General features: G+C 71.5%; 44 protein-coding genes, 1 tRNA gene, 1 rRNA gene and 2 pseudogenes (1 of these 48 running past the window's edge). 34 read left to right on the forward strand and 14 right to left on the reverse strand.

The genetic code is table 11. The features are described 5' to 3' along the window. Positions 1–91: ribosomal RNA gene (rrf, locus tag ACGFH8_RS17240) — 5S ribosomal RNA — on the forward strand; the annotation flags it as partial. Between the two features lie 90 nt (positions 92–181). Here the strand turns inward: rrf and ACGFH8_RS17245 are convergent. Continuing rightward, positions 182–1951 carry a hypothetical protein gene (locus tag ACGFH8_RS17245; protein ID WP_393368004.1) on the reverse strand — a complete coding sequence of 590 codons (1770 nt, stop codon included), beginning with the start codon at positions 1949–1951 and terminating at the stop codon, positions 182–184. Here ACGFH8_RS17245 and ACGFH8_RS17250 point away from each other — a divergent pair. Both ACGFH8_RS17250 and ACGFH8_RS17255 read left to right on the forward strand, forming a co-directional pair. Beyond that, complete coding sequence (locus tag ACGFH8_RS17250) at positions 1940–2965, forward strand: tetratricopeptide repeat protein (RefSeq protein WP_393368006.1); 1026 nt, start codon at positions 1940–1942, stop codon at positions 2963–2965. The two genes, ACGFH8_RS17245 and ACGFH8_RS17250, sit on opposite strands and share 12 nt — an antisense overlap. Beyond that, complete coding sequence (locus ACGFH8_RS17255; protein ID WP_393368008.1) at positions 2962–3993, forward strand: HAD-IIA family hydrolase; 1032 nt, start codon at positions 2962–2964, stop codon at positions 3991–3993. The genes ACGFH8_RS17250 and ACGFH8_RS17255 overlap by 4 nt, the downstream gene beginning before the upstream one ends. A 9-nt stretch (positions 3994–4002) precedes the next feature. Here ACGFH8_RS17255 and ACGFH8_RS17260 read toward each other — a convergent pair whose 3' ends face one another. Then, entirely contained in the window at positions 4003–4341 is a 339-nt protein-coding gene (locus ACGFH8_RS17260; RefSeq protein ID WP_393368010.1) for an SCP2 sterol-binding domain-containing protein, read from the reverse strand. A gap of 111 nt (positions 4342–4452) precedes the next feature. Here ACGFH8_RS17260 and ACGFH8_RS17265 point away from each other — a divergent pair, with 111 nt between their 5' ends. The 5 genes from ACGFH8_RS17265 to ACGFH8_RS17285 all read left to right on the forward strand — a co-directional run bounded on the left by ACGFH8_RS17265 (position 4453) and on the right by ACGFH8_RS17285 (position 11296). After that, a complete protein-coding gene (locus ACGFH8_RS17265; protein ID WP_393368012.1) occupies positions 4453–5133 on the forward strand; it encodes a phasin family protein in 681 nt (226 codons plus the stop codon). A gap of 209 nt (positions 5134–5342) precedes the next feature. After that, a complete protein-coding gene (locus ACGFH8_RS17270; protein WP_393368014.1) occupies positions 5343–5525 on the forward strand; it encodes a hypothetical protein in 183 nt (60 codons plus the stop codon). Positions 5526–5563: 38 nt separating this feature from the next. After that, positions 5564–6421, forward strand: a complete 858-nt coding sequence (locus tag ACGFH8_RS17275) for a TlyA family RNA methyltransferase (RefSeq protein ID WP_393368016.1) — start codon at positions 5564–5566, stop codon at positions 6419–6421. Between the two features lie 109 nt (positions 6422–6530). Next, positions 6531–7415 (forward strand): NAD kinase, encoded by an 885-nt coding sequence (locus ACGFH8_RS17280; protein WP_393368018.1) that lies wholly within the window; start codon positions 6531–6533, stop codon positions 7413–7415. 158 nt (positions 7416–7573) lie between these two features. After that, positions 7574–11296, forward strand: a complete 3723-nt coding sequence (locus ACGFH8_RS17285) for a S8 family serine peptidase (protein ID WP_393368019.1) — start codon at positions 7574–7576, stop codon at positions 11294–11296. Between the two features lie 76 nt (positions 11297–11372). Here the strand turns inward: ACGFH8_RS17285 and ACGFH8_RS17290 are convergent, their stop codons facing one another. Beyond that, entirely contained in the window at positions 11373–12392 is a 1020-nt protein-coding gene (locus ACGFH8_RS17290) for a helix-turn-helix domain-containing protein (RefSeq protein ID WP_393368021.1), read from the reverse strand. An 89-nt stretch (positions 12393–12481) separates the two neighbouring features. On the opposite strand from ACGFH8_RS17290, the gene recN reads away from it, so the two are divergent. The 9 genes from recN to ACGFH8_RS17335 all read left to right on the forward strand — a co-directional run bounded on the left by recN (position 12482) and on the right by ACGFH8_RS17335 (position 25400). Beyond that, the gene (recN, locus tag ACGFH8_RS17295; RefSeq protein ID WP_393369084.1) at positions 12482–14239 is read left to right on the forward strand and encodes a DNA repair protein RecN; all 1758 of its coding nucleotides are present in this window, start codon (positions 12482–12484) and stop codon (positions 14237–14239) included. 119 nt (positions 14240–14358) lie between these two features. Then, complete coding sequence (gene steA, locus ACGFH8_RS17300; protein ID WP_393368022.1) at positions 14359–15537, forward strand: putative cytokinetic ring protein SteA; 1179 nt, start codon at positions 14359–14361, stop codon at positions 15535–15537. Between the two features lie 27 nt (positions 15538–15564). Further along, on the forward strand, positions 15565–16509 hold the full coding sequence (locus ACGFH8_RS17305) for a copper transporter (protein WP_393368024.1): 945 nt from the start codon (positions 15565–15567) through the stop codon (positions 16507–16509). 67 nt (positions 16510–16576) lie between these two features. Next, positions 16577–17443 (forward strand): hypothetical protein, encoded by an 867-nt coding sequence (locus ACGFH8_RS17310; RefSeq protein ID WP_393368026.1) that lies wholly within the window; start codon positions 16577–16579, stop codon positions 17441–17443. Between the two features lies 1 nt (position 17444). Further along, the gene (gene murJ, locus ACGFH8_RS17315) at positions 17445–19130 is read left to right on the forward strand and encodes a murein biosynthesis integral membrane protein MurJ (protein ID WP_393368028.1); all 1686 of its coding nucleotides are present in this window, start codon (positions 17445–17447) and stop codon (positions 19128–19130) included. Continuing rightward, the gene (locus tag ACGFH8_RS17320; RefSeq protein ID WP_393368030.1) at positions 19127–20296 is read left to right on the forward strand and encodes a glycosyltransferase family 4 protein; all 1170 of its coding nucleotides are present in this window, start codon (positions 19127–19129) and stop codon (positions 20294–20296) included. The genes murJ and ACGFH8_RS17320 overlap by 4 nt, the downstream gene beginning before the upstream one ends. Then, entirely contained in the window at positions 20296–22803 is a 2508-nt protein-coding gene (locus ACGFH8_RS17325; protein ID WP_393369087.1) for a hypothetical protein, read from the forward strand. The genes ACGFH8_RS17320 and ACGFH8_RS17325 overlap by 1 nt, the downstream gene beginning before the upstream one ends. A 166-nt stretch (positions 22804–22969) precedes the next feature. Continuing rightward, positions 22970–24721, forward strand: a complete 1752-nt coding sequence (locus ACGFH8_RS17330; RefSeq protein WP_393368031.1) for a CTP synthase — start codon at positions 22970–22972, stop codon at positions 24719–24721. A gap of 73 nt (positions 24722–24794) precedes the next feature. Then, positions 24795–25400 (forward strand): NUDIX domain-containing protein, encoded by a 606-nt coding sequence (locus ACGFH8_RS17335; RefSeq protein WP_393368033.1) that lies wholly within the window; start codon positions 24795–24797, stop codon positions 25398–25400. An 81-nt stretch (positions 25401–25481) separates the two neighbouring features. On the opposite strand, the gene ACGFH8_RS17340 is transcribed toward ACGFH8_RS17335, so the two are convergent. Then, a complete protein-coding gene (locus ACGFH8_RS17340; protein WP_393368035.1) occupies positions 25482–25757 on the reverse strand; it encodes a TM2 domain-containing protein in 276 nt (91 codons plus the stop codon). Positions 25758–26051: 294 nt separating this feature from the next. Between ACGFH8_RS17340 and ald the strand changes: the two genes are divergently transcribed. The 9 genes from ald to ACGFH8_RS17385 all read left to right on the forward strand — a co-directional run bounded on the left by ald (position 26052) and on the right by ACGFH8_RS17385 (position 34897). Further along, positions 26052–27167 carry an alanine dehydrogenase gene (ald, locus tag ACGFH8_RS17345; RefSeq protein ID WP_393368036.1) on the forward strand — a complete coding sequence of 372 codons (1116 nt, stop codon included), beginning with the start codon at positions 26052–26054 and terminating at the stop codon, positions 27165–27167. 11 nt (positions 27168–27178) lie between these two features. Continuing rightward, positions 27179–28174 (forward strand): site-specific tyrosine recombinase XerD, encoded by a 996-nt coding sequence (locus tag ACGFH8_RS17350; protein WP_393369090.1) that lies wholly within the window; start codon positions 27179–27181, stop codon positions 28172–28174. A gap of 181 nt (positions 28175–28355) precedes the next feature. Further along, entirely contained in the window at positions 28356–29279 is a 924-nt protein-coding gene (locus tag ACGFH8_RS17355; protein WP_030487987.1) for a ParA family protein, read from the forward strand. A gap of 41 nt (positions 29280–29320) precedes the next feature. Then, positions 29321–30385, forward strand: coding sequence for a segregation and condensation protein A (locus ACGFH8_RS17360; protein WP_393368038.1), 1065 nt, complete (start codon positions 29321–29323; stop codon positions 30383–30385). Next, positions 30378–31544, forward strand: a complete 1167-nt coding sequence (gene scpB, locus ACGFH8_RS17365) for an SMC-Scp complex subunit ScpB (RefSeq protein WP_393368040.1) — start codon at positions 30378–30380, stop codon at positions 31542–31544. The genes ACGFH8_RS17360 and scpB overlap by 8 nt, the downstream gene beginning before the upstream one ends. Next, entirely contained in the window at positions 31531–32301 is a 771-nt protein-coding gene (locus ACGFH8_RS17370) for a pseudouridine synthase (protein WP_357255828.1), read from the forward strand. Before scpB ends, ACGFH8_RS17370 begins: the two co-directional genes overlap by 14 nt. A 195-nt stretch (positions 32302–32496) precedes the next feature. Beyond that, positions 32497–33177, forward strand: coding sequence for a (d)CMP kinase (cmk, locus tag ACGFH8_RS17375; RefSeq protein ID WP_393368042.1), 681 nt, complete (start codon positions 32497–32499; stop codon positions 33175–33177). 49 nt (positions 33178–33226) lie between these two features. Next, positions 33227–34630, forward strand: a complete 1404-nt coding sequence (gene der, locus ACGFH8_RS17380; RefSeq protein ID WP_393368044.1) for a ribosome biogenesis GTPase Der — start codon at positions 33227–33229, stop codon at positions 34628–34630. A gap of 193 nt (positions 34631–34823) precedes the next feature. Next, positions 34824–34897 (forward strand) — tRNA-Pro (locus tag ACGFH8_RS17385). Positions 34898–35010: 113 nt separating this feature from the next. On the opposite strand, the gene ACGFH8_RS17390 is transcribed toward ACGFH8_RS17385, so the two are convergent. Both ACGFH8_RS17390 and ACGFH8_RS17395 read right to left on the reverse strand, forming a co-directional pair. Then, positions 35011–36192: a tyrosine-type recombinase/integrase gene (locus ACGFH8_RS17390; RefSeq protein WP_393368046.1), complete on the reverse strand. Its 1182-nt coding sequence runs from the start codon at positions 36190–36192 to the stop codon at positions 35011–35013. A gap of 421 nt (positions 36193–36613) precedes the next feature. Next, positions 36614–36883, reverse strand: coding sequence for a helix-turn-helix transcriptional regulator (locus ACGFH8_RS17395; RefSeq protein ID WP_393368048.1), 270 nt, complete (start codon positions 36881–36883; stop codon positions 36614–36616). Between the two features lie 568 nt (positions 36884–37451). Here ACGFH8_RS17395 and ACGFH8_RS17400 point away from each other — a divergent pair. Next, a pseudogene (locus tag ACGFH8_RS17400) lies at positions 37452–38230 on the forward strand (transposase family protein). Between the two features lie 247 nt (positions 38231–38477). Here ACGFH8_RS17400 and ACGFH8_RS17405 read toward each other — a convergent pair. After that, entirely contained in the window at positions 38478–38702 is a 225-nt protein-coding gene (locus tag ACGFH8_RS17405) for a hypothetical protein (protein WP_393368050.1), read from the reverse strand. After that, positions 38681–44866 carry an RHS repeat-associated core domain-containing protein gene (locus tag ACGFH8_RS17410; RefSeq protein WP_393368052.1) on the reverse strand — a complete coding sequence of 2062 codons (6186 nt, stop codon included), beginning with the start codon at positions 44864–44866 and terminating at the stop codon, positions 38681–38683. Before ACGFH8_RS17410 ends, ACGFH8_RS17405 begins: the two co-directional genes overlap by 22 nt. A gap of 1145 nt (positions 44867–46011) precedes the next feature. On the opposite strand from ACGFH8_RS17410, the gene ACGFH8_RS17415 reads away from it, so the two are divergent. Further along, positions 46012–46470 carry a hypothetical protein gene (locus ACGFH8_RS17415; RefSeq protein WP_393368053.1) on the forward strand — a complete coding sequence of 153 codons (459 nt, stop codon included), beginning with the start codon at positions 46012–46014 and terminating at the stop codon, positions 46468–46470. A 155-nt stretch (positions 46471–46625) separates the two neighbouring features. On the opposite strand, the gene ACGFH8_RS17420 is transcribed toward ACGFH8_RS17415, so the two are convergent. Next, positions 46626–47096, reverse strand: coding sequence for a hypothetical protein (locus ACGFH8_RS17420; protein ID WP_393368055.1), 471 nt, complete (start codon positions 47094–47096; stop codon positions 46626–46628). Between the two features lie 249 nt (positions 47097–47345). Here ACGFH8_RS17420 and ACGFH8_RS17425 point away from each other — a divergent pair, with 249 nt between their 5' ends. The 4 genes from ACGFH8_RS17425 (at position 47346) to ACGFH8_RS17440 (ending at position 50742) form a co-directional block, all read left to right on the forward strand. Beyond that, positions 47346–48512 (forward strand): PucR family transcriptional regulator, encoded by a 1167-nt coding sequence (locus ACGFH8_RS17425; protein ID WP_393368056.1) that lies wholly within the window; start codon positions 47346–47348, stop codon positions 48510–48512. Between the two features lie 131 nt (positions 48513–48643). Beyond that, positions 48644–49744 (forward strand): cellulose binding domain-containing protein, encoded by a 1101-nt coding sequence (locus ACGFH8_RS17430; protein WP_393368058.1) that lies wholly within the window; start codon positions 48644–48646, stop codon positions 49742–49744. A 140-nt stretch (positions 49745–49884) separates the two neighbouring features. After that, on the forward strand, positions 49885–50115 hold the full coding sequence (locus ACGFH8_RS17435) for a hypothetical protein (protein WP_393368060.1): 231 nt from the start codon (positions 49885–49887) through the stop codon (positions 50113–50115). Positions 50116–50265: 150 nt separating this feature from the next. Beyond that, complete coding sequence (locus tag ACGFH8_RS17440; RefSeq protein WP_393368062.1) at positions 50266–50742, forward strand: hypothetical protein; 477 nt, start codon at positions 50266–50268, stop codon at positions 50740–50742. 71 nt (positions 50743–50813) lie between these two features. Here the strand turns inward: ACGFH8_RS17440 and ACGFH8_RS17445 are convergent, their stop codons facing one another. From ACGFH8_RS17445 to ACGFH8_RS17455, 3 genes and pseudogenes are all read right to left on the reverse strand, one after another. Continuing rightward, positions 50814–54095 carry a tetratricopeptide repeat protein gene (locus ACGFH8_RS17445; RefSeq protein ID WP_393368064.1) on the reverse strand — a complete coding sequence of 1094 codons (3282 nt, stop codon included), beginning with the start codon at positions 54093–54095 and terminating at the stop codon, positions 50814–50816. Then, a complete protein-coding gene (locus ACGFH8_RS17450; RefSeq protein WP_393368066.1) occupies positions 54092–54565 on the reverse strand; it encodes a hypothetical protein in 474 nt (157 codons plus the stop codon). The genes ACGFH8_RS17445 and ACGFH8_RS17450 overlap by 4 nt, the downstream gene beginning before the upstream one ends. 236 nt (positions 54566–54801) lie before the next feature. Continuing rightward, positions 54802–55203: pseudogene (locus ACGFH8_RS17455) on the reverse strand (transposase); the annotation flags it as partial. Positions 55204–55499: 296 nt separating this feature from the next. On the opposite strand from ACGFH8_RS17455, the gene ACGFH8_RS17460 reads away from it, so the two are divergent. After that, entirely contained in the window at positions 55500–55964 is a 465-nt protein-coding gene (locus ACGFH8_RS17460) for a hypothetical protein (RefSeq protein WP_393368068.1), read from the forward strand. Positions 55965–56175: 211 nt separating this feature from the next. Here ACGFH8_RS17460 and ACGFH8_RS17465 read toward each other — a convergent pair whose 3' ends face one another. Next, complete coding sequence (locus tag ACGFH8_RS17465; protein ID WP_393368070.1) at positions 56176–56433, reverse strand: transcriptional regulator; 258 nt, start codon at positions 56431–56433, stop codon at positions 56176–56178. Between the two features lie 275 nt (positions 56434–56708). On the opposite strand from ACGFH8_RS17465, the gene ACGFH8_RS17470 reads away from it, so the two are divergent. Further along, positions 56709–57128 (forward strand): hypothetical protein, encoded by a 420-nt coding sequence (locus ACGFH8_RS17470; protein WP_393368071.1) that lies wholly within the window; start codon positions 56709–56711, stop codon positions 57126–57128. A 12-nt stretch (positions 57129–57140) separates the two neighbouring features. Here the strand turns inward: ACGFH8_RS17470 and ACGFH8_RS17475 are convergent, their stop codons facing one another. After that, a protein-coding gene (locus ACGFH8_RS17475; RefSeq protein ID WP_393368073.1) for a hypothetical protein crosses the window boundary here: on the reverse strand, positions 57141–57671 show its 3' portion. Its footprint extends 219 nt past the window's final position; only the last 531 of its 750 coding nucleotides appear in the window; the start codon falls outside the window, past its right edge; its stop codon occupies positions 57141–57143.

Below are 57671 nucleotides of genomic sequence, written 5' to 3' on the forward strand. Positions count from 1 at the left end.
GCCCGGTTACATTCCGAACCCGGAAGCTAAGCCCTCCAGCGCCGATGGTACTGCACTCGTGAGGGTGTGGGAGAGTAGGACGCCGCCGGACAATCTTCCAGTCGAGGGCCGCCCCATCCGGGTCGGCCCTCGACTGCGTAGCGCCATTGGTGGCGCAATCAGGAAGGATGTACCTGTGAGTTCAGGACCGCAGGGCGGAGACCGTCCCCGTCGCTACGAAGACCGTACTGACGGTGCGGGCGGACGCGACCGCGGCCCGCGCCGCGATGACCGAGACCGGCCCCCGTACCGGGGAGATCGCGACAGCGGTGGCGGCGCCCGCGGCGGTTACGCCGGCGGCCGCGACTCTGGTTCCCGTGGTGGTGACCGGGACAGCTCGCGTTCCAGCGCCCCGCGTGAGGGTGGCTACCGTGGTGGCGACCGTGACGGTTCGCGTTCGGGTGCCCCGCGCGAGGGTGGTTTCCGTGGTGGCGACCGTGACGGTTCGCGTTCGGGTGCCCCGCGTGAGGGTGGTTTCCGTGGTGGCGACCGCGATGGTTCGCGTTCCAGCGCCCCGCGCGAGGGTGGCTTCCGGGGCGGTGACCGCGAGGGCGGCTTCCGCGGCGGCGACCGTCGCGAAGGTGGTTTCCGTGGTGGCGACCGCGATGGTTCGCGTTCCAGCGCCCCGCGCGAGGGTGGCTTCCGTGGTGGCGACCGTGACGGTTCGCGCTCGGGTGCCCCGCGCGAGGGTGGCTTCCGGGGTGGCGACCGTGAGGGTGGCTTCCGTGGCGGCGACCGCCGTGAGGGCGGCTATCAGGGTGGCGATCGCACCCGTTCCGGCCCCTCCCGTGAGGGTGGCTTCCGGGGCGGGGACCGCGAGGGTGGCTTCCGTGGCGGCGAGCGTCGCGAGGGTGGCTTCCGCGAGGGATCCCGACCTGGCGCGCCCCGCGAGGGCGGCGGCTTCCGGGGCGGTGACCGTCGTGAGGGTGGTTACCGGGATGGCTCCCGCTCGGGTGCCCCGCGTGAGGGTGGCTTCCGTGGTGGCGACCGCGAAGGTGGTTTCCGCGGTGGCGACCGGGACGGCGCCCGTTCCAGCGGCCCCCGCGAGGGTGGCTTCCGGGGTGGCGACCGTGAGGGTGGTTTCCGTGGTGGCGACCGTCGCGAAGGTGGTTTCCGCGGTGGCGACCGGGACGGCGCCCGTTCCAGCGGCCCCCGCGAGGGTGGCTTCCGGGGTGGCGACCGTGAGGGTGGTTTCCGCGGCGGCGACCGTCGTGAGGGTGGTTTCCGTGGCGGCGACCGGGATGGTTCCCGGCCGAGCGGACCGCGTGACGGCGGTGCGCCTCGTGAGGGTGGCTTCCGTGGTGGCGACCGCGAGGGCGGCTTCCGCGGCGGCGACCGTCGCGAGGGCGGCTTCCGGGGTGGCGACCGCGATGGTTCGCGTTCCAGCGCCCCGCGTGAAGGCGGCTTCCGGAGCGGTGACCGGGGCGGTTCCCGGCCGAGCGGACCGCGTGACGGCGGCGCGCCTCGTGAGGGCGGTTTCCGTGGTGGCGACCGTGAGGGCGGCTACCGGGGCGGTGACCGTGAGGGCGGCTTCCGTGGTGGCGACCGTCGTGAAGGCGGCGCGTCCCGCGACGGCGGTTACCGCGGTGCTCCCCGTGAGGGTGGTTTCCGTGGTGGCGACCGCGACAGCTCCCGTCCGAGTGGACCGCGCGAGGGCGGCTACCGGGGCGGCGACCGTGAGGGCGGCTACCGCGGCGGCGACCGGGCGGGTGCTTCCCGGGCCGACGACCGGCCGCGTCGCGAGGGCGAGTTCCGCCGCGACGACCGTGCTGGCGGCTCCGACTCGTTCGACGGTGGGCGTAGCTCTGCTCCGGCCCTGCCGGATGACATCCTCGCGACCGACCTTGACAAGGACGTCCGCGCTGAGCTGCTCTCGCTGAACAAGCCGGTCGCCGAGACGGTGGCCCGGCACCTGGTCGCGACCGGTCAGCTGATCGACGAGAACCCGGCCGAGGCGCTGGCGCACGCGCTGGCCGCCCGGCGGCTCGCGTCGCGCATCTCCGCGGTCCGCGAGGCCGTAGGCCTGGCCGCGTACCACGCGGGGGAGTGGCAGTCGGCGATCGCCGAGCTGCGCACGTACCACCGGATGAGCGGTCTGCAGAGTCACCTGGCCGTGCTGGCCGACTGCGAACGGGCGCTCGGCCGGCCGGAGCGTGCCATCGACCTGTTCCGCGGCGCTGACCGGGAGAAGTTGGACCAGGCCGTCGCCATCGAGCTGCTGATCGTCGCCGCGGGTGCCCGGGGTGACCTCGGGCAGAAGGACGCCGCGGTCGCGATGCTCCAGGTACCGGACCTCACCAGCGAGGCCACGGTGCCGTGGACGGCTCGGCTGCGGTACGCCTACGCCGACGCGCTGCTCGCCGTGGGCCGACGTGAGGAGGCCCGCGAGTGGTTCTCCCGTGCCGCTGACGTGGACACCGAGGGCGAGACCGATGCCGCCGAGCGGCTGCTCGAACTCGACGGCGTGGTCATCGAGGGCGACGACGAGGACGAGGCCGCCGAGGAGATCGCCGCGGGCCCGGGTACTCCCGGAGCGGTTCCGGCCGAACCGGACGCCGACCTGACCGGCGGGAACGACGACGACCGCGACGACGAAGACGACGACGACCGCGACGACGACGACCGCGACGACGACGAGGATGAGGACTTCGACGACGAGGACGACGACGTCGAGGACCACGAGGACGACGACGTCGAGGATGACGACGAGGACGAGGACTTCGACGACGACGAGCAGGACGGTGCTGTCGGCCGTCCTGGCGACGACGAGGACTCCGTCGACGAGGACGAGGACCGTCACCCGGACGAGGCCGGCAACGACGACGCGGACACCGCCGTCGACGGCGATACGACGTCCGGCGACACGGTGAACGCCGACGAGACCGCCCCCGCCCGGGGCGACGAGTCGGAGCCGACGCAGCGGTGAACGGGGGCACTGGGGAGCGGCTGGTCGACGGGTACACCCTTGTCGTTTTCGACCTGGACGGCGTGATCTACCTGATCGACCGGCCGATCCCCGGTGCCGTCGAGGCGGTGGCCCGGCTGCACGACGAGGGACGGGCGGTGGCGTACGCCACGAACAACGCGTCCCGCCGATCCAGCGAGGTCGCCGACCTGCTGACGGGGATGGGCGTGCCGGCTCGGCCGGAGGAGGTGCTCACCTCCGCCGCGGCCTCGGCCGAGCTGTTGCGGGATCGGCTGCCCGCCGGTGCGCCGGTGCTGGTGGTGGGTGCCGAGGCCCTGCGTGCGGAGTTGCGCGCGGTGGGCCTGACGCCGGTCACCAAAGCCGACGAGAACCCGGCCGCTGTGGTGCAGGGGTACGGCCCGCAGGTCGGCTGGGCCGAACTGGCCGAGGCGTCGATCGCGGTGCGCTCCGGCGCGCTCTGGATCGCCACCAACACCGACCGCACGCTGCCCAGTGGGCGAGGTCCGTTGCCCGGCAACGGGTCACTGGTGGCGGTGCTGCGGACGGCGCTGGAGCGCGATCCGGACGTGGTGGTCGGCAAGCCGGAGTCGGCACTGTTCGAGACCGCCGCCCGGCGCGCGGGAGGTGGCCGGAGCCTGGTGGTGGGTGACCGGTTGGACACCGACATCGAGGGTGCCCGCCGTGCCGGGCTGGACAGTCTGCTCGTGCTCACCGGCGTCCACGGCGTACCGGATCTGCTGGCCGCGGCTCCGCAGCGGCGTCCCACGTACGTGGCGAGGGACCTGGCGGGGCTCTTCGACCCGGCGGTCGCCGTGCGGGTCCCGGGTTCGGCGGACACCGGCGGTTGGTCCGTCACCGACCGCGACGGCACCCTGGAACTGGCCGGCTCGGGCCGGCCGCTTGACGCGCTGGCGGCGCTCTGCGCGATGGCGTGGTCGGCGCCGGAGCCGGCGCTGCCGAAGATCCGCCCGATCGGTCCGGACGCGACGCACGCGGTGGAGAGCTTCGGCCTGGTCGCCGCTGCCTGACCCGGCGCGTCAGAGCAGTTTGCGCAGCTTCAGCAGATCGAACGGGTTGGCCTTGATCGACACCCGGCGGGAGGTCACCGCGCTCGTGACGTCCAGGTCGCCGCGGACCAGGGCGAGCAGGTCGTCGCTGGACGTGCTCAGCGCGATCTTGGCCTTGGCGTCGTCGCCGTCGGTCAACTCGACAAGCCGACCGCCGGTGATCCGGCCGTGGAAGGCGGTGTCCAGATCGGTGATCCGGCAGGCAAGTGTCCGGTCCAGGTCGATCCGTTCGCGCACCGTCTCGGCGTTGCGATCCAGCCGGGCGGCCAGCTCCTGCAAAGCCTGCCGGCACTCGTCCACGCTGGCCACATCTCCCCCTCGTTGATCGCCACGCCGTCCTCGGCACCGTACCGCACGGCACAGTCCGGGGTGCCCGGTAGCGTGACACCTGCACACCCCGCCCCGTGGAAGGACTCAGGCATGCAGGACGCGTGGCGCGCCTACCTCGAGCTGGCCATGGGCCTCGCGGAGGCGCCCCGGAAGAAGGCCCAGGACGTGGTACGTCGCCTCGTCGGCTCCGGTGGCGCGACCGCCGCCCAACTCCAGGCCCTCGGCGAGGAGCTGGTCACCACCGGCGCCGCCAACCGAGAGGCGCTGACCAAACTGGTCCGATTCGAGGTCGACCGGACCCTCGGCGCGGTCGGCCTGGCCACCGCCGACGAGGTGGCCGAGTTGACCCGACGGGTGCACGACCTGGAACGGCAGCTCCGCGAGGCGCGCGCCGTGGAGCCGACAAACGCGTCGACGGCCGCCGCGCCGACCGTCACCGCGCCGACTGCTGCCGCCGCGCCGGCCAACGCGTCGACCGTCGCCGCGTCGACCGCCGCCGCGCCGACCGCCGCCGGCGGCACGGCGCAGGCCGACCCCACGCTTGCCGCGCGCCCCGGCACCGGTCTGGTGCCCTCCGACGCCTCGGCCGGTGCCCCGGTCGCCAAGAAGGCCGTCGCCAAGAAGGCGGTGGCGAAGAAGGCCCTCGCGAAGAAGGCCGTCGCCAAGAAGCCGCCGGCGACGACCGGCACCGCCGACGACGAGGCCCCCACCCCCGCGGACATGCCGGCCAAGAAGGCGGTCCGCAAGCAGCCTCCGGACGACGCCGAATGAGCCAGCCCGGTCCACCGGCCGGCGGGTCGTTCCCGGCCCGGCCCGGCCCGGCACCCAACGCGGCGTTCCCAGCCCGACCCGGCCCGCCGGCCGGCGGAGCAGCCCGACCCGGCTTGCCACCCGGTGGAGCAGCCCGACCTGGCCCGCCACCCGGTGGAGCAGCCCGACCCGGCTTGCCGGCCGGCGGAGCAGCCCGGCCCGCACCGCCGGTGGGCGCCCGTCCCGGGCCGCTGCCCGACGTCGGGGACGACGAGGCGCGGCATCCGGCGGTGGACGCCGCGGTGCGGGCCATGGCCAACGCGGCGACGCTGGCGCCGGCCGATCAGATCGCCCAGTACGAGGCGGCCTACGAGACGTTGCGCGAAACCCTCGCCACCATCGACCAGACCTGAGTGGGACGACCAGGCCTGAGCAGACCGGAGAACCACCCATGGCACGTCGCAACCGGCTGGACGCCGAACTCGTCCGCCGTGGTCTGGCCCGCTCCCGGGAGCAGGCTGCCGCGTTCGTCGAGGCCGGCCGCGTCCAACTGCGGGGGGTCGTCGCGCGCAAGGCCGCCGCGATGGTCGACCCCGCCGATCCGCTGCTGGTGACCGGCGAGGACCCGAGCGAGGAGTACGTCTCCCGAGGCGGGCACAAGCTCGCGGGCGCGCTGGCCGCGTTCGGGGCCGGTGGGCTGCGCGTCGCCGGCCGGCGGTGCCTGGACGCGGGCGCGTCGACAGGTGGCTTCACCGACGTGCTGCTGCGCGCCGACGCGGCCGAGGTGGTGGCCGTGGACGTCGGCTACGGGCAGCTCGCCTGGTCACTGCGTACGGATGAGCGGGTCCGCGTCCTGGAGCGCACAAATGTCCGTACCCTCGATCCGGATGCGATCGGCGGGCCGGTCGACCTCACGGTGGCCGACCTGTCGTTCATCTCGTTGCGGCTGGTGCTGCCGGCGTTGGCCGGCTGCACCCGGGACGACGGTGACCTGGCGTTGATGGTGAAGCCGCAGTTCGAGGTCGGCAAGGACCGGGTCGGCGCCGGCGGTGTGGTCCGCGATCCGGAGCTGCGCGCCGAAGCGGTGCTGGACGTGGCGGCGGCGGCGGCGCGGCTCGGCCTCGGGCTGGCCGACGTGGCGGCCAGCCCGCTACCCGGGCCGAGCGGCAACGTGGAGTTCTTCGTATGGTTGCGCCGAGGCGCACCACCGGCCGACCCGCAGCGGGTGCGGGCCGTGGTGGCGGCCGGGCCGGAGGGCCCGACGTCCGGCGACGTGCCGGACGTGGCGGCGGAGGAGGTCGCAGGGTGAACGCGCGCAGCGAGAAGACCGCGTCGGCCCGCGGGGGATCACGCGGCCGGGCCGGGGCGACGGCGACGGTGGCGCGACGCCGCTCGGGCCGGGTCGGGCGGGTGGCCCGATGAGCCGGACCGCGCTGCTGGTGACCCACACCGGCCGACGGCGCAGCACCGAGCACGCCCGGTCGGTCGCCGCCGACCTGATCGACGCGGGTTTCGAGGTACGTGTGGTCGCGGACGAGGCCGAGGACCTCGACCTGCCCGGTGTGGTGCCGGTTGCCGGCCCGCAGGCCGCCGAGGGCGCCGAGATCGTCTTCGCGCTCGGTGGGGACGGCACCTTCCTGCGTGCCGCCGAGCTGGCCCGGCCGGCGAAGGCGCCGCTGCTCGGTATCAACCTGGGCAAGGTGGGTTTCCTGGCCGAGGCGGAGATCGACGACCTGGACAGCGCGGTGCGCGACGTCGTGGGTCGCAACTACACGGTCCATGAGCGGCTCACCCTGGACGTGACGGCCGAGTTCGACGGTGGGCCGACCATCGAGTCCTGGGGGCTCAACGAGATCAGCATCGAGAAGGGCGAGCGGGCGCAGATGCTCGAACTGCTCGTCGACGTGGACGGGCGGCCCCTGTCCCGCTACGGCTGCGACGGTGTCGTCTGCGCCACGCCGACCGGCTCCACCGCGTACGCGTTCTCCGGTGGCGGCCCGGTGGTCTGGCCGGAGGTGGAGGCGCTGCTGTTGGTGCCGATCAGCGCGCACGCGTTGTTCAGCCGGCCGTTGGTCACCGCCCCGACGTCCACCTTCGTGATCACCGTCGACCCGTTCACCACCCTCGCCGTGCTGTCCTGCGACGGGCGGCGCGTCTACGACCTGCCACCCGGCGCCCGGGTGACGGTGCGTCGGGGCGCCCTGCCGGTGCGCATCGTGCGGTTGCGGGCCCGCCCGTTCACCGACCGGTTGGTCGCCAAGTTCGGCCTTCCCGTGCACGGTTGGCGCGGCAGCCGCCGGTGAGCGCGACGTACACGGTCGGTGGACGGCGGTTGTCCACCTGACGACATGTCGCCGCTGCGGCGGCTGGCGACTAGTGACCTGGTGACAGGCTCCGTCGCAGACTCCGATCGGCCCTCATCTACGGATGGTGGGCCTTACGGAGTAGAGGAGCACATCGCATGCACTGGTCCCCCCGCTGGCTCGCCGTCGGCGCGGTCGGCGCGTTGGTGGTCGGCCTCGCCGCACCGGCGTCCGCCGACCCGCCCGTCCGGCCCACCGGCCCGAACTCGGGCACGCCCACCTCGGGCGCGGCACCCGTCCGCGTCACCCTGATCACCGGCGACCAGGTCGAGCTCGCGCCGGCGGCGCCGGGCCGGGTCGCCGCCACCGTTCGCCCGGGACCCGGGCGTGAGCGGGTCATCTTCCAGACTCTGGAGGTCGACGGCCGGCTGCGGGTCCTGCCCAGCGACGTCCTGCCCTACGTGTCCAGTGGGATCCTCGACGCCAACCTCTTCGAGGTGCAGGATTTGGCGGCCGACGGTTACGGCGACGCCGAGCAGGGCGCGTTGCCGCTGATCGTGCGCTACCAGGAGCAGGCCGGGGGGCGGGTCAAGCCGCTCGCCGGTGCCACCGACGCCCGGCCGTTGGAGAGCATCAACGGCGCGGCGCTGCGGGTCGGCAAGGGGGACCTCGGCGGCCTGTGGACCACCCTGGCCGGCGCGCCCGGGCAGCGTGCCGCCGCCGGGACGCCGGCCAGGCTCGGCGCCGGTATCGCGCGGATCTGGCTGGACGGGAAGGTCCGCCCGACGCTGGAGCACAGCGTGCCGCAGATCGGCGCCCCGATCGCCTGGGCGGCGGGCCGGGACGGTGCCGGCGTGACGGTGGCGGTGCTCGACACCGGCGTCGACGCGACCCACCCCGACCTGGCCGGTCGGATCGCCGAGGCGCGCGACTTCTCCAACAGCGGCAGCGCCCGCGACGGGCACGGCCACGGCACCCACGTGGCGTCCACCATCGCCGGCAGCGGCGCGGCCTCGGCCGGGCTGCGCAAGGGCGTGGCCCCCGGCGCGTCGTTGCTGATCGGCAAGGTGCTCGACGACGGTGGCTCCGGCTACGACTCGTCCATCATCGCGGGCATGGAGTGGGCCGCCCACTCCGGCGCGAAGGTCGTCAGCATGAGCCTGGGCGGCGACCCGACCGACGGCACCGACCCGATGAGCCAGGCCGTCAACGACCTGACCGCCGAGACCGGCGCGCTCTTCGTGGTCGCCGCCGGCAACTCGGGCGCGGCGCGTACCGTCGGCTCGCCGGGCGCGGCCGCCGCGGCGCTCACCGTCGGCGCGGTGGACCGCGACGACAACCTGGCGGAGTTCTCCAGCCGCGGCCCGCGGCTCGGTGACAACGGCCTCAAGCCCGAGATCACCGCGCCGGGCGTCGGCATCGTCGCCGCGCGGGCCGCCGGCACGACAATGGGTACGCCGGTGGGCGACGCGTACACGACCGCGAACGGCACGTCGATGGCCACCCCGCACGTGTCCGGAGCGGCCGCGATCCTCGCCCAGGAACACCCGGACTGGAACGCCGCCAAGCTCAAGGACGCGCTGGTGAGCACCACGAAGGCCAACCCGGCGCTGACCGTCTTCGAGCAGGGTGGCGGTCGCGTCGATGTGGCCCGGGCGCTCACGCAGCAGGTGTACGCGTCGGCCACCGCGGACTTCGGCCGGATCTCCACCGGCGGTGCGGCGGTCGAGCGGACCGTGACGTACACCAATGGCACGAAGGCGGCGCGGACCCTGCGGCTGGCCTTGGAGCTGCGCAACCTGGACAGCGGCGCGGCCGAGACCGACGGGGTCGCCGTCACCTCCGGCGAGGTGACCGTGCCGGCGGGCGGCAGCGTGGCCGTGCCGCTGCGCGCCGACCCGGCGAAGCTGGCCCGGGGTCCGCACGGCGGCTGGCTGGTGGCAACCGGTACGGACGGCGTCGCCGTGCGGACCCCGGTCGGGCTCACCGTCAGTGCTCCGATGCACCAGGTGACCGTGAAGGTGTTGGACCGCGAGGGTCGGCTGACCCTCTCGCCGGGGTTGACTCTCTTCGGTGAGCAGCCCGAGTCGGACTTCTGGGGCTGGTGGCCGGGCGAGGGCACCCTGCAGGTCGAGGAGGGCTCGTACCTGCTGACCGCGATGGTCGAGCACGGCGCCCCGTTGGACGAGCAACTGACCGAGGTCGTCGAGCCGGAGCTGACCGTCGACCGGGACCTGACCGTCGTGCTCGACGCCCGCAAGGGCACGCCGGTACGGATCGAGACGCCGAAGCCCAGTGAGCAGCAGGCGACGCTCAGCTACTACGTGCACCGGGTGTTGGGCAACGGCCGGCAGGTCGACCACGGGGTGATGTCCTACAGCACTGTCCAGCAGGTGAACGTGACGCCGACCAGCCAGGTGCGCCGGGGGGAGTTCGAGTTCGCCTCGCGCTGGCAGCTCGTCGCCCCGATGGTGGATGCGAAGATCAGCGGGGTGTCCGGTCCGCTGGACATCAACCTGATGGGTACGTCGCCGGCGCCGACCGGCCGGCGGAAGATGGCGCTGGTCTGGGCCGGCACCGGAACTCCCGCTGAGCTGGCCCGGGTGCGGGGCGCCGCCGCGCTGCTCGCCACCGACCCGAACCGCTCCGAGGACGAGCAGATCGCCGCTGCGGCGGCCGCCGGCGCCGCCACGGTGCTGATCGTTCGGCCGGCGGACTTCTCCGCGTGGACGGTGTGGCGCCCGATGGGAGACCGTCTGCCGATCCCGTCGATGGCGGTTGCCTACGACGACGGGCAGCGGCTCATCGCGGCGGCCAGGAAGGGCCGGGCGGTGCTGGACCTGACGCTGACCGTGGACAGCCCCTACCTGTACGACGTGTGGCAGGTGTCGAAGGGGCGGGTGCCGGAGCGGATCGTGCACACCGTGACCGCGAAGAACACCGCCGAGGTGACCGCGAGCTACGGCGACACGGGCGCGGGTTGGGCCAGTGAGCAGCGCTTTGGCTGGCGTCCGTGGCAGGAGTACTCCTGGAACGACGACCAGCGCATGGTCCGCAACGGCACCACCCGGCAGGAGTTCGTCAGCGCCGGGGACAACTGGTGGCAGCACCGGGTGCAGCACAAGCTCATGTACCTGCAGTGGGGGCAGTTGGCCGGTGGCCTGAACCAGGCGCCCCGGCGGTACGCCGCCGACGACCGGGAGACCGAGACCTGGCACGCCCCGGTGGTCCGGCCGGCCGTACCCGCCAGCGGCGCGCCGGTTCCCACGCGGACCGGTGACAACCTGGACCTGCGGGTGCCCGAGTTCGTCGACGCCGACGGGCACTACAGCGTGGCCGGCGGGAGTGAGGAGTCGGACACCGTGGAGGCGCGGGTCAGCCGGGACGGGCAGCAGATCGCCGACCTGTCCGGCGGGTGGGCGCCGGTGCCCACCACGGCGGGGCGGGCCCGCTACCGGCTCGACCTGACCACGAAGCGGTCCTCGGACGAGTGGCGCTACGCCACCCGGACCGACACGGCCTGGGAGTTCACCTCGGCCCGACCGGCGGGCGCCGCCGCCACGCCGTTGTCGCTGTTGCAGGTGGACTACCGGGTGCCGGCCGACCTGCTCGGCACGGTACGCGGCGACCGGCCGCACCAGCTCGGGCTGACCCTGCGTCAACCCGCCGGGGTGCCCGCGCCGACCGGTGCCAGCGTGCGCGTGCAGGTCTCCTTCGACGGGGGCGTCACCTGGCGCGCCGCGGCGACAAAGGGGTCGGGTACCCGCTACACCGCGACCGTGCCGGCCGGGCGCGGAACGGTGTCGCTGCGGGTCCGTGCCGCCGACCGGGCCGGGAACACCGTCGAGCAGACGGTGTTCGCGGCGTACGGGCTGCGCTGACCCGCGCCGGGCGGGGCGGCTGGGGCCGTCCCGCCCGGGTGGGGTCCGCCGTCCGGCGACGGCGGGCCCTGCCGGGTCAGAGCCAGCCGCGTCGGGCGACCTGGAACGCCAGCCCGGGCCGGGTGTCCACCCCGGCGGCGGCCATCAGGTCGGCGACGCGCCGCTGCACGGTCCGCCGGCTCACCCCGAGCTGCGAGGCGATGGACTTGTCCGGTACGCCGGCCACGAACAGCGACAGCAGCCGCGCCTCGTCGGCGTCGGGCTGATAGCCGTCGCCGGGTTGGTCGCTCGGATCCGGGCGGCGGTTGTCGGTCGTCGCCTCGGCGAGGGGATCGTCGAGCCGTAACCGGGTGGCCACCCGCCAGTGGCTCTCGAAGAGGGCGAGCAGCGCGTCGAGCAGTTGGCTGCGGCCGATCACGGCGGCGCTCGGTTCGCCGCCGTCGCGGTCGGGCACCAACGGGCAGATGGCGATGCGGGCGTCCACGATGGCCAGTCGGACCGGCAGCCGGTCCAGGACCCGGGCCTGCTCTCCGGCGGCGACGCCCTTGGCCAGGTCGGCCAACGCGCCCGGTTCCAGCAGCAGGTCACGTTCGTAGATGGCCCGGTAGCTCACCCCGCGGGCCAGCGCGTCGAACTCCTCGACGTTCTCCGGGCCGGCCATGGCCAGGGGGTTGGCGCGGCAGAACCAGAGCACCTCGGTGCGTGCCGCATTCTGCAGATCGCGCAGACGGTCCCGGAGCACCCGGGCGCCGGCGATCACCTCGACGAGGTGGTCGACGTGGTGCCGTCGCAGCCCGGAGCGGTATTCCTCGGCCAGTTGGGTGACCCGTCGGCGGGCCGCCTCCAGGTCCTCCTGGCGGCGCAGGAGCGTCGCGCCGAGGGCGACGTCCGGGGCGGTCGGGCGCAGCGGTGCGTCCGGGTCGTTGTCGGTGGGCTGCACCAGGCCCTTGGCGCGCAGCGCCTCGACCTGGGCGACGACCTGGTCGCGGGGTCGGTTGAGCCGGCGGACCAACTCGTCGATGCGGGCCGTGGTGAGCTGGAGCAGGCAGCGGTAGAGCTCCTCCTCAGCCGAGGTCAGGCCGATCACATCCAACACGGGGCAGAACTGTACGGCGGCCGGGTGTCGGCCGCACCCGGGCCCGTCGGCTGGTCAACTGTCGTGCCTCGCGTCTACTGTCGGTGGCTGTGCTGGAAGAGCTGCGCATCACCGGACTGGGCGTCATCGAGGACACCACGCTGCCGTTGACCGGCGGCATGAACGTCATCACCGGCGAGACCGGTGCGGGCAAGACGATGGTGGTGACCGGTCTCGGCCTGCTCTTCGGGGGTCGGGCCGACGCCGGGCGGGTCCGCGCCCAGCCCGGCCGGGCGGTGGTCGAGGGGCGGTTGCGCCTGCGTGGGCGGGTCGCCGACGCCGTGCACGCCCGGATCACCGAGGCCGGTGGCGAGCCCGACGAGGACGGCTCGGTGCTGCTGAGCCGCACGGTCACGGTGGAGGGGCGCTCCCGCGCCCACGTCGGCGGCCGGAGCATGCCGGTGTCGATGCTCGGCGAGGTCGGCGAGCAGGCCGTTGCCGTGCACGGCCAGTCCGACCAACTGCGGCTGCTGCGCCCGGCCGAGCAGCGCGCCGCGCTGGACCGCTTCGCCGGCCCCGCGCACGAGAAGCTGCTCGACGCGCTGCGCGAGGCGTACACCGGGTGGCGGCGGGTGGTCGACGACCTGGCCGACCGGCGGCGCAACGCCCGCGAGCGCAACCAGGAGGCCGACCTGTTGCGGCTGGGCCTCGACGAGATCACCCGGGTCGATCCGCAGGCGGGTGAGGATGACGAGCTGAAGACCGAGGCGCAGCGGCTGGAGCACGCCGAGGGGTTGCGGACGGCCGCGCAGATCGCCCAGCAGTGCGTGGCGGGTGGTGCGGAGGCCGCCGAGGAGGCACCCGACGCGACGGTGCTGCTCGGCACCGCCCGGCGCACGTTGGAGGCGCAGTCGGGCACCGACCCGGCGCTGGGTGAGCTGGCGGCCCGCCTGGAGGAGGCGGCGACGCTCGTCACCGACGTGTCGGCGGAGCTGTCGGCGTACCTGGCGACGCTCGACGCGGATCCGGCCCGGTTGCAGCACGTCTACGAGCGGCGGGCGGCGCTGCGGGCGTTGACCCGTAAGTACGCCGACGACGTCGACGGGGTGATCGCCTGGGCCGATCGGGCGCGCACCCGACTGTCCGACCTGGACACCTCCGACGATCTGCTCGACGAGTTGGAGCGCGACGGCCAGCGCCTCGCCGCGGAGGTCGCCGACCTGGCCGGGCGGGTGTCGGCGTCCCGGCAGGAGGCGGCGATCCGGTTCGCCGAGCAGGTCACCGTCGAGCTGGCCGGGTTGGCCATGCCGCACGCGCGGATCGAGGTGGCGGTGCTGCCCCGCCCGGCTGGTCGCGCCGAGCCGACGCTGTCGGTCAACGGCGTCGAGGTGGGTGTCGCGTCGGACGGTGGTGACGAGGTGGAGCTGCGGTTGCTGGCTCACCCGGGAGCGCCGTCGTTGCCGTTGCAGCGGGGCGCCTCCGGCGGTGAGTTGTCCCGGGTGATGCTCGCCATCGAGGTCGTGTTCGCCGGCTCGGGTGGCCCGCCCACCCTGGTCTTCGACGAGGTCGACGCGGGTGTCGGCGGTCAGGCGGCGGTGGAGATCGGCCGGCGGCTGGCCCGGCTGGCCCGCAGCCACCAGGTGCTCGTCGTCACACACCTGCCGCAGGTGGCCGCGTTCGCCGACCGGCACCTGGTGGTGGCGAAGGACACCGGCGGCGCGGTGACGACAAGCGGGGTACGGGTCGTGGAGGACACCGAGCGGGCTCGGGAGTTGGCCCGGATGCTCGCGGGTTTGCCCGATTCTGATCTGGGTATCGCTCACGCCGAGGAGCTGCTGGCCGTGGCCGCCAAGGAAAGGCGGCTGTGACGCCGCGTATTGTGAGCGCAAGCACACCGGCTTGTGCCGACGTGTGCTTCCCTGGGTAGGCGGCCCTGCTCAGGCATGTCGCGACAGAAAAGCCTGCCTCACATGCCAGGATGGTCACGATGCGTCTACCCACGTTGCGCCGGAATCGGAACTCCGAACCGGGCAGAGTCCTCGGCACCGCGCGCCTTGATCGCCGGACGAAACGCCTGGTCGGTCGGCTGCGCCCTGGTGACATCGCGATCATCGACCACGTCGACCTGGATCGGGTGGCGGCCGACTCGTTGGTCGCGGTCGGGGTCGGCGCGGTGCTCAACGCCAAGCCCTCGGTCTCCGGCCGCTACCCGAACCTCGGTCCGGAGGTGCTCGTCGCCGCCGGCATCCCGCTCCTCGACGACCTCGGGGAGGGCGTCTTCGAGCAGATCCGCGAGGGCGACCAGGTCCGCCTCGAGGGCAACACGGTCTTCGCCGGCGACGAGCCGGTGGCCCACGGCAGCCTGCAGGACGCCGAGTCGGTCGCCAAGGCGATGGCCGATGCCCGGGAGGGCCTGTCGGTGCAGTTGGAGGCGTTCGCCGCCAACACGATGGACTACCTCCGTCAGGAGCGCGATCTGCTGCTCGACGGTGTGGGTGTGCCGGACATCGAGACGCAGATGCAGGGGCGGCACTGCCTGATCGTGGTGCGCGGCTACGACTACAAGGCCGACCTGGACGTGCTGCGCCCCTACATCCGGGAGTTCAAGCCGGTGCTCATCGGCGTCGACGGCGGGGCCGACGCGCTGGTCGAGGCCGGCTACACCCCCGATATGATCATCGGGGACATGGATTCGGTCACCGACGACGTGCTGCGCTGCGGCGCCGAGGTGATCGTGCACGCGTACCCGGACGGGCGGGCGCCCGGCCTGCCCCGGGTCAACGGTCTCGGCGTCCCGGCGATCACCTTCCCGGCGGCGGCGACAAGCGAGGACCTGGCCATGCTGCTCGCCGACGAGAAGGGCGCCTCGCTGCTGGTCGCGGTCGGCACCCATGCCACCCTCGTCGAGTTCCTCGACAAGGGCCGCGGCGGGATGGCCTCGACGTTCCTGACCCGGCTGAAGGTCGGCGGCAAGCTGGTCGACGCCAAGGGTGTGAGCAGGCTCTACCGGCAGAGCATCTCCGGATCCTCGTTGCTGCTGCTGGTGCTGTCGGCGATCGCGGCGATGGCGTCCGCGGTGGCTGTCTCGACCGTCGGGAAGGCGTACCTGGGCGTGGTCGCCGAGTGGTGGGACAATTTCGTGTTCCAGCTGTACCGGCTCTTCTAGTTCCCGACCGATCAAGAGGCTGCAAGCGTGATCAACTTCCGCTACCACGTGGTGTCTCTCACCGCGGTGTTCCTGGCTCTGGCGATCGGCCTGGTGGTCGGCACGGCCGCTCTCAACGGCCCGGTCGCCGATTCGCTCGAGGGGCAGGTCACCGGGCTGCGCAAGGACAACCAGTACTGGCGCCAGCAGGTCAACAACATGGAGACGCAGCTCGGGCGGGAGGAGGAGTTCGCCGACAAGATGTCCGAGTTCGTGCTCCCGAGCACCCTGTCCGGGCGTCGCGTGCTGATGCTCACCCTGCCCAACGGGCGCGACCACGCCGAGGGCGTGCTCAAGAAGCTCCAGCTCGCCGGGGCCACCATCACCGGCCGGGTCGATCTGCAGGACAAGTTCATCAACCCGGACAACAACTCCAACCTGCTGGAGTTGGCCGTCACCGCGGCCCGCCCGACCGCGCAGACCACCGGCCTGCCCGGCAACGGGCACGGTGTGGAGACCTCCAGCGCGCTGCTGGCCAGCGTCCTGCTGGACCGGGCCCAGGGCACCGCGCCGGTCAGCGACGCCGACCGGCGGGCGGTGCTCGCCGCGTACAACAACGCCAGCTACCTGACCACCGACAGCAACAAGGTCACCGGCCCGGCGGAGGCGGTCGTCGTGGTCAGCGGCCAGCCGAACGTCGACAAGGACTCCGACAAGCGGGACGAGTCGGTCGTCAAGATCGCCGAGCAGTTCGACCGGACCGGTTCGATCGTGGTGGCCGGCAAGGGCTCCGTCGGTGGCAACCTGGTCTCCGTGGTGCGCGGCGACCCGGTGCTCTCCCAGACCATCTCCACCGTCGACAACGCCAACACCGTGCAGGGCCAACTGGTCACCAGCCTCGCCCTGGTGCAGCAGCTCACCGAGAAGAAGGCCGGCCAGTACGGCGTCGGCGACAACGCCGCCTCCGGCCTGTTGCCTACACTGCCCCAGTGAGCGAACGACGTACCTCCGTGTCCGTAACCGACGCTTCTGCGAGCCTGCGGCCCTGCGGGGCGGGAGCGTGAGCACGCTGGGCCGGCTGCTGATCGCCGGTGCCGGCGCTGCCGCGGCCCGCTACGCGCTGCGCGAGGTACGCGTCTCCCCGGCCGGACCGACGCTGGAGCGCACCAACTTCCGGGGCCGCACGGTGACCCTGGCCGCCGGCCCGGCGCTCGCCGCCGGGGCGACCGCCGTCGGCGCGTTCGGCGCCACCAGCGGCGCCTCCGGTGCGGCCGCCCTGGTCGCCGGCCTCGGCGCCGGTGGCGTCGGCCTCTACGACGACGTGGTCGGCGCGCGGCCGGAGCAGAAGGCGGCCAAGGGCTTCACCGGTCACCTCGCCGCGCTGCGCGCGGGACGGATCACCGCGGGCCTGGTCAAGGTCGCCGGAGTGGGCGCCGCCGGGCTGGGTGCCGCCGCGCTGCTCGCCGCCGACCCCCGCGTCGCCGCGCACCCCCGCCGGCAGCGCCACGGCGCGTTCGGCCGCGGCGTCGACGTGCTGCTCGGCGCCGGCGTGATCGCCGGCACGGCCAACCTGCTCAACCTGCTCGACCTGCGGCCGGGCCGCGCCCTCAAGTCCGGGCTGCTGCTCGCCGCGCCGCTGACCGGCGGCCCGCACGGCGGGATCGCCGCCGGTGCGGCCGGCGCCGCCGCCGGCCTGCTCCGCGACGACCTGGCCGAGGACGTGATGCTCGGCGACAGCGGCGCGAACGCGCTCGGGGCGCTGCTCGGCGTCGCGCTCGCCGCCCGCAGCGGCCCGCTCGGGCGCGCCGGCCTGCTCGCGCTGCTCGCCGGTCTCACCGCCACCAGCGAGAAGGTCAGCTTCACCGCGGTGATCCAGCGGACCCCGGTGCTGCGGGAGCTCGACGCTCTGGGCCGGCGCGCCGACTGACGTGACCAGACCTGCACCCCTCGCCGGCGCCGGCCGGTTGGCCGGGGCAGCCGCGCTCATCGCCGTCCTCACCGTGGCCAGCCGGCTCGCCGGCTTCGGCCGCACCGCCGTGTTCACCTGGGTGGTCGAGCAGAGCGACCTCGGCGGCATGTACGTCATCGCCAACACGGTGCCGAACATCGTCTTCGAGATCGTCGCGGGCGGGGCGTTGGCCAGCCTGGTCGTGCCGCTGCTGGCCGGGGCAGTCGCGGCGGAGGACCGGCGGACGGTGGCGGCGACCACCGGCGCCCTGCTCACCTGGACGGTGAGCCTGCTGGTTCCCCTCGCCGCGCTCGTCGTCCTGTTCGCCGACCCGATCATCTCGCTGATCAGTGCGGGACGATCGGCGTCGGAACTCGCCGCCGGCGCGCGGATGCTGCGCGTGTTCGCCCCGCAGTTGCCGCTCTACGGCATCGGCATCGTGCTCACCGGCGTCCTGCAGGCACACCGACGCTTCGCCTGGCCCGTCATCGCGCCGCTGTTGTCCAGCCTCACCGTGGTCGTCGTCTACGTGGCCTTCGGCGCCGCGCAGGGGCGGGGCGTGTCGGTGGCCCAGGTCGGCCGCAGCGGCGAACTGCTCCTCTCCGGCGGCACCACCCTGGGCGTGGTCGTGCTGTCGCTCTCGCTGCTGATCCCGTTGCGGCGGCTGCGGGTGCGACCCCGGTTCGGGTACGCGTTTACCGCCGACGCGCGGGCGCGGATCGGCGGGCTCGCCACGGCCGGCGCGGTGACGGTGGCCGCACAGCAGGTCGCGCTCCTGGTGGTCCTGAACCGGGTCTCCGGCGGCCCCACCGGTTCCCCCCAGGTGTTCAACCTTGCCCAGGCGATCTACCTGCTTCCGTGGGCGGTCCTCGCCGTGCCGTTGGCGGTGGCGTCCTATCCCACGCTGGCCACCGCCAGCGCCGAAGGTGACGAGGACGGCTATCGGCGGACCCTCTCCGGTGCGGTACGTGGCGTGTTGCTCTTCAGTTGCCTGGGCGTCGCGGCGTTGATCGGCACCGCGCAGCCCATCGCTGCCCTCTTCTATCCGGATAATCCGGCGTCCACGGCCGCGGCCATCAGCGGGTTCGCGCCGGGTCTGCTCGGCTACGGGTTGTTCGCGGTTCTGTCCCGCGCGCTCTACGCGCGCGGCGACACCCGGTCGGCGACGGTGGCGATCACCGTCGGCTGGCTGGTGGTCCCGGCCGTGGCGCTGCCGCTCGGTGCGGTGCTGCCGCTGCGGGACCGGGTGCTCGCGGTGACCTCCGCGAACTCGGTGGGGATGCTCGTCCTCGGGGCGTTGCTGCTCCTGGCGGTGGCGCGTAGCGCCGGCCGTCTGGCGTTGGCCGGCGCGGCCCGGGCCGGGGCGGCTGGTGGCCTCGCCGGTGTGCTCGCCGCGCTCGCCGGGTGGGGCCTCACCCGCTGGCTCGACACACCGGGCGGCGGCACCCCGACGATCGCGGCGGCACTCGGTCAGGGCATGCTGTCCGGGGTTCTGGTCGGGGCGGTGTTCCTCGCTGTGGTCTGGTTCGTCGACCGGCGGGATGTGCAACCGCTGCTCGCCGGGGTGCTGCGGCGTCTGGGTCGGCGGGGGCCACGGGGCGGGGGCGACGGATCGACGTCGGCCTCCGCGCGGCGGGGCGACGGGAAGGAGACGGCAGCGCGATGACTGAAGCAGCTCTGCCGATCGGCTGGTCGGGCAGCGTCGCGTTGGTGCTCGCGTCCAGCACCGGCGGGGTCGGCCAGCACGTCCGCTCGGCGGCGCGGGGCCTCGTCGCGGGCGGCGCGACGGTCCTGGTCTGCGGGCCGGCCGCCACCCAGGAGCAGTTCGACTTCACGAGTGTGGGCGCGCGTTTCGAGCCGGTGGAGATCCCGGCCAGCCCGACGCCGGCCGACGCCCGTGCGGTGCTGACCCTGCGGCGGGTGCTCTCCGCCGCCGGTGTCGACGCGGTGCACGCGCACGGCCTGCGTGCCGGGTTGGTCGCCGTGCTGGCCCGTCCCGCCGCCCCGCTGATCGTCACCTGGCACAACGCGGTGCTCGCCGGCGGACTGCGGGGCGCGATGTCCCGTCTCGCGGAACGAGCGGTGGCCCGCGGCGCCCGGGTGGCCCTGGGCGCCTCCGCGGATCTGGTGGCCCGGGCCACGGCGCTGGGCGCCACCGATGCCCGACTCGCCCCGGTCGCCGCGCCCACCCTGCCCGCGCCGCGCCGACGCCCGGCGGCGGTACGCGCCGAGTTCGGCGTACGCCCGGACCAGCCGTTGATCGTCTCGGTCGGCCGGCTGCACCCGCAGAAGCGCTACGACGTGCTGATCGACGCGGCGGCCCGTTGGCGTACGCGTACCCCGCCGCCGGTGGTGGTGATCGCGGGCAGTGGCCCGGCCTACCTGCCGCTGGCCGCCCGGACCTCCGCGGCCCGTGCGCCGGTGACCCTGCTGGGGCACCGCACCGACGTGGCCGACCTGCTCGCCGGCGCCGACCTCGCGGTGGTGACGAGCGACTGGGAGGCCCGGCAGCTGTTTGCCCAGGAGGCGTTGCGCGCGGGCGTACCCCTTGTCGCCACCGCTGTCGGTGGGCTGCCGGAGCTGGTCGGCGACGCCGCCGCGCTGGTCCCCGCCGGTGACGTGGACGCGGTCGACGCGGCGGTACGCGCGCTGCTGGACGACCCGGCCGCGCGGGCCGAGTTGGGTCGGCGGGGCGCCGAACGGGCGGCGACGTGGCCGACCGAGGCGGACACCGTGGCCGCGCTGGCCGATCTCTACGCCGAGTTGGCCGGGCAACCCACTCCTCCGGCGGCCACCCCCGACTCCGACGCCCCGAGAACGGGACACCGGTGATGCTGCGCCGAATCGCCCCCGCCCTGTTGACCGTGCTCGTGGTGGCGCTCGGCGTCACCGCGCTGGCCGCCCGCCCACCGCAGAGCGTCCCGCAACGCTCCGCCGACTTCGTGGTGCTCGCCGGGATCGCCGGGCTGCGCTGGGAGGACGTCGATCCGCAGAGCACCCCGACGCTGTGGCGGATGGCCCAGGACGGATCGATCGGCTCGCTGTCGGTGCGTTCCGCGCACCGACCCACCTGCCCGGTGGACGGCTGGCTGACCCTGGGCGCGGGCAGCTTCGCCGCGTGGAACGGCAGCCGGCCGCCCGAGGGCTGTCCGCCGGCCGGAGTGGCCGTGGAACAACCCGACGGCATCGGCGCGAACCTGCCCGACCAGGAGAGCGTGGTGCAGCACAACCAGCAGCGCCTGTCCTGGGGTGCCATGCCCGGTTCGCTGTCGGAGTCGGTCCGCTGCTCCGTGGCCGTGGGCCCGGGCGCGGCGGTGGCGGCCGCCCGACCGTTCGGCCGCGTCGACAGGTACGCCTCGGCGCTGCCGGCCGACCCGCGGATGCTGCTCGGCTCGTGTGTGCTGAGCATCGTCGACCTCGGCACGGTCGAGGGGACCGACCCCGCGTCACGCGCCGGGCAGGCCCGCGCGGCGGACGCCCAGTTGGCCCGGGTGCTGGCCGCGCGGCCACCGCGGTCGTTGGTGCTTGTCGCGGGGATCTCCGACACCGCCCCGCCGTCGCGACTGCACGTGGCGGTCGCCGACGGTCCGGGCTGGGAGCGGGGGTGGCTCACCTCGGCCAGCACCGGCCGCGACGGGTACCTGCAACTTGTCGACCTCGCGCCGACCGCCCTCGCCGCGCTGGGCCGGCCGATGCCGGAACGTCTCTTCCTCGGCCGGCCGGCCGTCAGCACCGGTGGTCGTCCGGCCGACCTCGCCGACGCCATAAGCGCCCCGGCCGACGCCGATCGGGAGGCGGCCGCCCAGCGGAACGTCTCCGGCCGGTTCTTCACGCTGCTCGCCGGTGTGCAGGTGCTGCTGGCGCTGGCGGTCCTGCCGCTGCTGCGCCGGGCCCGCCCGCACGCCGGGCCGACCGGCCCGACCGCCGTCTCCGGGCGGATCGTGGCGGTGGCGGAGTTGCTGCTGGTCGCCGTGGCGTTGACCGTGCCGGCGGCGCTGCTGGCCGACGCGGTGCCCTGGTGGCGGGGCGAGCACCCCGGCTGGCTCTTCGCCGGGATCACCGGGCTGCTGGTGGCCGCCGGCACCGCGGCGGTCCGGTTCGTCCCCGGGTACGCGCGCACCCTCGGCCCCCTCGGCGCGGTGGCCGGCCTCACCACGCTCGTGGTCGGGCTGGACGTGCTCACCGGGGCCAGCCTCCAGCTCAACGGCGTGGTCGGCTACTCGGCCTTGCAGGGCGGCCGCTACGCCGGGCTGAGCACCGTGGGGCTGGGAGTCCTCCTCGCCGGGGCGCTGCTGACCGGGGGGTGGTTCGCCCAGCGGCTGCACCGCGGCTGGCGGCCCGCGGTGATGGTGGCGGTGGGTGGCCTCGCCGTGGTGGTGGTGGGCAGCCCGTACCTGGGCGCCGACCCGGTCGGCGCGATCGCGCTCACCGCCGGGGTGAGCGTCGCCGCCGTGATCAGCGCCGGCGGCTGGTTGACGGTCAGCCGGCTGGCCTGGGCCGCCATGGCCGCCCTGGCGGTCGGCATCGGGTTCGCCGTGGTGGACCTGCGGCGGTCGGCGGCCGAACGGGGCAGCCTGGGCAGGTTCCTCTCCGCGCTCGGCGACGGCACCGGCGGGTTCACCGTGCACCGGTCCAGCACGGAGAATTTCGAGACGTTGGTCAACAGCCCGCTGACCGTGCTGGCGTTGGTGGGTGGGCTGCTGGTGTGGTTCGCCCTGTTGCAGCCGTGGGGTGGGCTGATGCGGTTGTTCGGCATCTACCCGGCGATCCGGGCCGCGATGGCCGGCACCGTGGTCGCCGCCGTGCTCGGTGGTGTGCTCGACGGCGCGGCCCTCGACGTGCTGGGCGCTGCCGCCGCCCTGGTGGTGCCGATGGCCGCCCTGGCGTCGCTGCGGGTCCTCGGCCACGCCGCCGACCGGACCCGCCCGCTGCCGGGTCGCTCCCGCGCGGACGGCGTCGACGACTCGGGGTCCGGCGGGGTCGGTCCAGTCGGTGGGGACGACGGCCCGACCCGGGGTGGGGGGCCGCTGGGCGCGGTCCACCCCCGCCCGATCAGCGGACCGCCCTCGGGCGCGTCGACGGCTGTCGCGCCCCCGGAGACACCTGCCAACCGCTCGACCGACGCCCCTCCAGCCGACGCCGACGGCCCTTCAGCCGAGGCTGACGCTGACCGCCCTCCTGCCGACGACGACGCCGCCGACGACGCTGACGGCCGCTCGGTCGACGCCGACGAGGCGGCCGGGCCGACCGCGCGCGGGGCGACGCCGGACGCCGCCCCGACGGCGCCCGCGCCGCCCCGACAGGTCGACAGGTCATCGACCGGGGTCGCCGCTTCCTGAGCGGCGGCCCCGCGCCCGGACGACCCGGTGGTGTCGCAGCCGGGGTGCGGCCTGCGGGTACCCGCCCGGGAGGTGTTACCGTCGAATCCCGTGGATCGCGTGATCACTTTTGTTGATCAAGCACGGCGGTCTGCCATGACCGCGACAGACGACACGGGAGCAGGCCTTGGCCCCATCAGCACGGACGACCAGGCACATTTTCGTCACCGGGGGCGTCGCCTCCTCGCTGGGTAAGGGCCTCACCGCCTCCAGCCTCGGCAACCTGCTGACCGCGCGCGGGTTGCGGGTGGTGATGCAGAAGCTCGACCCCTACCTGAACGTCGACCCCGGGACGATGAACCCGTTCCAGCACGGTGAGGTCTTCGTCACCGAGGACGGCGCCGAGACCGACCTCGACGTCGGGCACTACGAGCGCTTCCTGGACCGGGCCCTGTCCGGCAAGGCGAACGTCACCACCGGCCAGATCTACTCCGACGTGATCGCCAAGGAGCGGCGGGGCGAATACCTGGGCGACACCGTCCAGGTCATCCCGCACATCACCAACGAGATCAAGTCGCGGATCCTGGCGATGGCCGACCCGGACGAGGACGGCCAGCTCCCCGACGTGGTGATCACCGAGGTCGGCGGCACCGTCGGCGACATCGAGTCGCTGCCGTTTTTGGAGGCGATCCGTCAGGTCCGCCACGACCTGGGCCGGGACAACTGCTTCTACCTGCACGTCTCGCTGGTGCCGTACCTGGCGCCGTCGGGTGAGCTGAAGACCAAGCCGACCCAGCACTCGGTGGCGCAGCTGCGCAACATCGGTATCCAGCCGGACGCGATCGTGCTGCGCTGCGACCGGGAGATCCCGGTGAAGCTCAAGGAGAAGCTGTCGCTCTACTGCGACGTGGACGCCGAGGCGGTCGTCGCCGCCCCGGACGCCCCGAGCATCTACGACATCCCGAAGGTGCTGCACCGGGAAGGGCTCGACGCGTACGTGGTGCGCCGGCTCGGTCTGTCGTTCCGGGACGTGGACTGGGCCAGCTGGGACGACCTGTTGGAGCGGGTGCACCGGCCCCGGCACACGGTCACCGTCGCCGTGGTCGGCAAGTACGTCGACCTGCCCGACGCGTACCTGTCGGTGAGCGAGGCGATCCGCGCGGCCGGGTTCGGGCACCGGGCCCGGGTGCAGCTGCGCTGGGTGCCCAGCGACGAGTGCGTCACCCCGGCCGGCGCCGCCGCGGCGTTGGCCGGCGTGGACGGCATCCTCATCCCCGGCGGCTTCGGTGTCCGGGGCATCGAGGGCAAGATCGGCACCGCCCGGTACGCCCGCGAGGCCGGTATCCCGCTGCTCGGGCTCTGCCTCGGCCTGCAGTGCATGACCATCGAGGTGGCCCGGCACCTGGCCGACCTGGACGGCGCCAACTCGTTGGAGTTCGACGAGCAGGCGGCCCACCCGGTCATCGCCACGATGGCCGACCAGGAGGACATCGTCGCCGGCCGGGGCGACCTGGGTGGCACCATGCGGCTGGGCGCGTACCCGGCGACGTTGACCGAGGGTTCGATCGTCGCCGAGGCGTACGGCAGCACCGAGATCAGTGAGCGGCACCGGCACCGGTACGAGGTGAACAACGCCTACCGGGACGCGCTGACCAAGGCGGGCCTGCACATCTCCGGCACCTCGCCGGACGGCCGGCTCGTCGAGTTCATCGAACTGGACCGGAGCCTGCACCCGTTCTTCGTGGCCACCCAGGCGCACCCCGAGTTGAAGAGCCGCCCGACGCGCCCGCACCCGCTGTTCGCCTCGTTCGTCAAGGCCGCGGTGACGTACTCGCAGGCCGACCAGTTGCCTGTCGACCTGGACGCGGCGGCGGAGGCCCCGACGACGCGCAAGGCCGCCCGCAACGGCGCCGCGACGAAGGCCGCGTCCACCTCGTGAGCGAGCGCAGCGAGCGAACCAGCAGGCTCAGTGGGGTGCCGCACGCCGTCGTCGAGCGCAGCGAGGCGGCGGCGTGAGCGGGTTGGAGCACCGCTACGAGGTGCGCTCCCGCGAGGAGCGCTATCGGGGGCGGATCTTCGACGTGGTCACCGAGGAGGTGACCATGCCCGGCGGTGGGACCGGGCTGCGTGACCTGGTCCGGCACGTCGGGGCGGTGGCCGTGGTGGCGCTCGACGACGCCGGCCAGGTGGTGCTGATCCGGCAGTACCGGCACGCGGTCGGGCGGCACCTGTGGGAGCTGCCGGCCGGTCTGATGGACGTCTCCGGCGAGGAGCTGCCGGCGGCCGCGCTGCGGGAGCTGGCCGAGGAGGCCGACCTCACCGCCGGGCGGGTCGACGTGCTCGTCGACCTGCACAGCTCGCCGGGGTTCACCAACGAGGTCGTGCGGGTGTTCCTGGCCCGCGACCTCGCCGACGTGCCGGCCGACGAGCGGCACGAGCGCCACGACGAGGAGGCCGACCTCCAGGTCGTCCGGATCGGCCTGGACGAGGCGGTGGCCATGGTCCTGGCCGGCGAGATCACCAACGCGTCCGCGGTGGCCGGGCTGCTGGCCGCGGCCCGCGCCCGCGACGCCGGCTGGTCGGCGCTGCGCCGGGCGGACGCGCCGCTGCCCCGCTGAGCCACCGCCGGTCCAGCCGGCGAGGGAGTACGCGCCAAAGGGGCCCCGCGGTCAGCCGCGGGGCCCCTTTCGCTGTCTGGTCTAGGAGTCGCGCAGCGGACGGCCCTGCGCGTCCGTGCCGCCGTTGACCAGGATGAGGATGCCGTCGATGAGGCCCCAGAAAGCGCCGAGGCCGCAGGTCACCAGGCTCACGACGAGCTGGAGAACGGCGATCTTGGTGTGTCCGGTGTAGAACCGACCGGCACCGAAGGTGCCGAGCAGGATGCCGAGGATGCCCGCGACGATCTTGCTCTTGTCGGAGACGCCCTGGGGGTACCCCGGCTGGGGGTAGCCGGGCTGGTACGGAGGAGTGGTCATGAGCGGACACAGTAGTGATCCACTCGTCGACTGTCCGCACCGCCGCCCGACAGACGGGACGATAATGGTGAAACGTTGTCCTGTCGGCTGAGGTGAGGCTCGACCGCTTGAATCCCGGCTGTGCCGTGACACATCGTCAGGACACCCGGGCACCGGATGCCACTGTGCTGGCTCGCGGCGGCACCGGGCGCGCCTAGACTGCCGCCGGCGGGACCGGTGGACCGTGGTGGCGAAGGGGCCGCCGCGGCACCGAGCAGTCGGGGGAGAGCAGCCCCGAAGAGAGGTGTCTGCATCGTGAAGGTCGGAATCCCACGCGAGGTCAAGAACCACGAGTACCGCGTGGCGATCACGCCAGCGGGCGTCAACGAGTTCACCCGCAGTGGTCACCAGGTCTTCGTCGAGGCCGGTGCGGGGGTCGGCTCCAGCATCACCGACGAGGAGTTCACCGCCGCCGGCGCGACGATCCTCGCCACCGCCGACGAGGTGTGGGAGACCGCCGAGCTGGTGCTCAAGGTCAAGGAGCCGATCGCCGAGGAGTACCACCGGATGCGCGAGGGGCAGGTGCTCTTCACCTACCTGCACCTGGCCGCCTCCAAGGAGTGCACCGACGCGCTGATCGACCGTAAGGTGACAGGCATCGCGTACGAGACGGTCGAGCTGCCCGACCGGTCGCTGCCGCTGCTCGCCCCGATGTCCGAGGTCGCCGGCCGGCTCGCCCCGCAGGTGGGCGCCTTCTACATGATGCGGACCGGCGGTGGGCGCGGTGTGCTGCCCGGCGGTGTCTCCGGCGTGTACGCGGCCAAGACCGTCGTCATCGGCGCCGGCGTGTCCGGCATGAACGCCGCCGCGATCGCGCTGGGCCTGCAGTCCGAGGTGCTGCTGCTGGACAAGAACGTCGCCCGGCTGCGCTCGGCCGACGCCATCTACCGCGGTCACCTGCAGACCATCGCGTCCAACGCCTACGAGGTCGAGCGGGCCGTGCTCGACGCCGACCTGGTCATCGGCGCGGTGCTGGTGCCCGGCGCGAAGGCGCCGACGCTGATCTCCAACGAGCTGGTTTCCCGGATGAAGCCGGGCAGCGTGCTCGTCGACATCGCGATCGACCAGGGCGGCTGCTTCGAGGACTCGCGTCCCACGACCCACGCCGACCCGGTCTACAAGGTGCACGAGTCGATCTTCTACTGCGTCGCGAACATGCCCGGCGCGGTGCCGAACACCAGCACGTACGCCCTGACCAACGTCACCCTGCCGTACGCCCTGGAGCTGGCCAACCACGGCTGGCGCGAGGCGCTGCGCCGCGACCCGGCGCTGGGGCTGGGCCTGAACACGCACGCCGGCCAGGTCACCTACGGCCCGGTCGCCGAGGCGCACGGCATGGACGTGCTCCCGCTGACCGAGGCGCTGGCCTGAGCGGTGGCGGGCTGACCGGCGGCACGGACACCGGCGCCGGCGTGGGCGACGAGCCCACGCCGGCGCTGCGCCGTGCCGTACGGGGCTACCTCGACCACCTCACCGTCGAGCGTGGACTGTCGGCGAACACGCTGGCCTCGTACCGCCGGGATCTGGACCGTTATCTCGCGACCCTGGTCCAAGCCGGCGTCGCCGACCTCGCGTCGGTCGGCGCCGGCCTGGTCGAGTCGCACCTGGCCCGGCTGCGCGCGGGCGACGACGCGCACCCGCCGCTGGCGGTATCCTCCGCCGCCCGCGCCGCGAGCGCGGTCCGCGGCCTGCACCGCTTCGCCCTGCGCGAGGGACTGGCCGGCGCCGACCCGAGCCGCGACGTGCGCCCGCCCACCCCGCCCCGGCGGCTGCCCCGGGCGCTGCCCGTCGACGACGTGGTCCGGCTCCTGGAGACCGCCGGCCCGATCACCGCGACCGGCGACGACGCGCCCCTCGCGCTGCGCGACCGGGCGCTGCTGGAGTTCCTGTACGGCACCGGCGCGCGCATCTCCGAAGCGGTCGGCGCCGCGGTGGACGACCTGGACACCGACGAGGGCACCGTGCTGTTGCGCGGCAAGGGCGGCCGGGTGCGGCTGGTGCCGATCGGCGGGTACGCCGTCGACGCGGTGCGCGCCTATCTGGTCCGGGCCCGCCCCGGCCTGGCCGCCACCGGTCGGGGCACCCCGATGGTCTTCCTCAACGCCCGCGGCGGCGCGCTGACCCGCCAGGGCGCCTGGGGCATCCTGCGCGCCGCCGCCGGCCGCGCCGGGCTGCCCGTGGACGGGCCCGCGGCGGTCTCGCCGCACACCCTGCGCCACTCGTACGCCACCCACCTGCTCGACGGCGGCGCCGACGTCCGGGTGGTCCAGGAGTTGCTCGGACACGCGTCGGTGACCACCACACAGGTCTACACACTCGTCACCGTGGAGCGGCTGCGCGAGGTGTACGCCACCGCCCATCCGCGCGCCCGGGACTGAACCCGGTCGCGGTCGGCGCCGACACGCCGGGCCGGTGCCCGACCCCCTGCTGGTCGGTGGCGTACAGTCGGCATCGGCGCGGACCTCCTGGAGCGACACGACCGGGGTGCGCAGCGGCGCCGCGAAGGACGTCGGACGGCTCCGACGCCGGGTGGGGTCGTCGGGAGGGGGCAACGAACACATGGCTGGCAACGGTGACCGTGCCGAGACCTGGACGTCGGAGCTCCGCGAGCAGCAGGCCACGCTCGGCGCGGATCTGGGTCCGGCGGACCCGGCTGCCTACACGATGCGCAAGCCCATCCCCGAGCCCATGCCCACCGACCGGCACGGGCCGGCGCGCATCATCGCGATGGCCAACCAGAAGGGTGGCGTCGGGAAGACCACCACCACCATCAACCTGGGCGCGGCGCTCGCGGAATACGGCCGCAAGGTGCTGCTCGTCGACTTCGACCCGCAGGGCGCCCTCTCGGTGGGCCTGGGCGTCAACCCGCACAACCTCGACCTGTCCATCTACAACCTGCTCATGCAGGACGACATCATCGCCGAAGACGTCGTCATCAAGACCGACGTGGCGGGCCTGCACCTGCTGCCGGCCAACATCGACCTCTCCGCCGCCGAGATCCAGCTCGTCAACGAGGTCGCCCGGGAGATGGCCCTGGCCCGGGTCCTGCGCACGGTCCGCAAGGAATACGACTACATCCTGATCGACTGCCAGCCGTCGCTGGGCCTGCTGGCGATCAACGCGTTGACCGTCGCGCACGGCGTGCTCATCCCGCTGGAGTGCGAGTTCTTCAGCCTGCGCGGTGTGGCGCTGCTGCTAGACACCATCGACAAGGTGCGCGAGCGGCTCAACTTCGATCTGGAGCTCGAGGGCATCCTCGCCACCATGTACGACAGCCGCACCACGCACTGCCGCCAGGTCCTGCAGCGGGTGGTCGAGGCGTTCGGCGACAAGGTCTACCAGACGGTCATCACCAAGACGGTGAAGTTCCCGGAGTCCACCGTGGCCGGTGCCCCCATCACGACGATGGACCCGGCCTCCTCCGGAGCCCGCAACTACCGTCAGCTGGCCCGCGAGGTGATCGCCGCCCAGTCGGAGCGGTAGCCGGAACGCCCGGTGCCCGCCTCGTGGACTACGGTCGTGCGGTGACCGCGCCACCCCTCGACCCACCCGACACCGCTGCTCCGGGCGAGGTCGATGGTGTGCCGCTCGCCGATCCGGCTGCCGACCTGCCCGCCGCCCCGGCCGCCACCGGCTTCACGGTGCGACTGGCCAACTTCACCGGCCCGTTCGACCTGCTCCTGCAACTGATCGGCAAGCACAAACTCGACGTCACCGAGGTGGCCCTGCACACGGTCACCGACGAGTTCATCGCCTACATCCGGGCCATGGGCGACGACTGGGACCTCGACGAGGCCAGCGAGTTCCTGCTCATCGCCGCGACCCTGCTCGATCTGAAGGCAGCCCGGCTGCTGCCCTCCGCCGAGGTGGAGGACGAGGCCGACCTCGCCCTGCTGGAGGCCCGGGACCTGCTCTTCGCCCGGCTGCTGCAGTACAAGGCGTACAAGGAGGCGGCGGCGTACATCGCCGAGCTGGAAGCCGTCGGCGGCCGGCGGTACCCGCGGGCCGTCAGCCTGGAGGCCCGCTACGCCGAGGCGCTGCCCGACCTGGTCCTCGGCATCGGCCCGCAGCGGCTGCTGAAGTTGGCCGTGAAGGCGATGACCCCGAAACCGGTGCCGGAGGTCTCCATCGCCCACGTGCACATGGTCCGGGTCAGTGTCCGGGAACACGCGGCGATCCTCGCCGCCCGGCTGCGGCGGGCCGGCACGGCCACGTTCTCGCTGCTCTGCGCCGACTGCGAGGCCACCCTGGAGGTGGTGGCGCGGTTCCTCGCGCTGCTGGAGCTGTACCGGGAGGGGCTTGTCGCCTTCGTCCAGGAACAGGCCCTGGAGGAACTGACCGTCCGCTGGACCGGCCCGGCCGACGGCGACACGGAGCTGCACGTCGACGAGTACGCCGGCACCCCGGCCGACCCCGGTCCGCCAGGCGCCGGCCCTGAGTCGGCGGGGCCTGAGTCGGTGGGGGCTGAGCCTGAGCCGGCCGGAGCTGAGCCGCACGGTCCCAGGCCTGAGTCGGTGGGGGCTGAGTCGGAGCTGGCCGGGGCTGAGCCGGGCGGGACGGGAACGACGGAGGGTGCGCGGGATGAGTGACGAGCAACGCCGGGACTCGCTGGCCGACCAGGCCGCCGCCTGGGTCCCTCCGTGGGACCGCCCTCGCCCGCCCGCCGCCGAGAACACCCCCGACAACACCGACGGCCCGCAGGCCGAGTCCGCCCCGTCACCGGTCGAGTCGGCCCCGTCACCGGTCGAGTCGGCCATGGCGTCACCGTCGGATCAGGAAGATCTTGGAGGGAAAGTGCCCCTCCAGGGGCCGGAATCTTCCAAGATCTCCGCCGAGCCGGACGCGAGCACGTCGGGCTCGGAGTTGGGCTCAGGCTCAGGCTCGGAGCCGGAGCCGGAGCCGGAGCCGGAGCCGGAGCCGGAGCCGGAGCCGGAGCTGGAGCTGGAGCCAGGGCTGGAGCCGGGGCTGGGGCTGGGGCTGGGGCCGGAGCCGGAACTGGGGCCGGAGCCGGAACTGGGGCCGGAGCTGGGGCCGGGGTCGGAGTCGGGGCCGGAATCGGAATCGGAGTCGGAATCGGGGACGGGCTCGGCGCGGGGGGAGGGCTCGGCGGCGGGGGAGTCGGGGGGCGCTGGGGACGTACCCCGGCGGCAGCTGGCGGGGCGGCGGCGGGTGACCGTCGCGCCGGAGCCTGCGCCCGAGATGTCCGACACCGAGCTGCGCGGCGCCCTGGAGGCGATCCTGCTGGTGGTCGACGAGCCGGTCAGTGAGCTGGTCCTGGCGCAGGTGCTGGAGCAGCCTGCCGAACGGGTCGGGCCGGTGCTCGACGAGATCGCCGCCGGCTACACCGCGGCCGGGTACGGGTTCGAGTTGCGCCGGGCGGCCGGCGGGTGGCGGCTGTACACCCGGCCGGAATACGCTACGTACGTTGAACGGTTCGTGTTGGACGGGCAGTCCGTGCGGCTGACCCAGGCGGCGTTGGAGACGCTCGCCGTGGTCGCCTACAAGCAGCCGGTGACCCGTTCGCGAATCTCAGCCATCCGGGGTGTGAACGTCGACGGGGTCATCCGTACGCTGGTCACCCGCGGCCTCGTCGAGGAGTGCGGCACCGAAACGGACAGCGGGGCGTTCCTCTACCGGACCACCACGTTGTTCCTGGAGAAGCTCGGGTTGAACACCGTTGCCGAGCTGCCGCCCCTCGCACCCTTCCTGCCCGACGACGTAGAAGAGCTTGCTGATGCGACCCGATAACCGTTCCCCCAAACCCGACGCCCCTGTCTTCGAGGGGGCTGAGCGCCTGCAGAAGGTGCTCGCCGCCGCTGGCGTGGGTTCCCGGCGTGCCTGCGAGGACCTGATCTTCCGCCGCCGGGTCACCGTGGACGGGCGGGTCGCCAAGCTCGGCGACAAGGTCGACCCGGCCATCGCCGTGATCCACGTGGACGGCGAGCGCCTCCAGGTGGACGTCCGCCTGGTCTACGTGGCGATGAACAAGCCGCGCGGGGTGGTCACCACCATGGCGGACGAAAAGGGACGCAACGAGCTGTCCGACTTCATCGGCGCCCGGTTGGAGCAGCGGGTCTACCACGTCGGGCGGCTCGACGCGGACAGCGAGGGCCTGCTGCTGCTCACCAACGACGGCACGCTCGCGCACAAGCTGATGCACCCCTCGTACCAGGTGCTGAAGACCTACCTCGCCGAGGTGGTCGGGCCGATCCCGCGCAACCTGAGCAAGCGGTTGCTGGCCGGGGTCGAGCTGGAGGACGGGCCGGTCAAGGTCGACTCGTTCAAGGTGGTGGACACGCTGGGTAAATCCGCCCAGGTGGAGCTGAGTCTGCACGAGGGGCGCAAGCACATCGTCCGGCGGCTGATGGAGGAGGTCGGCCACCCGGTGACGCGGCTGGTGCGTACCTCGATCGGGCCCATCCGGCTCGGTGACCTGCGGACCGGGCGGATCCGGCGGTTGACGAACGCCGAGGTCGCGGCCCTGTTCACCGCGGTGGGTGACTGACCCCCGAGTTCGGGGTACGGCTGCCGGTAGGCTCCACAACGGCCGAGACGCGGCCGCCGGGGTGGCGTGGGTCGCCTCCGGCGGCGTCGCGCGCGGGTCCGCCACGGACCGCGGGCATGATTGATGACGATTGACCATCCGCTTGCGGCGCCAGATCACCGGGCGATCCGTGAGGTACGGGCTGAGGAGGACACGGTGGAGGAAAACGTACGGGCCAGGCGATGTGTGGTCGCTGTGGATGGACCGTCCGGTTCGGGTAAGTCCACCGTGTCGCGGCGGCTCGCCGTCGCGATCGGTGCGCGCTACCTGGACACCGGGGCGATGTACCGGGCGATCACGTTGGCCGTGCTGCGCTCCGGCGTGGACCTCGCCGACGTCGCGTCGGTGGCCAAGGTCGCCAGCGAGGTCAAGCTGCACATCGGCACCCACCCGCAGGGGTACGCCACGACCGTCGACGGCGTGGGCGTGGACGCGGACATCCGGGGCCCGGAGGTGACCGGGGCGGTTTCCGCCGTCGCCGCCGTGCCGGCTGTTCGTGAGCTGCTCGTCACCCGGCAGCGCGAGATGATCGCCAACGTTGGGCGCATCGTCGTCGAGGGTCGGGACATCGGCTCGGTCGTCGCGCCGGACGCGGACCTGAAGGTCTTCCTGACCGCCTCCGAGGCGGTCCGTGCCGCCCGGCGTAGCGCCGAGGACGCCGCTGACGTGGCGGCCACCGCCGCCGACCTGGCCCGACGGGACCTGCTCGACTCGACCCGCAAGGTCAACCCGCTGGCGCAGGCACCCGACGCGGTGGTGCTGGACACCACGGAGCTGGGCATCGACGAGGTGGTGGCGCGGCTGCGCGACATGCTCCACGAGCGGGGTGTGGCATGAGTAGCGCGTTGGTGTCTCTGGTCGGTCCGGAGCGCAGCGGAGGAGCGGCGTGAGCGAGGGTGCGGGATGGGTCGAGCTGCGTGAGCCCGACGTCGCCGTCGAGGAACCGAGCGGCCCGCAGCCGGTGGTGGCCGTGGTCGGCCGCCCCAACGTGGGTAAGTCCACGCTTGTCAACCGGATCATCGGCCGCCGCCAGGCGGTCGTCGAGGACGTCCCCGGGGTGACCCGGGACCGGGTGCCGTACGACGCGCAGTGGAACGGCCGGGCGTTCACCGTGGTGGACACCGGCGGCTGGGAGCCGGACGCGAAGGACCGGGCCGCGGCCATCGCGGCGCAGGCCGAGACGGCGGTCGTCACCGCCGACGTGGTCCTCTTCGTGGTCGACGCGATGGTGGGCTCGACCGACGTGGACGAGGCCGCGGTGAAGATGCTGCGGCGCAGCGCCAAGCCGGTGATCCTGGTGGCGAACAAGGCCGACAACACCTCCATCGAGATGGAGGCGACCTCGCTGTGGTCGCTCGGTCTCGGTGAGCCGTTCCCGATCTCCGCACTGCACGGGCGTGGCTCCGGCGACCTGCTCGACGCCATCCTCGCCGCGTTGCCGGAAGCCCCGGCGATCGTCGAGAACCGGCCGCGTGGACCGCGCCGGGTGGCGCTTGTCGGGCGGCCGAACGTGGGCAAGTCCAGCCTGCTCAACCGGTTCTCCGGCGAGGATCGGGCGGTCGTCGACTCGGTGGCGGGCACCACTGTGGACCCGGTGGACAGCCTGGTCGAGATCGGCGGTCAGACCTGGCAACTCGTCGACACGGCCGGGCTGCGCAAGCGGGTCGGTAAGGCCAGCGGCACCGAGTACTACGCCAGCCTGCGTACCGCCGGCGCGATCGAGGCCGCCGAGGTGGCCGTGGTGTTGCTGGACTCCAGCGAGCCGATCAGCGAGCAGGATCAGCGGATCCTGTCGATGGTGACCGAGGCCGGCCGGGCGATGGTCATCGCGTTCAACAAGTGGGACCTGGTCGACGCCGACCGTCGGTACTACCTGGACAAGGAGATCGACCGGGAGTTGCGTCGCATCCCCTGGGCGATCCGCCTGAACCTGTCCGCGATGACCGGCCGGGCCGTGGACAAGCTGGCCCCCGCCCTCAACAAGGCGCTGGCCAGTTGGGAAACGCGGGTGCCGACCGCGCACCTCAACCAGTGGCTGACCGCGCTGGTGCAGGCCACCCCGCACCCGGTGCGCGGTGGGCGGGCGCCGCGGATCCTGTTCGCGACGCAGGCTGGTGTGGCGCCGCCACGGTTCGTGCTCTTCACCACCGGCCCGCTCGACGCCGGCTACCAGCGCTTCGTCGAGCGCAAGCTCCGCGAGGAGTTCGGGTACGAGGGCAGCCCCATCGAGATCTCGGTCCGCCCCCGCAAGAAGCTCGGCCCCGGCGGCCGAGGCAAGGCGCACGGCTGACCTGCTGCGTTCTCTCGAAATGCCGGATGGGCGATCCTCGCTCGTCCGGCATTTCTTCCACCCCACCCTCCTAGGACGCTTTAGGGTGTGTGCGGTGGTTCGGTCACCCCGCGATACGGGTGGGGCCTGTGCGGAGGACCCGGGGCGGCTGCGCTAAGCTGTACCGGCTGCCGCGGGGGAAACCACGCGGGGGCGGGACGTAGCGCAGCTTGGTAGCGCACTTGACTGGGGGTCAAGGGGTCGTCGGTTCGAATCCGGCCGTCCCGACAGAGTTTCGGCAGGTCAGAGGCCTTGATTCACTTCGGTGAGTCGGGGCCTTTTGCCGTTTCGTCTCACAATTTCTCACGTACGCGCGTACTGCTGAATTCTGGGCGCTCGAGTCACCCGAACAGCCCTGATTCGAGGTGCTCCGCCGCCACCTTCAGATGGCTGCTGTCGGGATGGACGTAGACCCGTTTGGCGAGCGTGCCGCCATCGGCGTGGCCGGCCCAGGCCGCCAGCACGACATCGGGCACTCCGGCGCCGGCGAGGTAGGTCAGGCAGGCGTGCCGCGCGTCGTACGGCCGGACCTTCCGGATCCCGACCTTGGCCATCAACTCGTACACCCGGCGGCGGAGCCAGTCGGTGCGCTGCGGCTGGCCGAGTTCGTTGACCAGGACGTAGCCGCTGTCGACGTAGGCGTTACCGGCTTTCAGGCGCTCCTTCTTCTGCAGGGTGTGGAACGCTTTGAGCGCCTTCGTTACCGTCGCGGGCATCGGCAGGCCGCGTTTGCCAGCCGCCGACTTGGCTTCCTTCTCTTCGATCTCACCGTCGACGAGCGTCCGGGTGTTGTCCCCGGCCGCGATCGTGCCGGCCTCGAGGTCGACATCGGACCAGCGCAGCCCGCACACCTCGGCCGGTCGGAGGCCCATAAGCGACAGCAGGCAGGCGGCGTAGAGGCGTTCGCCCGTGATGCCGGTCAGGAACGCCTTCACCTCCTCCTGAGTCCAGGGCTTGCGCTCAGCCTGCGCCTCGGCCGCGGCCTTCGCGGCAGCCCGGGGGATTGCCACGAACGCTGCGACGTTGCGCACCACGAGCTGGCGGCGAACCGCCACGTTCAGCGCGGTCCGGAGCCTGCCGAGCGTCAGGCGCACTGACCGGACGCCGAGCCCCGTTCCCGGCTTGCCACCACGTTTCCGGCCCTCCGTCAGCATCCAGTCGATCAGAGCCTCGATGTCGGCCTCGGTGACGTCCTGGAGTGGCTTGCTGCCAAGGCGGGCGCGGACCGGCAGCAGCGCATCGCGGTAGTTGGCGGCGGTAGCCTTCTCTACATCGCGGGTGGCGGACGCCAACCACTCGTCGAGGAAGTCGTTGACCGTGATCTTGCCGGGTTTGACGTATGTGCCGCGGTCGGTCTCGTGCTTGATGCGGGCGTACTCCGCCTTGGCTTCCTTCTTGGTGTCGAAGGTGTACGTCCGCTGGTCCCGACGCCCGTCCGGCTTGCGTCCGACGTCGAGGACGAACCGGTAACGGGTCTTGCCGCTTCGAAGCGTGATCTTCTTGATCGGGTCCGAGGTGCTCATTCTGCTTCTGCGCCTTTCGTGGAGGGGGTTTTCGCCGGGGCCTGCGACGGAGAGGGTTGCCAACCAATGGTACCTAATTGTGGTACCAAACTTTGGCCCCGACTTCCCCGTGGTGGCGGATGGCGATAGGCGATGTGAGATGTGGGACCCTCGACTTGTCATGCGGCCGTTCGATCTGCTTGCCGAGGAGTTGAGGTATGCCGCGACAGCGCCCTGTCGCTGACAACCTGCCGCCGTTGCCGGCGCGGGAGAAGCGGGATCAGCAGGTCAAGATCAGGCTGACGCCGTCGGAAATGGAGAGGTTGGGTCTGTTGCGACCCGACCTGACCCCGCCCGGAATCGTCGCTTTGCTCGTCGACGATGTTCTCGCCGGGCGGCATCGGCCGGCATGGGCTGCCACTGCACCCGACGAGGATGGATCTCAACGATCGCCGTAGCGTCCGTCTGTCCGGTCCGGACGGTCGCCGCGGCTTGTCGCCGGTTGCCGATCGACGCCGACAAGGCGGAGCAAATCCGCCGTGCGCACGCGGTACGAGGTTCCGATCCGAAGCACCGGGCAGGGGAAGGCGTCACTCTTCGCCAGGTCGTAAGCCTTTGTGCGGCCAACTCCGAGAGCGCGGGCGGCGGTCGCCAGGTCGATCATCGCAGGAAGTTGCAGTAGCTCGTCCTGGTTGAAACTGCTGGTGGTCATCACCCTGGTCCTGTGGTCGAGGGGAGCGGACGCCAGGGGCGTCTGGCTGGAGAGGCACGGTCTGGCATGCCTCGACACGACCATCCGGTTTCGGTGTTGCTTGTGGCGCTACCCGTTCTTGGTAGCGGCGTTCCCGGGAGCGCCGGTAACACGGCTTGCGCTCCAAGGTCGGGTCGTGTTTCCTCGCCGGTTCGGCCGTTCTGTCCCTGGCCTTTAGTCGTCTTGCTTCGTGAATCTGGTGACGCTTCCGAATGGCGCCGCCTACGGGCCGCGGAAGGCGTCAGACCGCTGCGGCCGTCGTCGGAACTACTGGGGCGCGTCCCTCGGAAACAGCAGCCAACGGGCCGGGTGCCGGCGTGACGCCGATTGGCAGCGGCCGGGAAACGCCTCGTCTGAAACCTGACGCCGGTGCGGCAGCCAACGGGCTGCCACCAGTGGAGGTGACGGGATGACGAAGCGCGCCGACGGCGGGTTCGGATGCAGTTCGCGCGACGATGCTGCGCCTGCTTAAGGGACGTCTCGTAACCCCGGTGTCTGTCTGCTCAGGATGATCACCGAGGATGCCTGGGTGCAGGTGATCACGGCAGCGCGCCCGGAGTGGATCTTTCCGTTCACCGGGTTGCAGCCTGCCCAGTTCCGCAGGCTGGTCCGGCTGGTCGCCGAGCGTGGCGGTGACGGCATCGCCGACGGCCGGCCGGGACGGCAGTGGGCTCTCGACCTCGCCGATCGGGTGTTGCTGGTCGCCGCGTACTGGCGCACGAACCTGACCATGCGCCAGATCGGTCCGCTGTTCGGGGTGTCGCACTCCGCGGCGCACCGGGTCATCGACACCCTCGCACCGCTGCTGGCCCTGGCGCCGGTGCGCAAACGGCCGGTCGAGCAGATCGCGATCGTCGACGGGACGCTGGTCCCGACCCGCGATCACCGACTGGCCGCCCGGAGCAAGAACTACCGGTACTCCACCAACCTGCAGGTCGCCATCGACGCCTCCACCCGCCTGGTCATCGCCGTCGGCGCCCGCAGCCCGGCAACCGCAACGACACGATCGTCTACCGCACCTCGGGCATCGCCGAGACGTTGGACGGGCGACCGGTGATGGCCGACGGCGGCTACCGCGGCAACCCCGAGGTGATCATGCCGTACCGCAAGCCCCCCGACGGCACGGATCTGCCCGCCTGGAAGGAAGCCCTCAACGTCGAGGACCGCACCGTCCGAGCAGGGGTAGAACACGCCCTGGCCAGGATGAAAAACTGGAAGATCCTGCGCGACTACCGCCGCGCCGGCCACACATTGGCCGACGCCGCTTCCGGCATCGCCAACCTCCACAACATCATCCTCACCGGCTGACCACCGCCCCGGCCCAGGGCAACACCTTCACCCAGTTACGAGACGTCCCTTACCAGCGAAGACTCCATCTCCACCAGATGCGGCTGGAGTACTAGCCAACCGTACCGTTGATTGCCCAATACTGGCCCAGCTGTCAGGCGAGGTAGGCCGACCTCGGACGAGCCATCCCGGACAACGAGTGCCGGCGGTTTCGACCGCCGGCACTCGCGCGATGCCACTCTCCAGATGAGTCAGAGAAGGTGCTGAATTACTTCGTCCGGTACGGAGCGGCAAAGAATGCGAAGAAAATCAGCAGAACAAAACCGGCCGATTGCACCCATTCCTGCCCGGACCTCGACGCGACCACCTGGGTAACGAATGCCAGGGCCAAAATCCCGACAACCCAGAAGGCCCATCTGGCGACGGTTGGCCTCTGCCCGCTCATCATGCCTCCCGCAAAGTTGTCGTCGATCACCACCACCTGCTCGCCCACTGGCGCCCTCCACGCTCACGGTGCGAGCCGGACCGGCCGTACCCTCCGCGTCCATGGCCGCGGTGCGATGCCTTGACGTTCCGGCCTGCGTAACGGAGCTTGAGATACTTACCGGCGCCGCCAGTCACCGCGCCATAGGCCGCCCCCTTGGCTGCCTGACCGCTGCACCGCCTGCTCCACCGGTAGCCGCTGTCGTGGTAACAGTTGTATCCGTAGCCAGCGCCGCCGACCACAGCACCGACGATGATGGCACATGCGATGCCAGCGGAGGCGAGGCAGGCGGCTGCACCACCAACGGCGAGCGCTCCGCCGACCACCCACTTACCGTTCGATCGCCACCAGCGCTTGGTGCTCTGCCAAGCCTTCTTCTTCCACTTGGAGAAGCTCCGTTTACCGTCGAGGTCGGAGCAGTTGACCGGATCGCCCGAACAGTAGTCGTACGGGTTAGCGTTGCCGCCGTAGATCGGGTCGGTCTGCAGGAACCGGCCGGTGGTCGGGTTGTAGAGGCGGACGCCCATTAGGACGATGCCGGACGGGGCATCGGCGGCCCGTTGCTTGGTACCGAGCCACCCGTACCGCTGGGTTCCGAGGTCATCGGTGTTGCGCGGGTTGCCGTATTCGGTAGCTTCGCTGGTACGGGACAGGCCCTCGTCGTCGGCCTGAACAGTCGCGACCACGTCGCCGTGCAGGTTGGCCACCTGCCAGTCGACTTGACCGCTCTGACTATTGAAGATGCCGGCCATGCCGGCGAGCCCGGAGACCGGCCGGGTGAACCGGTCGACCGCCTCCTGGGTCCAGGATGGGCTGTCGTCGTCTCCGTCGTAGTGGTGCACCGACTGACTTGCGGCGCCGCTGATGGTGGTGTCGGTCCAGGATCGGATGCGCTCACCGGTGACGTCCAGTGCGTAATCGGTGGTGCGACCGTTTTGGGTGATCGTGTCGACCAGGTCCGTCACGTGGTACGCCGCGGTGGCATTGCCGCCGGCTGGGTTGCCGGTGTCGGTTGCGGGGACGGTTGTGGTACGGCCGAGTGCGTCGTAGACGTATCCCGGGGCAATGACCCGGTCCGCGGTGTCGTATGTCCAGGTCCGGGTTGATGTCGCCGTGACGGTCTGGCAGGCACCTTCCGCCGCCGGAGCGTACTCGGAGAGCGTGTTGCGGTTCGACGAGGTGCTGAACCCGTACGACCGGGTGGTGCACTGGCCGCCGATGGTGTCCTGGATCGAGGTGAGTCGGCCAGCCTGGTCGTAGCTGTAGTTCTGCTTGGACAGGCTGGACGACCGGTCTCGCCATTGGCCGTGCGTCGATTCCACCACCGACTCGGTATAGAGGGTGCAGTCGGTGGCCGCGCAGCCGGGCTTGACGTAGGTCATGCCGACCTGGGTGCTCGTCTCGTCGGTCTGCGTGGTCACCTGAACGCCGTTCGGCCAGGTCTCCGCTGTCAGTGTGCCGTCGGCGTCGTAGCTGCCGGAAAAGACGCCGGCCTGCGTGTCGTTGACCGAGGTGAGTAGGCCGCGCCGCTCGGCGCCACCGTCATAGGTGTAAGTCCGGGTGGCCTTGCCGTCGTTGCTGGTCGCCACCCGCCCGAGCAGGTCGTACGTGGTGGTCGAGGCGGCTCCGTCGGCGTCGGTGTACGACGTCTGCCGGCCCAAGCTGTCATACCCCTTCTCCACCTGCGCGGTCGCCAGTCCGCCGACCACCTGCTGACTGCGCAGCAGGCGGCCGGTCGCGGGTTCGTAGACGTTCCGGCTGATGGGCACTGCCGTGCCCAGGCCGGCGGCGGCGGCCACGCTTGTCTCGTACGCCCGGCCCGCGTTGTCGTAGGTCGTGGTAGTGGTCCGTAGCATGCCGGCGCTGGTCTTCTCGGTGACCACCCTTGGCTGGTTGAACATGTCGTAGGTGGTGGCTTTAACCGGCAGCTCTGGCCCGCTGGCGGCTTGGCCGCCGGGCTGCACCCGGCAGGGCAGGTTGGACCACTCTGGCTTGAGGTCACACTCGCTGTAGCCGGAACCGGAGGTCGCCCGGTAGTAGATGGTTGTCTGGGTGGCGGGCGTGTTGGTGGTGGCACCGCCTGCCGGAGCCGTAGTCGAGGTGGCCAGGGCGGTGATCGGGTCGTACGTCGTGCGCGTGGTCTGGGCCAGCCCAGCCGGGTCCACCGTCACCACCGTCGGCTGGCGCAGTGCCCAGTCGTACAGGGTGGTGGTTGTCCTCTGGTCGGTGTCGCTCTCGACGCCGTCGCTGTCCTTGACCCAAGCCGCGACGACCTGGGTGGTCACCAGGTTGTACGGGCCACCTGTAGTCGGCGCGCCCTGGTCGTAGGTGTTCGTGGTGTGCTTGCGCCCGCGCACGGTGGTGCCGGTCGCCAGCATCACGTCGTGCTCCGGCTCCAGCGTGCTGGTGAGCCGCTGCCCGTCGGAGGAGTAGTTGTTGAGGGTGGAGTAGCGGCGGGCGAGCGTGCTCTCCGTCGCCGCGTCGTCCGACGATCCGGCGTTGAGGGCCCGCGCCCGGTTGCCGGCGGTCAGCGTGCGGACGGTGTTGCCCCATTGGTCGTACCAGGTGGCGCCGATGTGCCCTCCCGGCGTGGCGGTGTTGACCACACGGGCGTTGGCGTCGAGGTAGGTGACCGTCGCGCGTTCGTACGACGACGGCAGGGATCCCGTTGCCGGGTTTCCGTTCGGGACCTGGTTGGCCGGGAAGACCGCGGTGGCGTCGGTCGGCGCTTCGGTCTGGGCCCACCGGCTGGTTTGCCCTGGTGAGAGGTCGTACGGTGCGCCACTGCCGGAGACCGGCACCTTGTAGACCACCGTCTGGGTGGCGGTTCCGGCGGTGAGCGCCGAGCGGGTCACCTTGTGCAGCCGGCCGGCGCCCGGGTCGGTGGGGATGGTGGTGTAGCTGAGCTGCCACGGCTCCTGGGCGACAGGCTTGATGATGCTGAGGACTCCACCCGCGGTGTAGTCGTAGGTGTCCCAGAGGTGGCGGGTGGTGCCGGCGTCGTTCCAGTCCAGGCGGGGGTCCCAGCTGGCCCGGAGCTTCCCGGCGTTGTCGTATGCGTACCTGGCCATCGGCACGGTACGCATCGCTGGGGTGGCCAGGTCCGGATCCCAGGCGGTGAAGGCGATCTCCTTCACCCGGCCGGTGTGGTCGCCCCACGCCGACTCGGCAGTGCCGGTCGCCGTCGTCGTCGTGGCGTAGGTGAACGTCAGCGCCCGGCATCCGCGGGTCAGCGTCGTGCAGTTGACCCCATCTTGGACCGGAGCCAGCATCCGGGTCGGCCGGACGACCTCCTTGCCGTCGACGGTGGCCTTCTCCCAGCCCAACGTCGTGGTCTGGTTGTTGCCCGGCACGGTCACCGAGGTCGGGAAGTACTTGCCCGCAGCAGTCCCGGTGACCCGGGTGAACAGCACCGTGTTGCCGTCCTCGTCCGTCATCGCGTACGAGTCGCCGGTGGAGTTGTACGTCAGCTTGAGGAACTCCATACCGACTTCGGGATCGAAGACGGTGGCAGTGCGTTTGGTGAAGCCGATCGTGTCACCCTCCGGCAGACCGACCTGCACCAGCGAGCCGAACACGCTCAGCGACGTGTAGGGCGACTCGGCCTCGTCAACTACAGTGCCCGACACCCAGCCAGGCCCGAACATGTTCGCCGCATCCGTCGTGCCCGCTCGCCGGGTGTTGTACGCGCGGGTGACTGTGAGGTCACTGCCGAACGAGTCGACGGAGACGTCGGTGTCGGACACCGTGTAGTTGCCGGTGATGAGGTTGACCGAGCCGGGCCCGATCTCCTGCGCCGCCGCCGACGCCTGGTCCCGGTCGAAACTGATCTTCACCGCACTGGAGGTGCCCTCAGTGCCACCGGTGAAGGTGCCTCGCAGTTGGAGCGGGCCACTGCGGGGGATGGACTCCGCGTCGGATGCCGCGAGGGTGGCCTCGACGTTCCAGTTGAGCTTGGGGAAGTTGCCTCCACCGCTGGTCGGCAGCGGCCACGTCACCGCGCCGCCGCCCGCAGCGACGCTGGCGTGCCCAGCCGGGATGTCCACCCACGCATCGGCGTCGCCGCGCCGCCACTGGTACGTGACACCGGCGGCGGCCGCTTGGCCCACGCCAGTGATGGCCACCTTCGCCGCGGTGATGTCACCCTCCTTGGGCGAGGTCACCGCGCCAGAGCCGACGTCGAAGGTGTACGCCTGGATCGCCGACTGGTTGCCTGCCCGGTCACGCGAGCGCACGTACAGCGTCTGCGGCCCGTCAGCGGTCGGGGTGATCGAGACGGTGCCGCTTCCGCCGAGGCTAGCCGCGTTGACGGTCTGGTTAGGCGGGTTGACGTTCAGGCCGTACTCGTAGGCGGAGACGTCGCTCACGCCGGAGGCGCCGAACGTGAAGTCACCCGCCGTCCCAGCCGCTCCGGCCCACTGCCCCTGCGGGTAGGCGGTCGACGCCACTGAGGGTGCCGCCAACGGCGCGATGGTGTCCACGATCATCGCGCAGTACCCGCTCCACGGCCCGTTGACCAGGGTGTCGGTCCCGCGTACCCGCCACGAGTATGTTGCACCCTCGCCGAAGACGCCGGCCGGCACCGAGGTGGCCAGCCAGGAGCCCGACGCGCCCGGCCCGACGATCGCACCACCGAGCCTGGTGCCGCCGTCGGTCAACCACTCGAATTCGGCCTTCACCTGCGCCCCGTCGGGGTTGGTGATCTGCGCCCGGAGCTGCGGTGTCCTCGTGTTCACGTAGGGGGTGCTGGACCCGGTCGCGCACGGTAACGACGGCACCGTCGCCCGCGCCGTGACCGTCGTATACGAGTCGTAGTTGACGACCGCGTACGGCACCTCGGCCGGCGCTGACGCGTTACGGGACCGGAACTGCTTGAAGGCGGCGCCGTCAGTTTCCGAAGTGGACCGAATGCCCATATCGGCCCGCGTGTCACCGACATTCGCCGCGCGTTGGAAGAAGCTCGTAGCCGCGATGGATGACCAGCCGTCGTTGCAGGAAGTGTCGAACCCCTTGGTGGCCGTCGAGGTAGCCTCCTGGTAGTTCCACGCCGGCTGGGTGCCCCAGAGCACCCCTTCGGAGACGGGCCCAACCGACCAGAGTTCCCACGACCGCGCCGAGCAACTCCCCGACCAGAAATTCCAGAAGTACATGGTCGCGGAGTTGATCCTCTTGCCCACCAGAGCCGTGGTGTCCCAGCGGGCCAGGGCGCGAGCAATGAGGCCGTCCGAGGAACGGCCCAATTCCAGGTCCTTGGCGCCACCCCGGTCGACGCCATCGTTCTGCTTCACATACGTGTCGAACGTCGTCGACACCGGGTTGAGCTGCGGGTCAATGACCACCGGGTACTGCCGCTCGGGAGCAGTCAGCCACGCCATGTCCGGGCGCAGGCTAAAGTCGGCACGACGGCCCCGGTTCTTGACCTCAGTCAAGGCACCGACCTGGGCAGAGACCACCTTCTGCTCGGTCGGCTGCCCCGCCGCGTCGACGTGGGCGTCCCACATCTCCGGCGCGGCGGATGACGCGATCTGCCGACCCTTCCCGTCCCGGAACTTGATGTTGCCGTTCGCCTCCCGCGCAAACGACCTCAGTCCCTCACCGGTGACGGGCATGCTCACCTGAGCGACATGAGCCGCCGCTTCGCGGGACTTCACCACCAAGAACGTCTCGACACCGGTCCGAGTGGCCTCCACTACAAGGTCCACGCCAGGGAACACCTCGGCGTACACAGCCTTCGCGCCCTCGACAGTCGGCGCCGGGAGCCGCCCGCTCCAACCAAGAGCCATCCGACCATCACCGGTCTCCAGCGACGCCAGTTCTCCATTGGACGACGCTGGCCGCGCTCCAGACAGCCGCAGGTCGCCCGGATGAGCCTTCGGTGCCACCGAACCGTCCGGCTGAGCGGCCATGGCAAGGTCCACCGGAATCCAGTCGCCGCTTCGCCGCATCCGCACCGGGGCGAGGTGGACCACCGCCTCCACCCGCCCGTCCGGCAACGCCCAGAAGTCGGACGTCTCCGACGTCATCCCGGTGATCTGAACCTTCTTTTTGGTCAACCGCGCCGTCACCAGCGCCGCCGCCTCATCCGGCCGCTTCAACACCTGCGGCTCAGCCTGAGCACGCTCGGCCGGCTGCGGAGCCGCAGCGGCCGGCGGCGCGGCCACCCAATCCGCCATCGTCGCTGCCAGCACCACCGACAATCCGACGGCTACCATCCGCCCGCCGCGACTACGCGACAGGCGCGGGATCCGAGACACCGGACCCCACACGGATCTCCCTCGATTCACTGACCCTCCTAGATGTATACGGAACGTCGATCAGCAAACTACAGAGACGTGAGATCATCATCAGCCGGACGGACAGCGACGATCACGCCTCGGGGGATTGCCACAGGCACCGCTCAATCGGCCGGTGAGCGCGAGGAACACGTCCTCCAACGTCCTCAGGCCTGTGGATCTAACGGCGCTTCCGACCTGACCCGTCGGCCGTCGTGCCTGGTGAAGCAGGTGCCGTGATGAGCGCGACGCTGAATAATGAGACCAGCGGAAGAATCGACCCGAGTTGTCCGCGGAAGTCGCCAACAAGGTCGACCTGCTCCGGTGCCCGGATCCGCTGCATCCGTCGTGCGGATGCCCCGTGCACCGGTCGTTGCGAGACAGCATCGAGAGGTCACCGCCGCGTGGGGTTCCGGTGACGGTTGTGCTGACCGGGGAAGGGCTGTGACAGGTTCGGTCAGTGCGCATGCCGTGAGGCGCGCAGAGCGTGACGGCAGCTGCGGTGGGGCGGTCAGGCGTGGCGGGGTTGTGGGTCCCCCGTTTACCCCCCGAAAACCATGGCCAATCGTTGACGAACGGTGACAAGCGGCGATCAGCGCATGGCGGTGTCTCTGCAGCTCAGCGACCACTTTTGGCAAGCAATGACAATCTTGATTCCGTTACTTTCGGTAACAAGGGGTCGTCGGTTCGAATCCGGCCGTCCCGACAGACAAAAAGCCCTGACCAGCGGAAACGTTGGTCAGGGCTTTAAGTTTGTCTATGGGGTTTTGAACCGCCCCCCGAAAACCCCCATTTACCGGGGTCGGCAACCAGGTTCGTCATCCCTGCGCATCGTTGGGCAATGCGGGTGTGGGACGTGGCCCGCGGTCGGTGCCGAGTCGCTGGAGGATGTCTGAGACGTCCGGGGCTTGGGCGGGCTTGGCGATGTAGTACGTGGCGGTGACCTCCTCGCTGGAGTGTCCAAGTTGTGCTGCGGCGCTTTTCGTGTCGGTCTCTTCCTGCCGCTTCGGATCGACTACGTCAGCTGGCATAGCTGGAGGTGCCTCATGCGAGAAAACCATCCCATCGATCGACTCGTGGTCGCGCTCGAAGACCAGGTATCCGCATCAATCGTCAGCACGATGCAAGCGTCGATCGAAAGGCTTGCTGACCGGCGGACCTGGGTCCTCGGTCCGCCGGTCTTCCTTGACCAGTCAGATGAGCACGGCTCTCACTGGGTGGGGTTCGGGCTGATGCTTTATACAGCTCTGCCCCCTTGGGGAGAGCAGATCGATCCTCAGGTGGACAGGGCGCATCTTGAGGAGGTCAAGGAGCTGCTCGGCGAAGTCTGTCGTATCTCGGATGAGTATGGTGCCTCATTCCAGGCTGAGTACGCCGGCGAACTTGTAGGCATGGTCGAGTCTGGTCAGATGGACTCTGGGCTTGAGGTCACACTGATAGGCGAGTGGGAGCGTGTTCTCAACGCCGCGAGCCCCCGTGGAATGACACCGGGCAGCAGCGCATGACGTGGTCGATGGGTGTCCCGCAGACACGCCCTCGATTCGACAGAAGCGGATGCGCCATACCGCCGGTGCCGGCTCGCTGGTAACGGAACGTTACGATGGTCGGCCGTCCGTTCCTGTGGGACTCGCTGAATCCACTGACCTGCCGGGTGGGCCGATCAGATGAACGCGAGCGAGCTGAAGAACGCCGGGTAGCAGTCGACATAGATGTCGTAGACGCCGGGCGGCACCTGCACGGGGCCCAGGGTGGCTCCGTTGGAGCACCGGGCGCTGACCGCGGTCGTCGGCTGGCCGGTGAGGGTGCAGCCCTGGAACACGATCAGCCACGGGTCGATGTACTGCCCGGCGTACGGGCAGGAGCCCGACATCACCGAGAAACCGCCGCCCTTCGCCGGTGAGGCGGCGGCCGCCGTCGACGTCGTGACGCTCAACGTGCCGGCGGAGCTCGCCGATGTCCGCTCGGCTCCGATGGCGGCGACAGCCGCGTCACCGCTCGGCGCGGGTGCCGCGACCGCGGCGGACGGTGCGGCCATGAACGCGGCGAGTATCGCCGTCGCGGCCAACAGCAGACTGGATGCGCGGAGAATGCCGGATCGTGCTCCGGCGGGGGGTCGACTACGCCATGTCATAACCAGAACCACCTCTCGAGTGCTGTGCGATCTGCGGATGCCGGGGCGCGTACCTGGTCGCGCCCGACCCGGCCGGGCCGTCGTCTGACGTCCATGGCGAAGCGTCCCAGGGTGCCGGTGGCCGGGTCTTCGTGACAGGGCGAGAATCGGGTCGCCGGCGTACCCCGGTTTTTGCGAATGTCCGCAAGGCTGTCCAGTCCGCGTCAACCGGGCGGCGTGGCCGGAACGCATCGATTACCGTTGACCGGCATGGGCGGTCTGTTCAGCCTCTGGCGGCAGCGAGTGGCCGACAACGCCCGCCGGGCGGTGGACGCCTACCAGGAGGAGCTGCTGGAATACCGCAACCTCGCGGCCGTGCCGCGGGTGCGGTCGGAGATGCTCGATTTCGCGGTCTTCCTCCGTCAGCGCACGGTCGACCTCGCGGCGGACAGCGCGCCGTTCCACGTGCAGGATCTGGACCTGATGGCCGCGATGGGCCGCCAGCGCGGCGAGAAGGGCCTCACCCTGACCGCGCAGCGGCAGGTGCTGCTCGTGCACACCCGACTGACGCTGCGCGAGGTGTACGAGGCAGCCGGCCCGAACGACATCGCTGCGACGATGCACACGCTTGCCTGGCTGGCTCCCGCGGGACTGGCCGCCCAGGGCGCGTACACCCGGGGCTGGATCGAGGGGCAGCGGCGCACGCTGGCGACCGTCGCCCAGGTGCGGCTGCTGACGGTGATGCTGCTGGCCGGCGACGACAGCGCGACGGACCTGGCGCGCGGCCTGCACATGCCGGTCCCCGACCACGTCGTCGCGACGGTGGTCCGGGTGGCCGGCGGGTCGCCCGGGCCGGACCAGGCGGCGCGGGACGAGTTCGCCGGCGCGCTGTTGAAGACGCACTGGATGCCGCTGAGCTGGCCGGAGCCGCACGAGGTGGTCGCGCTGATCCCCAGCTCGCCGGGCGGCCGGCAGCCGGCGGTCGAGCGCGGGCTCGCGCTGGCCCGCGACGTGGCCTCGATGACCGGCCGGCCGTGCGCGGCCGGCACCGCGCCCGGGCGGGTGCGCGCGTTCGACGACGCCGTGGCGCTGGCCCGGCAGGTCAGTGAGGTCGCACCGGTGCGGGCCGTGCCGCGCCACGCGTACACGGTCACCGACGTCTTCGCCGAGCTGGGTGCCGCCCGGCTGGCGGAGGTCGGGCAGTGGCTCCAGGTGGTGGCGGCGCAACTCGACGCCGGCCCCGACCTGGTCGCCACGCTGGACGCCTACTACCAGCACGACATGAACCGGCTCGACACCGCGGCCGCGCTGTGCATCCACCCGCGCACGCTCGACTACCGGCTGACCCGGGTGCGCGACCTGACCGGACTGGAGGCGGGCTCGACCCGCGGCGTACGCGTGCTGAGCACCGCCGTCGCCCGGATCCTCGCCGGCTAGGTCAGCAGCCGGGTGAGCTCCTTGGTGCGACTGCTGAACATTCGGTCATAGTGGACGCTCCGCGCGCCCACCCGCGCGTATATCGTGACGGGCACGCATAGTCAGGTATCGATTGCAGAGGGGGCGTCGACATGGCGATATCAAGACGGGTGGCCCTTGCGGCATCCTGGCTGGTAGCGGGAGTGGGCGCGCTGACCGCCCTCGCCATGATCTCTGTGGTGCCTGGTAGCGCCTCGGCGGACACAGTGGCAGGTGGATGCCGGGCGACGGCGCGTACCGACTCGCATTGGGGCAATGGTCCGACGAGCGGCGCGGTCGTCGTCGTCACGGTCACCAACACCGCGACGACGCCCGCGACGACCTGGTCGGTGACGTGGACGCTGGCGGACGGCCAACGGGTCGTCAACGCGTGGAACGCCACGGTCAGCACGTCGGGCCAGACGGTGACCGCGGTCAACCTCGCATGGAACGGCAGGCTGGCTCCGGGTGCCTCCACGACGTTCGGGATGCAGCTGGCCGGCTCGAGCTCGGCACCGGCGTTGAGCTGCAGTAACGATGCCGTGTCACCGCCCTCCTCGCCGCCGGTCTCCAGCTCGCCGCCGGGGACTGAGGACGTCAGGGTCACCGAGGCCGACACCCGGACCGCGGTGACCCTGGTCCTCGGGCAGACGCTCGGTGTGTCCCTGCCGTCGAGCTACCTACCGTTGACGTCCACCAGCCCGGCGTTGACCCTCGTGTCGAGCAGCGGCGGATACCCCACCGGTCAGCCGCTGACCGCGCTGTTCCGGGCGGTCGGTACCGGTTCGCTCGACCTATCCACGGTGAGCGACGACCCGTGCTTCCACACGACGCCACCGTGTGCGAGACCGGTCCTGCAGTGGACGGTTCACGTCAACGTCGTCCCCGCGTCGCCGGCCGGAGACGTCAACCTGACCCAGGCCGCGAACCGGACCACGGTCAATCTGGTCGTCGGGCAGACACTCGGCGTATCGCTGCCCGCGAACTACCGGCCGTTCACGTCCGTGAACCCTGCGTTGGCCCTCGTGTGGACCACCGGTGGTTACCCCACCGGGCAGCCGCTCAGGGTGCTGTTCCGGGCGGTCGGGGGCGCCTCGTTCGACCTTTACACGCAGACCGACACGGCGTGCAACCACGACCCCACCCCGTGCCCCAGCCCATACCAGCCGTGGACGGTACGCATAAACACCCTCTACCCGCCGCCGTCCCGCTGACCGGGCCCACACCGACAAGTCGATCACCATGCACCTCGCCGCCACGCGCGCGCCGGCACCGGCGATGATCGCCAGGTATCGGCGCACTCAGGGGAGGCGAATGCCGGGCCTGCGATTGACGCGCCGGCCACAACGGGCGCATGACTCCTACGTCCTGGCGTACGTGGTGGCACAACCACCGGGTGCACGAGCGGACCCACGGCACCAAGCACATGGTCCACCCCGCCGTGGGACCGATGACCATCCGATACGAGGCGCTGGCACTACCCGGCGACGACGACCAGACACTCTTCATCTACACCACGGATCCCGGCAGCAGCTCACACGACGACCTGCGCCTGCTCGCGCTCTGGGCGACACAGCAGTTGTAAGCCCCAACGACCGGTCCATCCAAGGCCGCTCCCGCCCAGATCGAGGACAGCCCAACCAGGTCTCCGGGCTCAGCCTGATTCCGACGGGCGTCGATCGCTTGACAATCGGAGGGTCTCCACTGTGGACGATTCAGCGTACGAATTCTTGTGGTGGGTGGCAGCGGTCTGATCGGTGCCCATGTCGTGGACGTGCTGCGCGAGCGAGGTCATGCCGCGACCACCGTGGCGCGTTCCGCCTGTGCGGTTGGACCGGCCTTCTCGTGCACTTCGATCATGATTGATTCCACCAGCCCTGGCCGCTGCAGCCGTCGTGCGGGTGCCCTGTGCACCGGTCATTGCGGGACAGCATCGAAAGGCCACCGTTGCGTGAGGTCTGGTGACGGTTGTGCTGACCGGGGAAGGGCTGCCACAGGTTCGATCAGTGCGCATGCCGTGAGGTGTAGAGCGCCGTGGCAGGTGGTCACCGAGGCAAAGCCGTCGTTGGCGATGAACGGACCCCCGACCCCGACGCCCTGGTCAGTGGCCGTTACGTCAGCGAACCCGACTGGCGGCCGACGCGCTCGCGCATCGAGCGGTTGGCGGACGAGTTGCTCGACCGTTGCGGCGCGCTCACCGGCGTCGAGCTGACCGGGGGCCGTCCGCCGCGGTTGCCGGCGGATGACGGAGGTCTGCGCGGCGGACGGTGGTGTGCGGGGAGGTCATCCGGGTTGGGCTCCGCTCCTCGCCTGGGCGTACGCCATCAGCGCCATCGAGAACCGGCGATCCCGCTGGATCGCCGGATTCGTGCGGGCCAACTCCCGGTAGATGCCGACCGACTCCTCGGCCGGAGCCAGGGCCTCCGTGCGCCGTCCCAGCTCGGCCAGCCGGAGACTGAGGTTGCACAGCGCCTGCGCGGTGGCGGGCAGGTAGACGGCCGGGGCGGCTTCGGTCAGGTGCCGGTACAGGTCCGCGGCTTCCCGGCAGGCGGCGAGAGCGTCTTCGTGTCGGCCCACCATCGACAGGTAGACACCCACGTTGTTCAGTGACTGCGCCAGTTCGGGTAGGTACGCGGTGGGAGGTGCACCAGCCAGCTTTCGGGTCACGGCCACGGCTTCCTCGGCGAACCCGATGGCCTCCTCGCCGCGCCCCACCAGGGCCAGGAAGCCGGCGAGGTTGTTCAGCGACTGGGCCAGGTCGGGCAGGTGGCTGGCGGGCTCGGCCCGGGCCAGTTGCCGGGCGATGGACACGGCTTCCTCGGCGCAGGCCAGGGCCCGCTCCGGCTGGCCCAGCCTGTCCCACACCAGGCCGAGGTTGTGCAGCGCCTTGCCGAGGTCTCCCCGCTGCGCGGTGGGGTTGGCCGCGGCGAGCCGTCGGTGCGCGTCCACGGCTTCCTGAAGGTGGACGAGGGCCTGTTCCTGCCGGCCCAGCTCCGTCTGCGCCAGACCGAGGTTGCCCACCTGACTCGCGAAGTGCCCCAGGTAGGCGACGGCCCCGGCCTCGACCAGCCGTCGGCCGATGGCCGCGGCTTCCCCGCAGAGTGCGAGGACCTCCGTCCACCGACCCAGCGCGACGTGGACCTGACCGAGAGCGTTCAGCGACCTGGCGAGTTCGGGCAGGTACGCGGTCGGTGTGGTGTCGGCCAGTTGTCGGAACACCTCCGCGGCTTCCTGGCTGGGGGCGAGGGCCGCCGTCGGCCGGCCCAGTTTGACCAGGGTGTTGCCGAGCGCGGTCAACGACCTGGCGAGTTCAGGCAGGTACGCGGTCGGATTGGCGTCGGCCAGTTGTCGGAACGTGTCCGCGGCTTCCTGGCTGTGGGCGAGGGCCTCCTCGGGCCGGTGCAGGTGGACCAGGCTGTTCCCGAGATTCTGCAACGATCGGGCGAGTTCGGGCCCGTGGGCGGCGCGGTCGGTGTCGGTCAGACGGCGGCCGATGGTCACGGCCTCCTCGGCGAGCGCGAGTGTCGCCGCGTGGCGGCCTAGCTCCGCCAGGAGCTTGATGGCGTTGTTCAACAGCCCAGGGAGGTCGGGCAGGTAGCCGGTCGGGTCGATGTCGGCCAACAGCCGGCCGATGGTCACCGCCTCCTGGGCGTGGTCCAGGGCCTCGTCCCACCGGCCCAGGCTGCCCTGCACCGTGCCGAGGTTGTGCAGGGTTCTCGACAGGTGCGACAGGTAGGTGGCGGGATCGGACCGGGCCAGCCGGCGATATGTGTCCCCGGCCTCCTGGCTGTGGGCGAGGGCCTCTTCCGGCCGGCCCAGTTCGGACAGCACCTGCCCGAGGTTGTGCAGCGATCTCGCCAGGGCGGGCAGGTGGGTGGCGGGGTCGGCGTCGGCCAGTCGCCGGCGGATCGCCACGGCTTCGGAGATGGGTGCCAGGGCGTCGGCGTAGCGGCCGGCGTTGGCCAGTCGCCAGGAGCGGCTGGCGTGCAGGCGGGCCTGTTCCGCCGGATCGTCGGACGTGGCGAGCCGGCGCGTGATCAGGACGTCGACGACCGCGGCGGCGCCGACGTCGAGGTCGACGTGTCGGTCGCCGGGCAGCAGCGCCTCGACCGCTTCCAGCGCGGTGACGTCGACGTCGGTCATGCCGGCCAGGATGCTGAGGGTGGCGCTGCCGGCGATGATCGCGAGCTGTGGCCGGTCGCGCAGGAGTGGGAACAGGTGGGCGGGCCCGAGGTGGGGCCAGCGGGCCGCGGCGGCGGTCAGGAAGGTGACCGCCCGCGCGGTGTACGTCGCGGCTGTCGCCGGCGGCCGGGGGCGGTCCGAGGCTGGTGACGGTTGCTCGTGCAGCAGGTCGTGCAGCCGGGTGGGGGCCCACGGGTCGGCCGGGTGATCGGAGCCGGGCAGAGTGTGAGCGATGAAGTCCTCGGCCAGCCGGTCCGGGTACAGCGGTTCGAGCACGGTGGCCCGATTGGGGTCGGCGGCCGGGTAGCAGTGGCTGTGGTCGCTGATGATCCGTTCGGCGGGCAGTTCCCGCTCGACGCGGCGCAGGAGCCCGGCGGCCTCGGGGTGCGGGAGCGGGCCGGCGAGGGCGGCGGTGAAGACGGTACGGGCCATGACATCGTCGGGCGTGCCGTGGTTCAGCCCGCGGGCGCGGCCCTCGTACAGGCGGGTCCAGTGTTGACGTTCGCGGTCGAGCAGGTAGCGGGTCAGCAACGTGACCTCGGTGGGCGGCTGGGCGCCGGTCGCGCGGGTGTCGACGGCGACCAGCGCGGCGACGTGCACGGTGAGGGTGAGCCCGAACTCCGGATGACCCAGGTTGGGGAGTCGGGGGACGGCGTCCGGACCGGAGAGACCGTAGACGGCGGCGAAGCTGTCGTGGGCGGCGGTGAACATGGCCCGCCGAGCGTCCTCGTCGTCGGGCAGCGGGGCCAGGTACTGCTCGGACGTGCCGGCCTGGACGCGGGGATCGTCCAGGTTGGCGCGCAGTGCCGGCCACGTGGACGCGCCGCGTGCCACCATCAACACCCGTGCCGGTTTGTCGGCCCGGTGGAGCAGGGCGTTGCGCAGCAGCCAGAGCAGGCTGGACAGCGGGTACCGGTCGGCGTAGTCGACGATCAGCAGCACTCCCCGGTGGCGGTCCGGCCGCAGGTCCTGGCTGCCCAGCAGGGCGCTGGGCGTGCCCACGTGGGGCACCGCCGTGACGACCTTCCAGCCCTCGTCGGCGGCCTGGGCGGCGAGGTGGCCGGCCAGCCGGGTCTTGCCCCGACCGCCCGGGGCGTGCAGCCAGCGCACCGCCAGTCGCGGCCCGGTCTCCCGCCAGGTGCGCAGCTCGTCCCGTTCGGACTCGCGGCCGGTGAACGGGACCACGCGGGCGTGCGCGTTGAGCATCCGGGAGGGCATCTCGCGCAGCCAGCTCCAGTCCGGCGGGTCGGGCCGGCGGTGCTCCTCCAACAGATACAGCGGCGTCCCGTCGCCGAAGATGTGCAGGTCGGCGCCGATCACCCCGTACGCGGTGCCGGCGACGGCGGAAACCTGCTGCTGAACGAGGAGGGGGTCGACGGTCATCGGTGCTGACCCGGGTCGGGCACCGGGCCGCTCGGGTCAGCTTCCGGCAAGGTGGGGTGGTTGACGATGCTGCCGAACATCACTCCCTGAGCGGTCGCGCCGGAGGCGGTCGCGGTGATGTGCTGGATCCACTGCTGCTGCGCGGTGGGTAGCCGCGTCACCAACTCGTCACGCAGGTCACGCACGCCGTCGGCGGTGACCGGGTCTTCCTCGACCAGGTCTGACAGCCGCGTCTGCCAGGCCGGCAACAGCCGCGCGCGTACCTGGTCACGCTGGGCGGGCGGGGCTTGTTCCACCTCCGCGGCCAGGGCGTCCAGCCGCCGGATCGCGGCGGTCTCCCGTCGCGGGTCACCGCGGCCGAGGAGCCGGGCGAACCCGGAGCGTGCCCCCTGCCACACGTCCGTCGCGGCCGCCTGCACCAGGACCGCCGCCGCGGACGCGCCCAAGCCCGCCAGCCAACCGAGATCCACGTTCTCCTCCTCATCCGAGGGAATCGAGGCATTTCCACGCTAGCAAGCCGGCGCGACGCGGGGTCCGGGCTCGGGCTCCGGGATGAGTCGGGAATCGGTCGGCGCGCCGTGCCGGCTGCCGAGGCCGGAAACCCCCAGCCGATCGGCTGGGGGTTTCCGGCGTGTGCGGGTGAAGTGACCCCCTGAGACCGGACACCTCCTGATTCGGCATCCTGCCGAGGAGGAGGAAACGCTGTGGCTGGACAGAGCAAGTACCCGGAGGAGTTCCGGCCTTCCGCGCGTTTGCGCTGGTAGAAGGTCCTGGATGGGCCGTCGGGTCTGATCGCGGACAGCGCGGCGAGGTAGAACACCCGCCGCAGGCCACGGTGGTAACGCTTGGGTCGGTGCAGGTTGCCGCGTACGCGTCCGGAGTCGCGGGGTACCGGGGCAAGTCCGGCGTAGGCTGCCAGCCAGGCCGAGCTGCCGAACGCGGCGGTCAGATCCCCGCCGGTGTCGGCGAGCAGCTGGGCGCCGAGGATCGGCCCGAACCCGTTGACGCTGGTGATCCGCGCCGCGTGCGGATGGTCACCGAACACGGCGGTGATCTGCTTGTCCAGGTCCTTGATCTCGCGGTCCAGGTCGAGCAGCTGCGCGGCGAGGCCTGGACCTCACCGTGTACCCGGCAGGAGAACTGGGAGAACTCACCCCAGGGTTGGCCGCGGGTCGGTGGTCACCCGTGGCGGCTCAACGGCCGCCCCACCGCCCAATGGTCACGCCCCGGCGTGACGCCGGCGGTGACGTCCTGACGCTCGAGATGATCATGCTCGGGTCGGCCGCGGTGTCGGCTGACAGTGCGGCCGCCGTGACCGCGTTCGGGCACCGCCGCCCGTGACCGCACGTCCCCTGCCGGAGCTTCCGCCCGTCCGGCCAGCAGGTGGTGGCTACGCTGACGATCATGGCGGGGATGGGGTGGCGGTCACGGCTTGGCCGTACAGCTGCGGCGGGGACGGCGATCGCTCTGGCGCTGGTGGCGGCCGGCTATGGCTGGGGTCTGTACGTGGACCGTCGACAAGCAGCCGAGGCTGTCAAGGCCAAGACGGTGCTGATGGCCTATCTGGAGCGGGTCCGCAACGAGGACTTCCATGGGGCCTACCTGCTGCTGTGCAGTGACGTGTTGGAGGGCTATTCCGAGGCCCAGCACGAGGAGTTCCTACGGACGCAGCCCTCGCTTGCCAGCTTTCGCCTCGAAGGGCCGGAACGACGATCTAGCCTCGAAGGCGCATTTCTCGTCTACCGAGCCAGCCTGACATCGACTGACGGAGCAAACCAGGTCAACGGCTTTGCAGTCGCGCTGTACTCCGACCGTGACCCGCTGGTCTGCGACGCGTCCGACTGGCGCAGAGAGTGGGTGAGTGACTAACTGGGTGACGACCGGTACGAGCGACAGTGGACTTCCAGGGGCCGAAATGGACGGACTCCGCGGGTACGCGCAGATGGCTATGCAGGTCGGCAAGCTGTGTCGGTTGCCGGGGGGCAAGGGGTCGTCAATTCCCTGCTCCACCGCAACCACTCTTCGGGGCAGCGGCCGCGTGTGCAGCTGCGTCAGGTCCAACAGGGGCCGAAAGCCATCGTCACCGCTTCCGCAGGAAGGCGTAGACGATCCTGTTGGAGGCGAATTCCGAAACGTTGACGAGGTCCCAACCGAACTGGCCGAGGAACTCGGCGGCAGCAACCGCCTCAGTGACCTGGCCGCCGCCCAGTCCGTGATGAGACACCACGGCCAGCAGGCGATAGGGGTACGTCCGAAGATCGGCCCGGCCCTGCAGAACCGCCCGGGCGGTGACTGTGCGGGTCCGGGTGATTTGCTCCGGGCTCTCTGCGGCGGCCATACCCGGCACCATAGTGGCTCGTCGCTCGGGCAGTCTGCCAGCTTCGCAGCCGGTATGTTCGGGACGTGTCTGCGTCGGCCGGTGTTTCTCGTCCTGTCGTGGCGCTCGTTGCGGTGCTGGCCACTGCCGCCTGTGACGGTGCCTCGGCTCCGGTGGGTGCGTCGAGCGCCGGGCCGGCCACGAGTGGCGTTGCCTCCACCGCACCTGCCGCCTCGGTCGGCCCCGTCTACCGTGCTCAGGATCTGGAGCTGTGTAAGCGTACTGATCTTCGGCCGTTGGCGGAGTTGTCACTGACGGTGGCCCGCACCGATCCGACGCCGCCGCTGGGGCGCCCGGGTGTGGCGTGTCTGTTCGACTTGCGGACGAAGGACGGGCATGAGGCGAGCCTGCGGGTGGAGGCGTCCACGCCGGCCAGCGCGGAGGAGGCGCGGTTGCTCTACCGGTCCACGGGGCGGGTGACGGTGATGACTCCGGCCGGCGGCATCACCGGTGTGGGCGACGAGGCCGAGGCCTTCACCAGGCGTTCCGAGCCCGGCTACAAGTACGCCGAGTACATGGTCAACGCGCGGACGGGCAACCTGGTGGTGAAGGTCTGGTTGGCTGTCGGTGGTGCCTCGTACGTCGCCACCGAAACGCTCGCGCCGAAGGCGCTGACGTTGCTCAGGGCGACGCAGGCGGCCGTACCCACGGTGTGATGTGTTCGTTGGTCATCCCCGGACGGCTTCCGGCCAGCGCCCACCGGGTAGCTTCGAGTGGTCGCCGACCTGCGTGGCGATGTCCCGGATGTTGCCCAGCGCGTCGATGAAGCGCTGGCCGATGGTGAGCAGAACGTCCAGGCCGGCGGTGACCAGCTCTCCGATCGACTTGGCGAGGGTGGAGATGGCCCACGGTAGGTCGATGACGGTTGCCCCTTCAGATGCTGCCTGCGCCAGTTTGCCGACCAGTCCTGTGACGATCTTCGCGAGTTCGACGGCGTAGTCGACGTTCGCTTTGGCGATCGTGAACAGCCACTGGCTGATGAACTCCGATTTGACGACGGACTCGTCGACCGCGGCTTTCTGCTTGAGTGCCTTGGCGTGGTAGGAGCTCGCGGCGTCGCCGGTCCACTTGGGCAGGTTCTCGTTTTTCGGGTCGGTGGTGGTGGAGGAGAGTTCGGAGACCGGTGTCTTCACGTCGTTGACCCAGCGGAAGCTGGCCTCGATCAGCGAAAGCACCGGCAGTTGATGCTCCAAGGCATG

Source organism: Micromonospora sp. NPDC049175, from assembly GCF_043197345.1.
GTDB lineage: Bacteria > Actinomycetota > Actinomycetes > Mycobacteriales > Micromonosporaceae > Micromonospora.

Excerpts from the sequence above, each read along its gene's own strand:
- ACGFH8_RS17265 (WP_393368012.1), top strand. The coding sequence starts at position 4,453 with ATGCAGGACGCGTGGCGCGCCTACCTCGAGCTGGCCATGGGCCTCGCG.
- ACGFH8_RS17275 (WP_393368016.1), top strand. The coding sequence starts at position 5,564 with ATGGCACGTCGCAACCGGCTGGACGCCGAACTCGTCCGCCGTGGTCTG.
- ACGFH8_RS17280 (WP_393368018.1), top strand. The coding sequence starts at position 6,531 with ATGAGCCGGACCGCGCTGCTGGTGACCCACACCGGCCGACGGCGCAGC.
- ACGFH8_RS17285 (WP_393368019.1), top strand. The coding sequence starts at position 7,574 with ATGCACTGGTCCCCCCGCTGGCTCGCCGTCGGCGCGGTCGGCGCGTTG.
- steA (WP_393368022.1), top strand. The coding sequence starts at position 14,359 with ATGCGTCTACCCACGTTGCGCCGGAATCGGAACTCCGAACCGGGCAGA.
- ACGFH8_RS17320 (WP_393368030.1), top strand. The coding sequence starts at position 19,127 with ATGACTGAAGCAGCTCTGCCGATCGGCTGGTCGGGCAGCGTCGCGTTG.
- ACGFH8_RS17325 (WP_393369087.1), top strand. The coding sequence starts at position 20,296 with ATGCTGCGCCGAATCGCCCCCGCCCTGTTGACCGTGCTCGTGGTGGCG.
- ACGFH8_RS17340 (WP_393368035.1), bottom strand. The coding sequence starts at position 25,757 with ATGACCACTCCTCCGTACCAGCCCGGCTACCCCCAGCCGGGGTACCCC.
- ACGFH8_RS17355 (WP_030487987.1), top strand. The coding sequence starts at position 28,356 with ATGGCTGGCAACGGTGACCGTGCCGAGACCTGGACGTCGGAGCTCCGC.
- scpB (WP_393368040.1), top strand. The coding sequence starts at position 30,378 with ATGAGTGACGAGCAACGCCGGGACTCGCTGGCCGACCAGGCCGCCGCC.
- ACGFH8_RS17370 (WP_357255828.1), top strand. The coding sequence starts at position 31,531 with ATGCGACCCGATAACCGTTCCCCCAAACCCGACGCCCCTGTCTTCGAG.
- ACGFH8_RS17390 (WP_393368046.1), bottom strand. The coding sequence starts at position 36,192 with ATGAGCACCTCGGACCCGATCAAGAAGATCACGCTTCGAAGCGGCAAG.
- ACGFH8_RS17395 (WP_393368048.1), bottom strand. The coding sequence starts at position 36,883 with ATGACCACCAGCAGTTTCAACCAGGACGAGCTACTGCAACTTCCTGCG.
- ACGFH8_RS17410 (WP_393368052.1), bottom strand. The coding sequence starts at position 44,866 with ATGGCGGATTGGGTGGCCGCGCCGCCGGCCGCTGCGGCTCCGCAGCCG.
- ACGFH8_RS17415 (WP_393368053.1), top strand. The coding sequence starts at position 46,012 with ATGCGAGAAAACCATCCCATCGATCGACTCGTGGTCGCGCTCGAAGAC.
- ACGFH8_RS17420 (WP_393368055.1), bottom strand. The coding sequence starts at position 47,096 with ATGACATGGCGTAGTCGACCCCCCGCCGGAGCACGATCCGGCATTCTC.
- ACGFH8_RS17425 (WP_393368056.1), top strand. The coding sequence starts at position 47,346 with ATGGGCGGTCTGTTCAGCCTCTGGCGGCAGCGAGTGGCCGACAACGCC.
- ACGFH8_RS17430 (WP_393368058.1), top strand. The coding sequence starts at position 48,644 with ATGGCGATATCAAGACGGGTGGCCCTTGCGGCATCCTGGCTGGTAGCG.
- ACGFH8_RS17435 (WP_393368060.1), top strand. The coding sequence starts at position 49,885 with ATGACTCCTACGTCCTGGCGTACGTGGTGGCACAACCACCGGGTGCAC.
- ACGFH8_RS17445 (WP_393368064.1), bottom strand. The coding sequence starts at position 54,095 with ATGACCGTCGACCCCCTCCTCGTTCAGCAGCAGGTTTCCGCCGTCGCC.
- ACGFH8_RS17460 (WP_393368068.1), top strand. The coding sequence starts at position 55,500 with ATGGCGGGGATGGGGTGGCGGTCACGGCTTGGCCGTACAGCTGCGGCG.
- ACGFH8_RS17465 (WP_393368070.1), bottom strand. The coding sequence starts at position 56,433 with ATGGCCGCCGCAGAGAGCCCGGAGCAAATCACCCGGACCCGCACAGTC.